The following is a 54936-nucleotide window of genomic DNA, read 5'->3' on the forward strand; positions in this document are numbered from 1 at the left end:
CGCCCGCAGCGACGCGATGTGGTCGAGCAGCACGCGCACCGTCACCCCGCGCTGGACCGCGCGCTCCAGGGCGTCGAAGAAGGGCGCGCTCGTGACGTCCCACGCGAGGATGTAGAACTCGACGTGCACGTACCGCGTCGCCTTCTCGACCTCCTCGGTCATGGCGGCGATGGACGAGTCGTAGTGGCTGTAGAGCTTCGCCCGGTTGCCGCCCACGAGCGGCATGGACCCGAGCGTGCGGTTGAGCTCCACGACCGAGTCGAGCCACGACGGCCAGGAGTGCTCGCGCGTGACCCGCTCGATGCCCTCGGTCGACTCGATGATGAACCGGTTGATCTCCTGCTGCTTCTCCCGGCGCCGCTTCGGCAACCGGGTGGAGCCGATGAGCAGGAACAGGAAGATGCCGATGTACGGCAGGAAGAAGATCGCCATGAGCCACGCCATGGCGGTGGACGGCCGGCGGTTCCGGGGGATGACCAGCAGGGCCACCACGCGGACGATGAAGTCGACGACGACCGCGAGCCCCGCGAGGATGAGGGTGGTCATCGAGGGGTCCATCAGCCGGAGTCTATCCGCCGGGGCCCCTCCGCCGACGGGCCCGGCGCCCGGCGGACACGGTCGTCCGGGGTGCCGGGCGCCCGCGGATCAGCGGAAGTTGACGAACTGCAGGTCGAGGTCGACGTCCGCGCCCTTGAGCAGCGCGATGGTCTGCTGCAGGTCGTCGCGGCTCTTGCTCGAGACGCGGAGCTCGTCGCCCTCGACGCGGCTCTTGATGCTCTTGGGGCCCTCGTCGCGGATGATCTTGCCGATCTTCTTCGCGTTGGCCTGGTCGATGCCCTGCTTGAGGGTGACCTCGATGCGGTACTCCTTGCCGGAGGCGAAGGGCTCGCCCTCCTCGAGGCTCTTGAGGCCGATGCCGCGCTTGATCATCTTCGTCTGCAGCACGTCGAGGATCGCCTTCACGCGCTCCTCGCTCGAGGCCTTCATGAGGATCGTGTCGCCGCTCCACTCGATGGAGGCGCCCACGTTCTTGAAGTCGTAGCGCTGCTCCACCTCCTTCTGGGTCTGGTGGACGGCGTTGTCCGCCTCCATGCGGTCGACCTTGCTGACGACGTCGAACGAGGAATCTGCCATGCCGACCATGTTAAGGGACGGGCGGCTGCGGGCCCGCGGCGAGGGGATCCGACGATTTCGGTTCGCGGCCCGGCGCCCGCTATCATCGACGAGCGTCTCCGGTCCGTGATCACACAGGTCGGGTGCGCATGGCGAGTTACCCTAGCGGCCAAAGGGATCTGACTGTAAATCAGACGGCTCAGCCTTCGGGGGTTCGAATCCCTCACTCGCCACCGAACGGAGCGGCCCCGCCATGCGGGGCCGTTCGTCTGCCCCGCCGCATCCGTCGGGGCCCGCCCGCGCCGGCAGAGTGGCCCGCGCGCCCGACGACCTGGATCCACCACCGATGTTCCCCGCCGCACCCGGCCCACGCACGCGCGCCCTCGGCACGTCCGGCGTCGTCGTCTCCACCCTCGGCCTCGGCACGAGCGGCTTCGGGTGGACCGCCGGCCGCGAGGAGGCGTTCGCGATCCTCGACGCCTACCGCGAGGAGGGCGGCACCTTCGTCGACACCGCTTCCTCGTACTCGCAGTGGGCGCCCGGACACGCGGGCGGCGAGTCCGAGGAGATCATCGGCGGCTGGCTGGCCGCCCGCGGCTGCCGCGACGACGTGGTGGTCGGCACCAAGGTCGGCAAGAGCCGCGACGCCCCCGGCACGTCGGCGGACTCCATCCGCCGCGGGGTCGACGCCTCGCTCCGCCGGCTCGGAACCGAGCACGTCGACATCGTGCACGCCCACCTCGACGACACCCGCACGCCGCTCGAGGAGACCGTCGCCGCGCTGTCCGACCTCGTCGAGGCGGGGAAGGCGCGGCTCGTGGGCGTCTCCGGGTTCCGGCCGGAGCGCATCGAGCAGGCGCTCGCGCTCGCGCACGGATCCGGCGCGGTCCCCGTGGGCGTGGTGCAGGAGGAGTACAGCCTGCTGGCCCGGGATCACGCGGAGGGGCGGCTGCAGGCGCTCGTCCGGCAGGAGGGCCTCGGCCTCGTCGCGCACAGCGTGCTCGCCAAGGGGTTCCTCACCGGCAAGTACCTGCCCGGCGCGCCCGCCGTGCCGTCCGCCCGCGCGCTCGACGCCGAGCAGTACATGTCGGCCGGCGGGCACGCGACGGTGCGCGCCGCCGAGGAGATCGCGCGGATGCGCGGCGTCACGGTGGCCGAGGTCGCCATCGCGTGGGTGCTCGGTCGACGCGGCGTCGCGAGCGCGCTCGTCGGCGCGCGCACGGCCCGGCAGATCCGACAGCTGATGCCGGCCGCGCAGCTCGTGCTCGACGACGACGAGGTGTCCCGCCTCGCGTCCGCCGCCGCCCGCGCGATGCGCGACGAGAGCGCCTGAGGCGCCCGTATCCTGGGGCGACCGCCGCCTGAGCCGTCCGAGCATCCCGAGGAGATCCGCCCGTGTCCCGTCCCTGGCCCGAGGGCTCCTACATCGCCGCCCTGCTCGTGATGACCACCGCGACCGGCGCCATCGACGGCGTGAGCTACCTCGCGCTCGACCGCGTCTTCACCGGCAACATGACCGGCAACGTGCTCTTCATCGGCTTCGGCCTGGTGGGCGTCGCCGGCATCCCCGTGCTCAACAACCTCGTCGCGCTGGTGGCCTTCATGCTCGGCGCGGTGATCGCGTCGCGCATCACCCGGCGCGCGCCCACCGACGTGCACCTGCCGCGCTCCTCCGTGTGGATCCTCGTCACCGGCACCCTGCTGACCCTCGCGCTCGCGGTGGTCTGGCTCGCGGTCGGCACGCTCGAGACGGGGGTCATGATCGCCGTCACGGGCGTCCTCGCGCTGCTGCTCGGCGCGCAGGCGGCCGCGGTCAAGAGCATCGGCCTGCGCGACCTCTCCACCGTGGTCGTGACCATGACGATGGTGAACCTCTCCTCCGACAGCCGCGTCGCGGGCGGCACGGGCGCCGCATGGGCACGGCGGATCGGCGCGATCGTCTGCATGGGCCTCGGCGCGCTGGTCGCCGCGCTCATCACGACGCACGTCGGCGGCGCGTGGGCGCTGCTGGCCGCGGGCGGGCTGATGGTGCTGGGCGTCGCCCTGCTCTGGAACGCGCGCCGGATCGAGCGGGGGCACCTCCGCGAGGCCGCGGCGCAGACCCCGGTGGTGGACGAGCGCACGGGCGTCGCGCCGGCCTGAGCCGGCCCGCCGGCCCGAGCCGTCGCGCCGCGGCGGGCCCGACGGCTCTGCCAGGCTGGTCGCATGACGACCCCCGGTGACACCGCGCTCCTGACCATCGCCCGCGACGTCGCCGTCCGCGCCGGGGAGCTCGCGCTCCGCCGCCGCCGGGAGGGCGTCGAGGTCGCCGCGTCCAAGTCGAGCCCCGAGGACATCGTCACGCACACGGACCGCGAGACCGAGGACCTCATCCGGCGGGCTCTGCAGGACGTCCGCCCCGACGACGGCTTCCTCGGCGAGGAGTCCGAGGGCACCGCCGGCACGTCCGGCCTCACCTGGGTGGTCGACCCGATCGACGGGACCGTCAACTTCCTCTACGGCATCCCCGCGTGGGCCGTGAGCATCGCGGTGGTCGAGGGCGAGCCGGATCCGCTCACCTGGACCGCCCGCGCCGGCTGCGTCGTGAATCCCACCCTCGGCGAGGTGTTCACGGCGACGGCGGGCGGCGGATCCGCGCTGGACGACCGGCCGCTCGCCGTCAACGCCGGCGTGCCGCTCTCCCTCGCCCTCGTCGGCACGGGCTTCTCCTACGGCGCCGAGACGCGCATGCGGCAGGGGCGGGTGATCACCGACCTGCTCGGCGAGGTGCGCGACATCCGCCGCATCGGCGCCGCGTCGCTCGACCTCTGCAACGTGGCGGCGGGCCGCACCGACGCCTACTTCGAGCGCGGGCTCAAGCCGTGGGACCACGCGGCCGGCGCCCTCATCGCGGCCGAGGCGGGTGCGCGCGTGACCGGGATCGGCGGCGGACCCGCGTCGGCGGAGCTCCTGATCGCGGCGGATCCGGAGCTCGCGCGCGCCCTCGAGGAGCGGCTGGAGCGTCCGCGCGCCTAGCCCCTCGGCGCCCCCGCGCGCATCCCCCGGGTGGCGCGAATCCCTTCCGCCGGTTAGCCTTTACCGATCCGTTACACGACGACCGGGCGATCCCCGGTCGCACGCGCACGGCCCGACCTCCGTCGGCCGGCACCGCGCCGCACCTGTCCCTCGCACTAGGAGTCCTCCGATCCTGTCCGTCCTCCACGCCTCGCGTGCCCCCCAGCCCTCCGATCGGCGGCCCTCGTGCTGACCCCCGACGAGACCGCGGGGACCGCGTACGCGACGCGACGCGAGCGCCGCGAGGCGGAGCGCCGGGCGGCGGAGGCCGTCGAGATGGCGTCGGGCGGATCCACGCTCCTCGAGGACGCGCGGACCGAGCAGGTCGCCGCCGAGCAGGTCGCTCCCGAGCAGGTCGCTCCCGCGGAGGAGCTCGCCTCTGAGCTGCCGAGCGCCTCCGCGCCCCGGGTCCTCCACATCCCCGTCGAGGCCCCCGCGGCCCCCATCACGCACCTGCCCGCGGAGGCCGACCCCGCCGCCGCGACCGCCGCGGAGACCGTCCCGCTCGCGACCCGCGCCCGTCGCCTCCGCGCCGCATCCGCCGCCGCACCCGAGTCGCGCCGCTCCTCGTTCGTGCCCGCGAAGCGCGCGAGCGTGCCGGCCCCCGCGCCGCACGCCCGCGTCCGCGGACGCCGCATCCCCGCCCCTGCGCGTCCGGCCCTCGCCGCCCCGGCGCCCGGGGCCGCCGCGGGTCGCCGCCGCTCGAACGCGTCGCGCGGGCTCACGCTCCTCACCATGGCGTTCGTCGCGACGGTCACCATCGCGACCTCGCTGCCGTCCTCGGCGTTCCTCACCGGCCAGGACATGGCGCAGGCGAACGTCGTCACGGACGACCCGGCGACCTCCGCCCCCAGCCAGAGCATCGCGCTCTCCGCGGCTCCCGAGGCGACGGTCGTCGGCGGCACCGACGACGCGTTCACGGCGACGACGCCGCAGCAGATCATGCTCGCGCAGACGTCGAAGGGCGCCGGCGCGTTCACGAACGACATCAACGGCAGGATCCAGTGGCCCTTCGCCGCGGGCGTGCCCATCAGCGGCGTCTTCGGCCACCGCATCGCGCCCTGCTCGAGCGGCTGCTCCAGCAACCACCAGGGCGTGGACTTCGCGCCGGGCCTCGGGGCGCCCATCCAGGCGATCGCGGACGGCGTCGTGCGCGAGGCCGTGCCCACCGACTCCGGCGGCCTCGGCGTGCACCTCGTGATCGACCACGTCATCGACGGGCAGCTCATCACGAGCGTCTACGGCCACATGCTGCCGGGTTCCCTCCTCGTCAAGGCCGGGGACGCCGTCACGGTCGGCACGCAGATCGGGCAGGTCGGCAACACGGGCGCATCTACCGGCCCGCACCTGCACCTCGAGATCCGCGTCGCCGACGGCACCGCGGTGGATCCCTTCGCCTGGCTCCAGGAGCACGCGAACTAGCCGGCGCCGGCGCCCGCGGCGCCCGCGGCGCCCGCACGACGACGCCCCCTCGCCCGAAGGCGAGGGGGCGTCGTCGTGTCCGGGGACGGCCGCGATCAGTCCCGGATCAGCCACACGGTCGTGTCGGACGGCACGACGTCGCCCTCGAGCGGCCGGCTGGCGAGCAGCACGCGGCCCTCGGGCAGCGGAACGGACGCGGCGCCGAGGTTCGCGATGACCGTGACGCCCGCGCTCGCGAAGGCGATCACGTCCTCGCCCTCCGCGGGGATCCACTCGAGCGAGCCCAGCGCGAGCCCGTGCTCGCGACGCAGCAGCAGCGCCTCCGTGTAGAGGGAGAGGGTGGAGGCGGGATCCGCCTGCTGGGCGTCGCGCGCGAACCGGTCCCAGTCGTCGGGCTGCGGCAGCCAGCTGGCGTCGCCGTCGCTGAAGCCGTACGACGGCGTCCCGGCCTCCCACGGGATCGGCACGCGGCAGCCGTCGCGGCCGTAGCGCTCGCCCGCGGTGCGGTGGAACGTCGGATCCTGGCGCGCCTCGTCGGGCAGCCGCGTGTCCTCCGGCAGCCCGAGCTCCTCGCCCTGGTAGATGTACGCGCTGCCGGGGAGCGCCAGCATGAGCGCGCTGGCGGCGCGGGCCCGGCGGAGGCCGAGATCCTCGTCCACCGTCACGGTCGAGTCCGGCCCGATGCCCACGCCCTGCGGGTTCTCGCCCGAGAGCGCGAGCCGGCTGGCGTGCCGCACCACGTCGTGGTTCGAGAGCACCCACGTGCTCGGCGCGCCGACGGAGGAGAAGGTCGCGAGCGACGCGTCGATCGTGCGACGCAGCGCGGCGGCGTCCCACGGCGTCTCGAGGTAGCTGAAGTTGAAGGCCTGGTGCATCTCGTCGGGGCGCACCCAGTCGGCCAGCTTCGCGAGCGGCTCGACCCACGCCTCGGCCACCATCGCGCGGTCGCCGTCGTAGGAGTCGAAGATCTCGCGCCACTCGCGGTAGATCTCGTGCACGCCCTCCTGCGCGAAGTACGGCGGCGGGGGAGCGGGCTGGTCGTCCACGCCTCCGGCGCCGCCCATGCTGCCCTGGCCCTCGGGCGGCGTGTAGTCGGGGAGGCCGGGCGCCTTGACCATGCCGTGCGCGACGTCCACGCGGAAGCCGTCGACGCCGCGGTCGAGCCAGAAGCGGAGGATCTCGTGGAAGCGCTCGCGCACCCACGGGTTCGTCCAGTCGAGGTCGGGCTGCGACGAGTCGAACAGGTGCAGGTACCACTGGCCGGGCGTGCCGTCGGGCTCGGTGAGCCGGGTCCACGCCGGGCCGCCGAAGATCGACTCCCAGTTGTTCGGGGGCAGCTCGCCGTCGGCTCCCTTCCCGTCGCGGAACATGTAGCGGGCGCGCTCCTCGCTCCCGGCGGGGGCGGCGAGCGCGGCCTGGAACCAGCGGTGCGCGGAGGACGTGTGGTTCGGGACGATGTCGACGATCACGCGGAGGCCGAGCTCGTGCGCGCGGTGCTGCATCCGGTCGAAGTCGTCGAGGGTGCCGAACAGCGGGTCGACCGCGCAGTAGTCGGCGACGTCGTAGCCCGCGTCGTTCTGCGGCGACAGGAAGAAGGGGGAGAGCCAGACGGCGTCGACCCCGAGCTCGCGGAGCGCGGGGAGCCGCTCGGTGATGCCGGGCAGGTCGCCGATGCCGTCGCCGTCGGAGTCGGCGAACGAGCGCGGGTAGATCTGGTAGATGACGGCGGTGCGCCACCACTCGGATCCGGTGCCGTGCTGCGGGGTGCTGTCGGGGTGGGTCGAGGTGTCGTCCCGGGCAGCCGTGGACAGGGCTGTGGGGGCAGGCGGAGTCATGCATCGAGCCTAGGCGACGGGCAGGGAGCGCTCCCGACGCGGGGGAGAGGTGGAATACCCGGGGGCGCGGGACGGCTTCACCCTGGGGGCGGTCGCCGCCCTCCTCACCGGACGAAGGAGATCAGCCATGTCGAACCCCGCACGCGTGCCCCTCGGATCCAGCGGCATGGAGGTGAGCCCCCTGTCCTTCGGCGGCAACGTCTTCGGCTGGACCGCCGACGAGGCGACCTCCTTCCAGCTGCTCGACGCCTACGTCGAGGCCGGCGGCAACTTCGTGGACACCGCCGACGTCTACTCCGCCTGGAAGCCCGGCAACTCCGGCGGGGAGTCCGAGGAGATCATCGGACGCTGGCTCGCCGCCCGAGGGCGTCCCGACGACCTCGTGATCGCCACCAAGGTCGGCTCGCTCGAGTCCGCCAAGGGCACGTCGCGCGACAGCGTGCGCCGCGGCGTGGAGGCCAGCCTCCGCCGCCTGGGCGTCGACGCGATCGACCTCTACTACGCGCACATCGACGACCAGGGCACCCCGATCGAGGAGACCGTCACGGCGCTCGCCGAGCTCGTCGCCGAGGGCAAGGTCCGCGCGATCGGCGCCTCCAACTTCACGGCCGAGCGCCTGCAGGCCGCGCTCGACGTCTCCGCCCGCGAGGGCGTCGCCCGCTTCGAGGTGCTGCAGAACCGCTACAACCTCGTCGAGCGCGGCGCCTACGAGGGCGAGCTCGCCGAGCTCCTGATCCGCGAGGGCATCGCCTCCGCGCCCTACTCGGCCCTCGCGAGCGGCTTCCTGACCGGCAAGTACCGCGGCGGCGAGGTCGACAGCCCCCGTGCCGGCGGCGCATCGAAGTACTACGACGACCACGGGCGCGCTCTGCTCGAGGTGCTCGACCGGGTCGCGGACGCCCACGGCGTCTCGGTCACCACGGTGTCGCTCGCGTGGCTCCGCGCGCAGCCGTCGGTCACCGCGCCGATCGCCAGCGCGCGCGACCTCACGCAGCTGCCCGACCTGCTCGCGTCGATGGACCTCGAGCTGACGGCCGACGAGATCCGGGACCTCTCCGCGGTCTGATCCCCGGAAGCCCGGCCCGACGTGCCCTGGTCCGGGGCCGCCACGCGTCTCGGGGGCGGTCCCGGACCTGCTATCGTCGTATGGTTCCAGCGCGTCTCCGACGCGCCCGGGCACGCCCCCATAGCTCATTGGTAGAGCACTTCCTTGGTAAGGAAGAGGTAGTGAGTTCAATCCTCACTGGGGGCTCGATCCCCGGCCTCCCATCGCGGACGGCCACGGGGATCGTGGCGGGGTAGCTCAGGTGGTTAGAGCACACGGCTCATAATCGTGGTGTCGCGGGTTCAAGTCCCGCTCCCGCTACGGAAGCGCGGATCCCTCGGGTCCGTCCTCCTCGATAGGCCCCGGACACCTCTCGCCAGGTTCCGGGGCCTTTCCCCTGCCCGCGGGCGACGGCGACGTGATGCGGTGCGCGGCATGCCTCCCGCGAGGCCCGGCCTCCGTGTCCGGCCGGAGCCGTCGGCCTTCCGGCGCCCGCCTCCGCGGCGTAGCCTCCGGGCATGACCCACCACGACTCCACGGACCCCACCGACCACGACGACGCCACGGGCGCCGAGCACGACGATGTGCTCTACAAGACCCAGGGCAACCCCGTCCCCGACGCGCACGACGAGGAGCGCCGCGAGGCCGCCTCGGGCGGCGACTACACCGCCAGCGAGTCCGAGGAGGAGAAGGAGGCGCGCGAGGGCGGCGCCTGATCCGCATCCCGCGCCCCGAGCGCACGAGGGCCGCTGCGACGCGTTCGCGGCGGCCCTCGCGCGTCCCGTCGGCTGGTCGCCGCAGGCCCTCCCCGGCGGTCCGCCGGTCGACACGCCGTGTCCGCAGGAGAGCCGCATCCGCTCCGCGCGCCCGGATCCGCATGACGACGCGGAAGGCGCCGCGACACGCCGAAACACTAGATGTAGTGGAATGACAGGTCTGTAGTTCGGGTTATATAGTGGAGAACCTCACCGCCCCACCGGGTGGCCGAGCAACCCGGAACCCGCATCGCTGCGGATCCGGAGGCCATCGGGGCGAGAGCCACGAGACCTGAGGAACCGCACCGGCGGTTCCCGACCAGACACAACGGGAGGCACCCATGGACTACGACAACAACGACACCGTCGGCGGCTACGCGATCCCCGTCGACCCCATGGAGCTCCTGCAGTGCGACTCCTGCCAGTAGGCATCTGACGCCGCACGAGCGGCATCGCGACCCGGGCCCCGGTCCCCACGAGAAGTGGGGGCCGGGGCTCTCGCGTACCCGGGGAGGGGCGGCCCGCCCGGGGCGCGCGGACGGCCGCCGCGTAGGATCGTCCGGTGCCAGTGAATCCAGACCTCCAGGGTCGCGTGCTCCCCGCCGCCGCCCCGTACCTGGTGGGACGCGAGAAGGTGCGCGAGTTCGCCCGTGCCGTCGGCGCCACCCACCCCGTCCACCTCGACCCCGAGGCGGCGCGTGCCGCCGGCCACGCCGACGTGGTCGCGCCGAGCACGTTCCCCGTCGTGGTGCAGGAGGCGACGCTCGCCCAGCTGCTCGCCGAGCCCGACGCCGGCATCGACTTCGGCCGCGTGGTCCACGGCGAGCAGGCCTTCACGTACTCCCGGCCGGTGGTCGCGGGCGACGAGCTGACCGCGACGCTCACCGTCACGAAGGTGGCGACCCTCGGCGGCAACGCGATGGTGACCGCCGAGTCCGCGATGACGGATGCCACGGGCGCCCACGTCGTCACGGCCGTCTCCACCCTCGTGGTCCGCGGGGACGACGCGTGAGCGCCGCGGCGGCCTCCGTCCCCGTGCTCGCCGACCTCGCCGTCGGCGACGTCGTGGCCGAGCGCTCCGTGCACCTCACGCGGGACTCCCTCGTCCGCTACGCGGGCGCGTCCGGCGACTTCAACCCCATCCACTACCGCGACGACGTGGCCGCGTCGGTCGGGCTCCCGGGCGTCCTCGCCCACGGAATGCTCACGATGGGCCAGGCCGTCCAGCCCGTGGCCGACTGGGCGGGCGACCCGTCCCGCATCGTCGCGTACGGCGTGCGGTTCACGCGGCCCGTGGTCGTGGATCCCGCCGACGGCCAGGACCTGACGATCGTCGCCAAGGTGGGCGCGATCGACCCCGAGGCCGGCACCGCGCGCATCGACGTCGCCGTCTCCGTCGACGGGAAGACCGTCCTCGGCCGCGCCCAGGCGCAGGTCCGGCTGGCGTAGGGCCCCCGTGACGATCGAGACCCACCGCGACGCCCCGCTCGCCGACCTCACCACCCTGCGGGTGGGCGGTCCCGCCGAGGAGCTCGTGACCGTGAGCGAGCGCGACGAGCTGGTGGACACCCTCCTCGGGCTGTGGGCCGTGGGCGAGGACTGGATGGTCCTCGGCGGCGGATCCAACTCCCTCATCTCGGACGAGGGCGTCGAGGGCACCGTCATCCGCATCGCGACCCGCGGCGTCGACGTCGGCGAGGAGCGTGCGGACGGCACCGTCCTCGTGCGCGTGCAGGCCGGCGAGCCGTGGGACGCGCTCGTCGCCCGAACGGTGGCGGACGGCCTCACGGGCCTCGAGGCGCTGTCGGGGATCCCCGGATCCACCGGCGCCTCGCCGGTGCAGAACATCGGCGCGTACGGCCAGGAGGTCGCCGACGTCCTCGAGGGCATCGACTTCCTCGACTACGAGACGGGCGAGGTGGAGCGGCTGGACGCCGCCGACCTCGGCCTCGGCTACCGCACGTCGTCGCTCAAGCGCGGCCGCGTGGGTGTCGTGCTCTCGGTCGACTTCGCGCTCACCCGCGGCGAGGGCCCCGACGCGCTCGGCCTGCCCGTCGCCTACCCGCAGCTCGCGGGCGCGCTCGGCGTGGAGCTCGGCGACCGCGTCCCCGTCGCCCGCGTGCGCGAGACCGTGCTGGCGCTGCGCGCGTCCAAGGGCATGGTGCTCGACGACGCCGACCACGACACCTGGAGCGCGGGGTCCTTCTTCACGAACCCCATCGTCAGCGCCGCGTTCGCCCGCACGCTGCCGGCCGACGCCCCGCGCTGGCCGCAGGAGGATCCGCCCGAGGACCTCGTCGTGCCGCTCGGCGACCAGTGGGAGGTCGCCGACGCGATCGAGCGCGAGGCCGCCCTGCGTCGCCGCCGCGAGCCCGCGGGCGTGAAGCTCAGCGCCGCGTGGCTCATCGAGCACGCGGGCGTGCAGCGCGGGTTCCGGCTGCCGGGATCCGGCGCCGCCGTCTCCTCGAAGCACACGCTCGCGCTCACCAACCGCGGCACCGCGACCGCCGAGGACGTCGCCGCCCTCGCGCGCTACGTGCAGGGCCGCGTGATGGGCGAGCACGGCGTGATCCTGCAGCCCGAGCCCGTGCTGGTCGGCCTCTCCCTCTAGGACGACCCATCCGGGTCGCGACGGGAGAGGATCACCGCGCTGACCAGGGCGGTCGCGATCAGCGCTCCCGAGACGATCCAGAGGATCGCGGCCGACGCCCGGAACGGCCCCGTCTGGCTCAGGACGAGACCGGGGATCGACAGGACGATCGCGACGGCCGGGATGCGCTCCGGACCGCTCCGTCGTGGTCCCATGCCCCGTCCCGCGCTGTCCGTCGCGCGAAGCGAGCGCGAGCCGATCGCGCGTCGGACGGATGCCGCACAGGCGCCGTCGGTCGGGCGGCGGATCAGGCCAGCAGGTCGCGGATCCGGCGCACGCCCTCGAGCAGCGCGTCGTCGCCGAGCGCGTAGCTGAAGCGCAGGAAGCCGCTCGGTCCGAACGCCTCGCCGGGGACCGCGGCGACCTCGGCCTTCTCGAGCAGCACGTCGGCGACCTCGAGAGAGGTGGTCGGCGTGACGCCGTCGATGTCGCGGCCGAAGAGCCCCGTCACGTCGGGGTAGACGTAGAAGGCGCCCTGCGGCGTGGGCGTGACGAAGCCGGGGATGGCGTCGAGCTCCGCGACGATCGTGCGGCGACGGCGATCGAAGGCCTCGCGCATCCGGTCGACGGTGTCGCGCGGCCCGCGCAGCGCCGCGATGGCCGCGCGCTGCGACACGTTCGAGACGTTGGAGGAGAGGTGCGACTGCAGGTTGCCCGCGGCCGTGATCGCGTCGGCCGGGCCGACCATCCACCCGACGCGCCAGCCGGTCATGGCGTACGTCTTGGCGACGCCGTTGACGAGGATGGTGCGGTCGGCCAGCGCCGGCACCACGTCGACGATGCTCGCGGCCTCGGCCCCGTCGTAGACCAGGTCCTGGTAGATCTCGTCGCTGATGACCCAGAGGCCCTTGGAGTCCGCCCACTCGCCGATCTCGCGCGTCTGCTCCCGCGAGTAGACGGCGCCCGTGGGGTTCGAGGGCGAGACGAACAGCAGCACCTTGGTGCGCGGCGTCCAGGCGGCCTCGAGCTGCTCCACGGTGACGAGGTAGCCCTGGTCGGCGCCCGCGAAGACGTCGACGGGCACGCCGCCCGCGAGGCGGATCGCCTCGGGGTACGTGGTCCAGTAGGGGGTCGGCACGAGGACCTCGTCGCCCGGGTCGAGCAGCGTCTGGAACGCCTGGTAGACGGCCTGCTTGCCGCCGTTGGTGACGATGATCCGGTCGATGCCGACGTCGAGGCCCGAGGACGTGCGCGTCTTCTCGGCGATCGCCTCGCGGAGGTCGGGCAGGCCGGCGGCCGCGGTGTAGCGGTGGTTGCGGGGATCGCGCGCCGCCTCGACCGCGGCCTCGACCACGTAGTCGGGCGTCGGGAAGTCGGGCTCGCCCGCCGCGAAGCTGATGACGGGGCGCCCGGCCGCCTGCAGCGCCTTGGCCTTGCCGTCGACCTTGAGGGTCGCGGACTCGGCGATGGATCCGATGCGGGTGGAGACGCGGCTGAGGGGGACGGTGCTCTGCGGTTCGGCCATACCTGCGAGCATAGGGATCCGCGCCCGTCGCCACGCGGGCGCCGATGCCCGCCCGGCCGCCGCCCGACCGTGCGCCCGCGGATGCTGGTACACTCGTCCGGGTCGGTATCTCCGCCATGCTCTTCCGCGCCTTCTTCCGTCCGTGCTCGCACGGTCGTGGCGCATGGGGCAGGCGGGTGTCGACGCAGAGGGTGGTGGCTCAATTGGTAGAGCAGCGGTCTCCAAAACCGCAGGTTGCAGGTTCGAGTCCTGTCCGCCCTGCTAGATGGAACGGGTCCCCGGGCGCGTGACATCGCGGCTCGCCCGAACTCCGGGCGAAAGCCGAGCAATGCAGGAAGGGACCCACGCGTGGCGCGGAAGATCGTCGACGAGCCGAGCGAGGAGATCGTCGCGCAGGCTCGCGAGCAGCGGGACGCACGACGCAACCCCTTCGCCCGGCTGGTGCTCTTCATCAAGCAGGTCGTGCAGGAGCTCAAGAAGGTGGTCACCCCCACCCGCAAGGAGCTGCTGACGTTCACGGGAGTGGTGCTGGCCTTCGTCATCGTCATGATGGTGATCGTCTCGCTCCTCGACCAGCTGTTCGGGTACCTCGCCATCGTGGTGTTCGGCAGCGGCGCCTAGCACCAGGGCCTCCACGCGGAGGCGGCACGGGCCGGAAGGGCGAGCGGCGCGGACCACGGGTCCACGCGCGCGGAGCACGGCAGCGGCGCGGATCCTCACGGGTCCCGCAGCCGCGCGGCCCGGCGCCCGGGACCAGCACGGCACAGAACGGCAACGCACGACGAAGAACGAGGGAAGTAGATCCATTGGCTGAGAGCAAGCGCGACGACGTCGACCTCGCCCCCGCGGCGGAGCAGTCCTCCGAGGTGGACGAGGTCCAGGAGGGGCACGGCATCGAGTCCTCCGAGGAGAGCTCGGACGCGGCGGAGCACACCGCCCTGCACGTCGAGGGCGACTCGGTCGAGACCGACCTGACGGCCGCGCTCGACGCGATGGAGTCCGTCGAGGACCCCGAGGCCGACGCCGTCGTCGAGGACGCGCTCGACATCGACTCCGCCGACGAGGCCGAGGCCGCCGTCGAGGCGACCGACGACGAGGCGAAGGAGGAGGCGGCCGAGGAGGCCCTCGAGCCCGCCGACGTCACGCCCGCCACCGCGGAGGACGTCGCCGAGGCCGAGGCCGACCTCGTGCCCGACGAGGCCGCGTCCGAGGACGACGCCGAGGTCGACCCCTACGAGGACTTCCGCAAGGAGCTCCGCTCCAAGCCGGGCAAGTGGTACGTCATCCACTCCTACGCGGGCTTCGAGCGCCGCGTGAAGAGCAACATCGAGAACCGCATGGTGTCGCTCAACATGGAGGACGACATCTACCAGATCGAGGTCCCGATGGAGGACGTCGTCGAGATCAAGAACGGCCAGCGCAAGATGGTCAACCGCGTGCGCATCCCCGGATACGTGCTCGTGCGCATGGCCCTCAACGAGGACAGCTGGTCGGTCGTCCGCCACACCCCCGGCGTCACGGGCTTCGTGGGCAACGCCCACAACCCCACGCCCCTCCGCTTCGAGGAGGCCTTCTCCATGCTGAAGAGCCTCGTCGAGATCAAGGAGGTGGCGCAGGTCAAGGGCCAGCCCACCAAGGGCGGTCAGGCGCAGCGCGTCGTCGCCGCCGAGGTCGACTTCGAGATCGGCGAGACCATCACGATCAAGGAGGGCTCGTTCGCGGGCCTCCCCGGCTCCATCAGCGAGATCAAGCCCGAGAGCGGCAAGCTCACCGTGCTCGTCTCCCTGTTCGAGCGCGAGACCCCGGTCGAGCTCAGCTTCGACCAGGTCACCAAGCTCTAGGCGGTCGGGCCGCGCGGCCCGCTCGATCTAGCAATCAAGAAGAAGGAAGAGAAATGGCACCGAAGAAGAAGGTCACGGGTCTGATCAAGCTGCAGATCAAGGCCGGCGCCGCCAACCCCGCACCGCCCATCGGGCCGGCGCTGGGACAGCACGGCGTCAACATCATGGAGTTCTGCAAGGCGTACAACGCCCAGACCGAGGCTCAGCGCGGGAACGTCATCCCCGTCGAGATCACCGTCTACGAGGACCGGACGTTCACGTTCATCCTCAAGACGCCCCCGGCCGCCGAGCTCATCAAGAAGGCCGCCGGAGTCGCCAAGGGCTCGGGCACGCCGCACACGGTCAAGGTCGCGAAGCTCACGATGGACCAGGTCCGCGAGATCGCCGAGCAGAAGCAGGCCGACCTCAACGCCAACGACATCGACGCCGCGGCGAAGATCATCGCCGGCACCGCCCGCTCCATGGGCATCACGGTCGAGGCCTAGCCTCCACCACCCGCGGATCCCGACCGGGATCCGCTCCAGCATCACGCGGGAGAGCCGGCCAGGCTCACATCAACCGCACTCTCGAAACAGGAGACACGAATGGCGAAGTCAAAGGCCTACCGGGCCGCAGCCGAGAAGATCGACCTCACGAAGGCCTACACCGCCTCGGAGGCCGTCGAGCTCGCGCGCGAGACCGGATCCAGCAAGTTCGACAGCACCGTCGAGGTCGCGCTCAAGCTCGGCGTCGACCCCCGCAAGGCAGACCAGATGGTCCGCGGCACCGTCATCCTTCCTCACGGTACCGGCAAGACCGCCCGCGTCATCGTCTTCGCGACGGGCCCCGCGGCCGAGGCGGCCATCGCCGCCGGCGCCGACGAGGTCGGCGGCGACGAGCTCATCGAGAAGGTGGCGGGCGGCTACACGTCGTTCGACTCCGCCGTCTCGACGCCCGAGCTCATGGGCAAGGTCGGTCGTCTCGGCAAGGTGCTCGGCCCGCGTGGCCTCATGCCCAACCCGAAGACCGGCACGGTCACCCCGGACGTCGCGCGCGCGGTGTCCGACATCAAGGGCGGCAAGATCGAGTTCCGCGTCGACAAGCACGCGAACGTCCACTTCGTGGTCGGCAAGGCGAGCTTCTCGCCCGAGCAGCTCTCGGAGAACGTCGGCGCCGCGCTCGAGGAGATCGTCCGCCTCAAGCCGTCCTCCTCGAAGGGCCGCTACGTGCAGAAGGCCACGGTCTCCACGACCTTCGGCCCCGGCATCCCGGTGGACGTCAACTCCATCTAGCACCGCCGCGCGCGAGCGCACGCACGACCAGCAGCACAGGAAGGGCCCGCCTCGGCGGGCCCTTCCGTCGTTCCCGGGAGGGGTGGCCGGTCCCCGCGTCATCGCCGGGGTGCGCGCCTGCCTAGGCTCGTCAGGGTGAGCATCCCGGATCCCGCCCTCCTGCCCGCCGGCCCGTCCTTCCGCGTCGCGACGCCCGCCGACGCGGACGAGGTGGCCGCCCTCGCCGCCCGCACCTTCGCGCTCGCGTGCCCGCCGACGACGACGGCGGAGGCCATCGCCGAGCACATCCGCTCCGTCCTGTCGCCCGCGCGCTTCCGGGAGCACCTCGCGGATCCCGCGCACCGGGTCGTGCTCGTCGAGGTGCAGGGCCGGCCGGTCGGCTACACGATGGTCGTCCAGGCGCCGCCCACGGACGCCGACGTGGCGGGCGCGCTCCGGCTGCGGCCGGAGGTCGAGCTGAGCAAGGTGTACGTCGAGCAGGGGTCGCACGGCGCGGGCGTCGCGCGTCCGCTCATGGAGGAGACGCTGCGGGTCGCGCGCGAGCTGGCGGGGGAGCGGGGGCGCGATGCCGGCGCCGGGATCTGGCTCGGCGTCAACGAGCACAACGCGCGCGCCATCCGGTTCTACGAGCGCAGCGGCTTCCGCATCGTCGGGACGCGGTCGTTCCGGCTCTCGGACGCCGTCGAGACGGACCACGTGATGGAGCAGCCGCTGGCCGCGACCGCGACCGCGTAGGGCGGCACGGTGCCTGATCCCTCGTCAGGCCGTGTCTGCCAGGCGCGCCGCGGCGCGACCGGCCGCGACGCCGTCAGCCGAGGAGACCCGGGCGATCGAGCCGCGCTCCACCACCGGCATCCCCACGAGGCGCTCACCCGGCTCCGCGTCGCGCAGGACGAGCCGCACCGCCTCGCGTCCCATCTCCTCGTGCGGCAGCGCGATGGTCGTGAGGCCGGGCCGGAGGTGGGACGCCAGCTCGTCGTTGTCGAAGCCGACGAGCGAGATGTCGGCGCCGACGCGGATGCCGCGCTCCTGGCAGGCCTGGTACGCGCCGAACGCCAGGCGGTCGTTGAGGCAGAGGATGGCGCGGGTGCCGGGCGCCGCGTCCAGGAGCGCGCCCGCGGCCTCGTAGCCGGCGTCCGGCTCCCAATCCCCGCACGACCGCTCGGCCGCGAAGCCGAGACCGAGCCCGGTCATCTCGGCGCGGATCCCGTGCAGGCGACGGGCCACGGTCTCCGACCGGAACAGGCGGCGCTCGGTGTCGGCGTCGCTGCCGAGCAGGGCGATGCCGTCGACGTGGCCGGCGGCGGCGAGGAGGTCGACCGCGCGGCGGCCGCCCTCCTCCTCGTCGGGCAGGACCGAGCGGCCGTGGTGCGGGCTGGTGGCGTTGAGCATCACGACGGGCGTCGAGGCAGGCACCTCGGGGACGACGAGCTCCCGCGCGCGCATGGTGGCGAAGACGATGCCGTCGACCTGGCGGTCGAGCACCGCGGACACCGCCTCGGCCTCGCGCGCCTCCTCGCCGCCGGTCTCGAGCACGAGCACCACATGACCGGCCCGCTCCGCCTCGATGAGGGCGCCGCGGATGAGGCCGCTCGCGAAGCGCGTGGTGGCGACGACGTCCGAGATGAAGCCGATGGTGAGCGACCGGTCGGTGCGGAGGGCCCGGGCGCCCATGTTGGGGCGGTACCCGAGCTCGGACGCCGCGGCGAGGACGCGGCGATGGGACTCCTCGGAGAAGCGCGTCGCGGGCGTGGCGTTGAGGATCTGCGACGCCGCGGTCGGGGAGAGGCCAGCCAGCCGGGCCACGTCCGCGAGGGTCGGTCGCTTCTGGCGCATGTGACGACCTCCTCCTCGTGAGCGTATCCGGTGACCCGACGCCCGACGCGACCGCGGGTTGACACCAGGAGCGGCGGCGCGCATGATCTTCTGCACCGGGTAAATGGATTTATCACCACCCTCCCACGCCGCGGGCACCGCTGCCCGCGGCCACGCGCCCCACCCGCCCCGCCCTGCATCACCTGACGAAGGAGTCACCTGGCATGTCCACCATGAGAAGGGCGGGACGCGCGGCAGCGCTCGCCGCCGCCGCCGCCATCTCGGCGCTCGCCCTCGCGAGCTGCGCCCCCGGCAGCGCGCCCGTCGCCTCCGCCCCCGCGGGCGACGTCAGCACCGCGATCCCCACGGACGACGTCACCATCCGGATCCAGGACGAGACCGGCTTCCCGGTCACGGACGAGCTCACGGCCGAGTTCACGAAGCAGCACCCGAACGTGACGTTCGACATCACCCGCGACAGCTTCCAGAACCTCCTCGCGAACACGCCGCGCCTCCTCGCGAGCGACGACGCCCCGGACCTCATCCGCCTCTCGACGCTCGGCACCACGGTCAAGGACGGGCTCCTCACGAACCTCGACCCGTACTTCGACGCGTACGGCTGGGACCGCTTCCCGGCGGGCCAGCTCGCCGGAGCGCGGATGGACGACCAGGGCGTGCGCGGCGAGGGCTCGCTGTGGCAGTTCGGCATCGGGTACAGCGTCACCGGCATCTACATGAACCAGAAGCTGGCCGACCAGGTGGGCATCTCCGAGATGCCGACCACCATGGACGAGCTCGAGGCGGACCTCGCGAAGGCGAAGGACGCGGGCGTGCTCCCCATCCAGACCGGCATGCAGGACGGCGTCGGCACCTTCATCCTGCAGTCGCTCATCAACCAGCAGGGCGACAAGCAGGGCCTCGTCGACTGGATGTACAACAAGCCGGGGGCGACGATCCAGACCGACGCGGCGCTCGCGGGCGCCACGAAGTTCCAGGACTGGGCGAAGGCCGGGTACCTCCCGCCGGACGTCAACGCCATCAACTACACGACGATGGTGTCGAACTTCTCGGCCGGCCAGGGGCTGTTCATGTGGGACGGCAACTGGGACGCCGCTAACGTGGAGAAGGCGCTGGGCCAGGGCGGCGCGCAGTTCGCCCTCGTGCCGCCGCTCGAGGCGGGCGCGAAGCACGTCGCGATGGGCACGGGCAACACCTTCGCGATCCCGGCGAAGTCGAAGAACGCCGACGTGGTCGCCGCGTTCCTGAACTGGATCGTGACGGATGAGAAGGCGCGCCAGATCGTGGTCGACGTGACGGGCGCGTCGCCCGGCGGCGACCCGGCCCAGGCGCTGCCGACCGCCCAGGAGGGCAGCCTCATCGCGAAGGCCCTCGAGCTGTCCGCGGTGGTGGGGGACGACGACGGCTTCGTCGACTTCATGGCCAACAGCACGGCCGGCATCTACCAGGGCTCGCTCCAGCCCAACGAGCAGCTGCTGCTCACCGACAAGATGGCGCCCGCGGACTTCCTGAAGGCCACGCAGGAGTTCTACGAGCAGGACCTCGCCGCACAGTGAGCACCACGGAGCGCACGATCCCCGCGGGGGCGACGGCAGCGGCCGCCGCCCCCGCGGGGCCGTCCCGCGTCCCCGCGCGGCGCCGCCGGCTCGGGCCCGAGGCGCGTCGGACCGCGACCGTCGGCTGGATCATGCTGCTGCCGGCCGTGGCCGCCTACGGCGCGTTCGTCGTCTGGCCGCTCATCACGGCGGTGCAGTACTCGTTCTACAAGTGGAACGGGATCGGCGCCTCGACCTTCATCGGCCTCGACAACTACGTGCAGATCTTCACGGACACGCGGCTGCTGACCCCCATCGTCAACGCGCTGGTCCTCGTGGTCTTCTTCATGGTGATCCCCATCACCGCCGGGCTCGCGCTCGCCACGCTCCTGCGCGGCATGAAGCCCGGGCCCTTCGCGTCGATCTCGCGCACCATCCTGTTCCTGCCGCAGATCGTGCCGCTCGTCGCCGCGGGCATCGCGTGGTCGTGGATGTACGCGCAGTCCGGCACCATCAACTCCATCCTCGACTCGGTGGGGCTCGGCTTCCTCTCCCGCTCCTGGCTCGCCGACTTCGCCACGGCCCTGCCCGCGGTCGGGCTCATCGGATCGTGGGTGCTCACCGGCCTCTGCACCGTGCTGCTGCTCACGGGCATGGGCAAGATCGACGGCTCGCTCTACGAGGCCGTGCGGCTCGACGGCGCCGGCTTCTTCCGCGAGTTCGCCACCATCACCCTGCCGGGCCTCCGGCAGGAGATCGCGGTGCTCGTGACCATCACGGTCATCGCCGCGCTGAGCACCTTCGACATCATCTACACGACCACCAAGGGCGGGCCGGGCACCACGACGCTCGTGCCCGGCATCGAGATCTTCCGGCTCGCGTTCGTGCAGAGCCAGGTGGGCCTCGCGTCCGCGTTCGGCGTGGTGCTGCTCGTGTTCGTGCTGCTGCTCGTGCTCCCCGTCCAACGACTCTCGAGGGAGCGCGACTGATGATCGTCAACCGCACCGAGCTCGTCGTGGGCCGCATCCTCCTGATCGCGGTCCTCGTGCTCACCCTGCTGCCCTTCGCCAGCATGCTCACCGCCGCGCTGCAGTCGCCCGACTCGCTGCCCAACGGATTCTCCTGGCCCACGCCGGCCTACTGGGAGAACTTCGTGACGGCGTTCACGGTCGGGAACATCGGCACGCTGATGCTCTCCAGCCTGTTCATCGTGGTGATGGTCGTGCCCGTCAGCCTCGTCTGCGCCACGCTCGCGGGCTACTCGCTCGGGAACCTCCGGGTGCCCGGCGGGAAGTACGTGCTCGTCGCCATGATCATCGGGCTGACCATCCCGTTCGAGGCGATCATCATCCCGCTCTACTACCAGATGACCGGGTTCGGCCTGATCAACACCAGGTGGGCGGTCATCCTCCCGCTCATCGGGCTGTACATGCCGTTCAGCGTGTTCTGGATGCGCGCGCACTTCGTGGGCGTGCCGCGCGAGCTCTCGGAGGCCGCGCGCGTGGACGGGGCGAGCATCTGGCAGGAGTTCCGGAGCATCCAGCTGCCGCTCGCCCGGCCGGCGCTCTCGGCCCTCGGGATCCTCCTGTTCCTCTGGACCTGGAACCAGTTCCTGCTGCCGCTCGTGATGATCGACGATCCGAGCGAGCGCACCATGGCCGGGGCGCTCGGCGCGTTCCAGGGCCAGTACATCGACGCGCTGCCGCTGCTCTTCGCGGCGTCGCTGATCGTGATGCTGCCCACGGTGATCGTGTACGTGATCTTCCAGCGGCAGTTCATCGCGGCGCTCCTCCAGGGCGCGGTGAAGGGCTGATGGCGTTCGCGCTGCCCGGGCACTGGGTCTGGGACTCATGGACGGCCGTCGACGGCGACACCACGCACCTCTTCTACCTGCACGCGCCGACCGCGCTCGGGGATCCGGACCTCCGGCACCGCAACGCCGCCGTGGGCCACGCGACCTCCACCGACCTCGTGACGTGGACCGACCACGGCGTCGTGCTCGAGCACGGCCCGGCCGGGTCGCCGGACGCGTCGGCCACGTGGACGGGCAGCGTGACGCGCGACCCGTCGGGCCTCTGGCGCATGTCGTACACGGGCTCGGTGTTCCCGCGGGACGACGCGGGCGTGAACGTGGAGACCGTGCTGCAGGCGACCTCGCCCGACCTGCACCGGTGGGAGAAGGCGGCCGGGTCCGCGCTGTCGGCCGACCCGCGCTGGTACGAGACGCTCGCCGACGGCACCTGGCGCGAGGAGGCGTGGCGGGATCCCTGGGTCGACCCCGACCCCGCGGGCGACGGCTGGCGCATGCTCGTCACGGCCAGGTCCCGGGCGGACGCATCCGAGGCCGGGGCGGACCCGCTCGACCGCGGCGTCGTGGGGCAGGCCGTCTCGCCCGACCTCGCGACGTGGACGGCCGCTCCGCCGCTCAGCGCGCCCGGCGCCGGGTTCGCGCAGCTCGAGGTGCTGCAGGTCGCCGAGGTCGAGGGCCGGCGGGTGCTCGTGTTCTCGTGCGCGGGATCCGACCTCGCCGGCGCGCGCACCGGGCAGGAGGGCGGCGTCTTCGCGGTGCCGCTCGATGACGACCAGCCGTTCGGCCGTCCCGTCGACATCGGGCGCGCCCGGCTCCTGCACGGCGAGGGTCTCTACGCCGCGCGCATCGTGCGGACGCCGACCGGCCCCGCGCTCCTCGGGTTCGAGGACGTGGGCGCCGACGGCCGGTTCGTCGGGCGCATCCCGGATCCGCTGCCCGTGCGGTGGGATGCGGCCGGGCAGCTGGTCGTGGGATCCGCCGGGCCCGCGTCGTGACCGCCGCGGGCGTCGGGACGCGCGCCGACGGCGTGACCGGCTGGGTCGCCCCCGGCTTCGAGGGCGTGCGGCGCGCGTTCGCGGAGGCCGTCGCCTCCGACACGGGGACGGGCGGGGCGCTCTCGATCCGGCACCGCGGCGATGTCGTGGTGGACCTCGCGGGCGGCGTCGCCGACGACGTGACCGGGCGCCCGTGGGGGCTCGACACCCCGAGCGTGCTGTTCTCCGCCACGAAGGGGATCATGTCGATCCTCGTCGCGCGCCTCGTGCAGGACGGGCGGCTCCGCTACGACCAGCCTGTCGCCGACCTGTGGCCCGCGTTCGCGCGGGCGGGCAAGGCGGGCACGCGGGTCGCCGACGCGCTCGCCCACCGGGCCGGGCTCGCGGCGCCGCGCGGGGACTGGACGCTGGCCGACGTCGTCGACTGGGATCGGGCGACCGCGCTCCTCGCGGCGGAGGAGCCGCGGTGGGAGCCCGGTGCCGCCTGGGCGTACCACGCGATCACGCACGGCTGGCTGACGGGCGAGATCGTGCGGAGGGTCACCGGGCTCATGCCCGGCGCGTGGTTGCAGGCGCTCGCGACCCGGCCGCTGGGGGTGGACGCGTGGATAGGGATCCTGCCCGAGGTCAGCGGGCGCGTCGCGCGGATGCGCGTGGGCACGACGCTGCGGCAGCACGCCTCCGGGCAGCGGGCGGGGGTGGCGGCGGGCGGATCCGACCTGCCGATGCGCGCGCTCACCCTCGGGGGCGCGCTGCCCCTGGAGCTCGTGGGCGACGACGCGGGCTTCTCCCGCGCGGACGTGCAGGCCGCGGAGGTCCCCGGCGCCGGCGGGATCGGCACGGCCCACGCGGTCGCGGCCATCTGGTCGGCCGTGGTCGTGGAGACCGCCGGCGTGCGCCTGCTCGACGACGACACGATCCGCCTCGCGACCCGCGCCGTCTCCGGCGGCGACGAGCCGCCCGCGTTCGACGTGCCGGGGCCGTGGCCGCGGTGGGGCATGGGCTTCCAGCTCGACTCCGCTGCGCGCCGCTACCTCGGATCCGGCAGCCTCGGCCACGACGGCGCCGGCGGCCAGGTGGCCTTCGCCGACGTCGAGCACCGGGTGGGCTTCGCGTTCCTCACCAACCGCATGGAGGCCGACGACGACCGGGGGACCCGGATCGTGGACGCGCTGCGGGAGGCGCTGGCGCGCTGAGCGCCGCACGGCCGGGGCGGCCGGGACGGCAGGGACGGATCAGCCCCGGGCCACGTTGAGGACGACCTTGCCGCGGGCGTGCCCGCTCTCCATGTGGCGGTGCGCCTCGGCAGCGTCCTCCAGGTCGAAGACCTCGTCGACGTAGACCTTGATGTCGCCCGACTCGAGCAGCCGGGAGATCACCGCGAGCTTCTGCCCGTCGGGCGCGACCTCGTAGTGGGTGGCGCGCACGCCGACCGCGGCCGCGTCCTGCACGAGCGTCGGCCAGCCGCGCACGGGCGCGCTGACCAGGAGGCCGCCGCGGCGGAGGACCTGCAGCGAGCGCGTGCCGGTGTCGTCGGAGCAGTTGCCCACCAGGTCGATCACCACGTCCACGTCGGCGAGCACGTCCTCGAAGCGCACCTGCGAGCGGTCGATGACCTCGTCGGCGCCGAGGTCCGCCAGCCAGTCGACGTTGCGGGGCGAGCCCGTCGCGACGACCCGCGCGCCGAAGTGCCGCGCGAACTGGACCGCGAAGTGGCCGACGCCGCCCGCGCCGGCGTGGATCAGCACGACCTGGCCCTCGTGGGCACGGCCGATGTCGACGACCATGCCCCACGCGGTGAGGGCGCTCACGGGAGTCGCCGCGGCCTCGACGTGGGAGAGCCGGGCGGGCTTCCGGGCGAGGCTGACGCTCGGGACGGCGATGTAGGGGGCGTAGCTGCCGGGCATCCGCGGCACCATGGCCAGGCCGAACACCTCGTCGCCCGGATGCAGCGCGTGGTCCTCGTAGGGCGACTCGACGACGACGCCGCTGAAGTCGCGGCCGAGCACCGCGGGCAGGCTCCCGAGCATCGGCCCGCCGGGCTCGCCGGCGCGCAGCCGCAGGTCGATGGGGTTCACGCCCGCCGCGACGACCTTGACGAGCACCTCGGAGTCGAGGCGCTGCGGCACCGGCACGTCCGCGACGTGCAGGACGTCGGGTCCGCCGGTCTCGGTGACGACGACCGCGCGCATGGTCTCCCCGTGCGGCGCCAGGGCGACCGCGGCAGCCGCCCGGTCCCGCTCCGCCGCCGCGGCGACGCCTGCTCTCGACTGGACGACCTGGCTCATCGTGCGACCCCCCTCGGAACGCGGCGGCATGGTGGGTCCCACCTGCCCCCGCTCGTCCAGTGAAGTCGCCGCGTGAGTCGGGCGTGTTTCCGCGGTGTTCCCCGGGCGAGAAGAATGCCGAGGGCACTCGACGACGGGGCGGTGCCGTCACGCCGCACGCGTGACGGACCGGCGCGGATCAGGCCAGGCCCCGGGCTCCCGCCGGCGCGTTCGCCATCCGCACGATGAGCGCGATGAGGTCGTTCGCGCGCGCCACGAGCGCGGCGATCTCGGCCTCGTCGCGGTCGATCCACTTCCACTTCGGGATGTCGTGCACGGGCACGAAGTCCACGTGCTGCTCCCAGACGATGAGCGAGCGCTCGGCGCCCAGCACGTACTGCTGCCACCAGATCTGCCGCAGGTAGTTGCGCGGGATGCTGCGCCACGGCTTCGCGGTCGTCTTGATCTCCGCGAGCTCGAGCCGGCCGTCCGCCCGCAGGCCCACGCCGTCGGGAGTGGCGAGGTGGCGGCGCTGCCCCTCCGCGTGGAACAGGTGCGCGCTCGGCACGATGCCGTGCTCGGCCTCGACCCAGCGGGCGATCTCCGGCTCGCGCTCCCGGCCGTGGTCGGTGTAGCGGTTGCCGCCGAAGCCGGATCCGTAGAGCTTCTCGAGCGCGACGGCCTGCAGGGACGCGTCGGTCGCGAGGCGTGCCACGTCGGTCGCGGTGATGCCGAAGCTGCGGGCGCGGAGCCAGGCGACCCGATCCGACGAGTGGGCGACGATGCGCGTCAGGTGCGGCGGCGGAGGCGGCGGCGCGGGGGTCGCGGGGGCGAGGTCGTCCTCCCAGGGGAAGGCCAGCATCTCGTCCGTCACGGGCTCCAGGGTACGCTCCGGATCGGCCACGGCCCGCCCCGACGCGGGCGGATCCTCCGGCCTCCGGCGTCCGTTGTCAACAGGTGATGCGCATCTGCCCAGGGCGCGGAAGATCGTGCTAGAAAGGCGTCGTCCCACCCACCCATCACCAGCACGGAGAGAGGAAACGGCATGACCCTGCTCATGGAAGGACCGTCCAGCACGGGAGCATCGGCGCTCGCGGAGGCGCCCACGCGCGTCGAGGAGGTCGACGCCGCGCGCGCCGACGCCCTGCTCGCCGAGGCGTTCGGCTTCACCATCACGCACCGCGGGCGGGAGGCGGAGGTCGTGATGGCCGACGTCACCCTCTGCTGCAGCACGTGCTGCTCGTGCAGCAGCAAGCAGCAGCCTCGCTGACGCCTCCGCCATGGACCCGTCGACGACCTACTCGGTGAGTCCCCGCTACGCCGTCGGGGAGGTGGAGGACACCCTCCACCTCCTCGGCGGTCGCGAGCTGGTCTCCCTGCAGCTGCCCTCCGGCGACGCCGTCTCCGCGGTGTCGCGGCTCCTCTCCCGTCCCTTCACGCGCGCGGACGTCGACGGTGCGTTCGGCGTGCACGCGCCGGTCGTGGCCGACCTCGTCGACGAGCTCGTCGTGCGCGACGTCGTCGTGGGCGTGCCCACGCGGCCCGCCGCCGACGCCGCGCCCGATCCCGTGGGCCGCCTCGACGACCCCGCCCAGGCCGAGCTCGCGCACGTGCTCGACGAGGCGCGGCGCAACGGCGGCGACCGCACGGGCCTCGGCCGCCCCCGGGATCCGCGCACCCCCGCGCGCGTCGCCCTGGTCGGCGACGCCATCCCGACCCTGCTCACCTCGCTGGCCGAGGCGCTGCCCTCGGCGGAGCTCACGGACGAGACCGACGCCGACCTGGTCATCGCGGCCGGCAGCCGGCGGGCCCTCCGGGAGGTGGGCGACCGGATGCACGCGGCCGGTCGCGACTGGCTCCCCATCCACCCGTTCGACGGCCGCTTCCAGCTCGTCGGCCCGGTCGTCGTGCCGGACGAGGGGCCGTGCCACGAGTGCGTCGCCCTGCGCTGGGCCTCGACCACGCCATTCGCCGCGGACCACGCGGGGGTCGCCGACGCGGTCGCGCCCGTCCGCCGCGATCCCGGCCTCGACGCCATCGCGGCAGGCTTCGCCGCGCGGTACGCCGCCCGGTGGGTCTTCGCGCGCGACTGGCTCGTGGCGAGCACAGTGCTCGTGGTCGAGCCGAAGGTGCTGTCGGCGGAGGCGCATCCGGTCTTCCGCGTCGCCCGCTGCGGCACGTGCGGGCCGCGGCCGTACGCGGGGGTGGTGTCGCCGTGGCGCGCCTGAGGACGGCGGGGGCCGACGTGGTGAGCCCGTTCACCGGGCTCGTCGCGTACTCGCATCCCATGGCGTTCACGCCGGACGCCATCCCCGACGCGCTGCACTCCGCACGCACGGCCGACACGGGCTTCCTCGCGGGCATCGCCACGGAGGGGTTCAGCATGGGGCCGGGCGGCAGCGCGGCGGACGCGCGGAGGTCGTGCGTGGGCGAGGCGGTGGAGCGCCTCTCCCTGGCCGGCGGCCGGGGAGCGTTCCGCGCGCCGCTGGGCTCCGACGCCCGCCAGGTCGAGCCCGATGCGTTCCAGCGCTTCCACCCGGCGCAGCGCGAGGACGCGGCGTTCTCGTTCGAGCGTGCCGAGCGGGGCGACCTCCTCACCTGGCTCCCGGCGCGGTCGATGCACGGCGGGCGGCAGGTGCACGTCCCCGCGCAGATGGTGGTCTTCGACGACCCGCACGCGGCCGACGGCCACCGTGAGCGGCACCTCGAACCGGCCACCTCGTCCGGCGTCGCGGCCGGGCCCACGTTCGGCTTCGCGGCCGGTCGGGCGATCCTCGAGCTCATCGAGCGCGACGCGTTCCAGCGGGCGTGGCTGCGCGGATCCACGCCGCCCGCGTTCGACTGGCGCGCCAGCCCCCGCCTCACCGAGGCGACCCGGCGCGAGCTCGCGCGGTTGGAGGAGCTCTGCGGGAGGTTCGGCGCCGCGTTCTCGCTGCGCGTGCTGGACGCCGCGGCGGACGTGCCCGTGCTCCTCGCGGTGATGCGGAGCGACCGCATCGGCGTCGCGGTGGGCTGCGCGGCCGACTTCCGGCTCGACCGCGCCGCGCTCAACGCCGTGCGCGAGGCGGTCCACACCCACAACTGGTGCCTGCGCCTGCTGCCCCTGCCGCCCGTCGAGCCGTCCGCGGTCGTCGAGTTCGAGGACCACGTGCGCCTGCACTGCGCGCCGTCGGCCCGCCCGCTGTCCGCCGCCCTGGACGCATCGGTCGAGTCCGTGGCGTCCGTGAGCGGGCCGTCGAGCTGGGGAGAGGTCGTGGAGGGGCTGCATCGGGAGGGGATCGAGGTGCTGCTGTCCGAGATCACCGCGCCGGAGGTGCGCGCCGCCGGCTTCCACGTCGTCCGCGCGCTGAGCCCTCACCTGGTCGCGCTCGACGTGCGGCACGACGCCCGGTTCCTCGGGCATCCGCGGCTCTACCGGCGGTGGCGGGACGGGCCCGCGATCCTGAGCCCGGCCGACCTCGTCGGCGTCCCGCACCCGTTCCCGTGAGGGCGCCCCGCCGCCCCGCGTCCATGCCATCGCGAGCCGATGCGCGCCATCGCGCCCGCACCATCAGGAGGACCCCATGAGCATCACCGACATCGGCACAGCGCCCGCGCGCACGGCGGAGGACGGCCGAGCCGGGACGGGCGCGGAACCCGGTCCGGCACCGGCACCGGCGTCGGCGTCCGCCGGCAGCGTCGGCCCGATCTTCAGCGTCGGCGGCGCGGTCGAGCGGGCGGCGGGCGACCTCGCCGAGGACTTCCACGAGGCGTCCAAGATCACGCGCATCACCCACCCCGGCTGGACCGACGTGCGGTACGCGCAGCAGCTGGCGCAGGAGGCGCAGGGCGTCGCGGACGCGGGACCGGGCGGCGCCACGAGCGCGCCGCGCCTGCTCCCGGCGCTCGCCCTGCCGCCGGCGCTGCCGCTGCCGCACGGCCTCGGGGCGACGATCGCGGCCCGCCGGTCGGCGGATCCGGAGCAGCTCGCCGCGCCGCTCGCGCTCGCGGAGCTCGCGACCGTGCTGCGCGCCGCCTACGGGCCGCGCGGCGACGGCGGCACCGGCCGCTTCGTGCCCTCGGCCGGCGGGCTCTACCCGCTCGACCTGCACGTCGTGGTGCGGGCGGCCGAGGGCGTCGCGGCGGGGATCCACCAGCTTGACCCGCTCGAGGAGGCGCTCGTCGACGTGTCCGGCCTCGACCGGGCCGGTCGGCTCGCGCGCTTCCGGCGTGCCGCGCCGACGGCCATGGCGCCCCTCGCCGAGCAGGCGGCCGTGACGATCGTGATCACCGGCAGCTTCGAGCGCTCCCGCACGAAGTACGGCCTGCGCGGCTACCGGCTCACGCTGCTCGAGGCGGGGCACGTCGCGCAGAACGCGCTGCTCGTCGCGACGGCGCTCGGGCTCCCGTCGATCGGCTGGGTCGGCTTCGTCGACCACGAGCTCGACGCCGTGCTCGGGCTCGACGGGGTGACGCAGTCGTCGCTCTACGCGGTCTCGCTGGGCGGGCGTCCGGATCCGGGCGGCACCGCGCCCCCGGACGGGCTGGCTCCCGCCGCGGTGCATCGCGACCACCCGCACTCGGCGGCCGCCGGCGCGCGGCACTTCGCCGAGGAGGAGGCCTCGCATGACTGACGCGGTGGAGCTCGAGGGGATCACCCGCACCTTCGGCCGGACGCGCGCGCTCGATGCCGCGTGCTTCTCCCTCGCGCCGGGACTCGTGCACGCGCTGCTCGGGCCGAACGGATCCGGCAAGACCACGGCCATCGACGTGCTCACCGCGACGCGCCGCCCCGACGCGGGCCGGGCGCGCGTGCTCGGCCACGACGTGCGGCGCGGCGGGCCCACGGCCTCGCTCGTCGCGGTGATGCCGCAGGCGCTCGCGTTCCCCGAGTACCTCACGGTGCGCGAGGTGCTCGCGCTCGCCCTCGTGCCGCACGCCGCCGCGCTCACGCCGGCCGCGGCCATCGACCGGTTCGACCTCGACCGGCTCGCGTCGCGCCAGACCGGCGGGCTCAGCGGCGGCGAGCGGCGGAGGGTGGCGCTGGCGTGCGTGGTCGGCGCGGGGACGCCCGTCGTGGTGCTCGACGAGCCCTCGGCGGCGCTCGACATCCCCGGCCGGGCCGCCGTGCGCGACGCCATCGCCGCGGTCCGCGACTCCGGGCGCACGGTGCTCCTCGCGTCGCACGACATGGAGGAGGTCGCGGCGCTCGCCGACACCGTGGTCTGCCTCGACCACGGGCGGGTCGTCGGCCACTGGACCGCGGCCGACTTCCGCGGGCTGGCCGGTGTGCGGCGGGTGGGCTTCGACGCGACCGTCGCCGAGGCGCGGCGCCTCCGGTCGTCCGGTGCGGTGCCCGAGGCGGGGGAGGAGCCCCGCGGCCTCGAGCGGATCCGGTGGGTCATCGACACGGATCGCTCGGACGTCGTCGCGGGGCTCGTGCTCGCCGCCGTGTCGCAGCCCCGCCTCACGGTCGTCGAGCCCGGTCTCGGCGAGATCGTGGAGCGCGTGCTGGCGGGTGGCGCGGAGGCCGTCCCGCCCGATCCGTCCCGCGCCGCGGATCCGGCGGGATGCATCCGATGACCGCCGCCTCGACGCCCGCCCGTCCCACCGCCGCGCGCCGGCTGGCGATCTACCGCGCCCACGTCGTGAGCGAGCTCGCGCAGAACGCGCGCATGCCCGCGTTCGTGCTCCCGCTGCTCGCCTACCCCGTGCTCATCTACGCGGTCGTCGGCCTGCCGATGGGCGGGTCGCCGAGCGCGCGTCTCAGCGTGCTGCTCGGCTACGTGCTGTTCTCGGTGCTCGGGACGGTGACGTTCCAGTTCGGCGTGGGCGTCGCGTCGGCCCGGGAGTCGCCGTGGGAGCGGTGGCTGTTCACGGCGCCGGTGCCCGCGTGGATCCGGCTCGCCGCCAAGCTCACGGTCGCGTGCGTCTTCGGGGTGCTGTTCGTGATCCCCGTGGCGGTCGTCGGGTTCACGGCCGGCGGGGTGCGGGTCGACGCGGCGACCTTCGCGGCCGTCGCGCTCGCCGTGCTGGCCGGGGCCGTCCCCATGGCGCTGCTCGGGCTGGCGATGGGGTACTGGTTCCCCGCCCGCGGCGCGCTCGGCCTCGCCAACCTCGTGTACCTGCCCCTGTCGTTCGCGGGCGGACTGTTCACGGGCGGCGACACGAGCGGCACGCCCTGGGAGTCCCTCACGGTCCTGCTCCCCACCGGCGCGTGGAGCACGCTGACGAGCGCCGCCGCCCGACACGACACCGCGATGATGGGGATCCCGCTGATCCTCCTCGCGGCCTGGGCGGTGCTGCTCGGCGGCATCACGCTCGCCGGGTACCAGCGCACGCAGTCGGCGAACTTTCGCTGACGGCGGCCCGTGAGCGGGCGCGGCCCGGTGTGTAGCGTGGATCCCGCGCGCCGTCACCGGGCCGCGTCACCGCACGCACCGCACCGCACCGTCACCGTCGACGAGAGGGAACCATGCCCCAGATCACCACGCCCGTAGCGCTCTTCACCGGCCAGTGGGCCGACCTGCCGCTGGAGGAGGTCGCGCGGCTCGCGAGCGGCTGGGGCTTCGACGCCCTCGAGATCGCGTGCTCCGCCGAGCACCTCGACGTGTGGCGCGCGGCCGAGGATCCGGCCTACCTCGACGGCCGCCGCGAGATCCTCGAGCGCCACGGCCTCGAGGTGCACGCGCTCTCGCAGCACCTCACCGGCCAGGCCGTGTGCGACGACCCGATCGACTTCCGGCACCAGGCGATCCTCCGCTCCAAGGTGTGGGGCGACGGGCGGGCCGAAGGCGTGCGACAGCGCGCGGCGGAGGAGCTGAAGCTCACCGCGAAGGCGGCCGCGGGGCTCGGGGTCACGCGCGTGACGGGCTTCACCGGATCCCGCATCTGGCCGTACGTGGCGATGTTCCCGCCCGTGCCGCAGTCGGTCATCGACGCCGGCTACCAGGACTTCGCCGACCGCTGGAACCCGATCATCGACGTGTTCGACGACGAGGGCGTGCGGTACGCGCTCGAGGTGCACCCGAGCGAGATCGCCTACGACCACTGGACCACCCGCCGCACGCTCGAGGCGATCGGCCACCGTCCCGGCTTCGGCCTCAACTGGGACCCGAGCCACATGATGTGGCAGGGCATCGACCCCGTCGGCTTCCTCCTCGACTTCGCCGACCGGATCTACCACGTGCACGCCAAGGACACGCGGGTCACCTCCGACGGCCGCGGCGGGCGGCTCGGCTCCCACCTCCCCTGGGGGCACCCGCGCCGCGGCTGGGACTTCGTCTCCGTCGGGCACGGCGACGTCCCGTTCGAGCGCGCCTTCCGGGCGCTCCGCAGCATCGGGTACGACGGTCCCGTCTCCGTCGAGTGGGAGGATGCGGGGATGGACCGCCTGCACGGAGCACCCGACGCCCTCGCGCAGGTGCGCTCCCTCCTCTGGCCGACGCCCGACAGCCTCTTCGACTCGGCGTTCGCGGCCAACCGCGACGACGCTCCGGCCGCTTCCGCTTCCGCTTCCGCTTCCGCGACCGACGACCCCGCCGGATCGGCCGCGTGACCCTGCGCGACGGCCAGCTGGCCCGCCTCCTCGTCGTCGACGTGGAGACGGGCGCCGAGCGCATGGTCGCCGAGTCGGCCGTGCTGCACATCGAGGCGCCGAACTGGACGCCCGACGGACGCTGGCTCGTCGTGAACGCGGAGGGCGGCCTCTGGCGGCTGCGCGCGCCCGAGGTCGAGGAGCCGGATCCGGACCTCCCCGAGCCCGCGGTCGACTTCCAGGCCGTCGACCTCGGCGGCGTCCCGCCCATCAACAACGACCACGTCATGTCGCCCGACGGCGCGCACGTCTACGTCTCCGGCCGCGACGGCCACCTCTACGCCATCCCGTGGAACGACGGCGCGGGCGGCGACGGCCGGCGGATCACGGCCGATCGGGATCCGGCGCTCCGCTTCAAGAACTACCTGCACGGCGTCTCGCCCGACGGCTCGATGCTCAGCGTGATCGGCGGCCAGGTCGACGCGCGCGGCGAGTGGACCACGAACATCCACCTCGTGCCCGTCGACGGCGGCCCCACCACGCAGCTCACCGACGACGGCTTCCCCGACGACGGCGCCGAGTTCTCGCCCGACGGCGGCTGGCTCTACTTCAACTCGGAGCGCGGATCCGACCTGCCTGGCCACGCGCAGCTGTTCACCATGCGCGTCGACGGCACCGACACGCACCAGTTCACCTCCGACGAGCGCGTCAACTGGTTCCCGCACCCGTCGCCCGACGGCGAGCACATCGTCTACCTCTCCTTCCCGCCCGGCACGCTCGGCCACCCGGCCGACCGCGACGTGATCCTCCGGCTCATCGACCGGCAGAGCCACCGCACGCGCGACCTCGCCGCCTTCCCCGGCGGCCAGGGCACCATCAACGTCACCAGCTGGGCGCCCGACTCCCGCCGGTTCGCGTACGTCGCCTACCCCTTCGAGGCGCCGAGCCTGACCTGACCGGGCAGACATCGGCCCGGGGCGAGGGCCCCGCGGCACGCACGATCCGCGGAGCGTAGCCGCAGGGATTTCCCCGGGTCGGGGAGATGCCGCATGGGATCATGGGGATCCGCGCCACCCGCCGTCCCGATCTCCCGTCGGCCTCATTCCCGGAGACCCCCGTGAACATCACCACGACCACCTGGCTCATCACGATCGCGGTCACCATCGCGTTCTTCGTCTACGAGTTCTTCACCCACGTGCGGAAGCCGCACGAGCCCACCATCGGCGAGTCCGCCCGCTGGTCGGCCTTCTACATCGGCCTCGCCCTGATCTTCGGCGTCGGCATCGGCGTCACGAGCGGCTGGGACCTCGGCGGTCAGTACTTCGCCGGCTACCTCACCGAGAAGGCCCTGTCGATCGACAACCTGTTCGTGTTCCTGCTGATCATGACCGGGTTCGCGGTGCCGCGGAAGTACCAGCAGAAGGTGCTGATGATCGGCATCGTCATCGCCCTGATCATGCGGGCCGGCTTCATCGCGCTCGGCGCCGCGCTCATCGAGAACTTCTCCTGGGTCTTCTACATCTTCGGCGCGCTGCTGTTCGTGCTCGCGTACCAGCAGATCAAGGGCGACCACGGCGGCAACGCGGCGGACAACCTGTTCGTGCGCATCGCCCGCCGGATCCTCCCCGTGCACGACGACTTCGTGGGCGACCGCTTCACCACGAAGATCGACGGCAAGCGCTTCGTGACCCCGCTCCTGCTCTGCGTCATCGCGATCGGCTTCGTCGACCTGGTGTTCGCGCTCGACTCGATCCCCGCGATCTACGGCCTGACGAACGAGGCGTACATCGTGTTCACTGCGAACGCCTTCGCGCTGATGGGCCTCCGCCAGCTGTACTTCCTCATCGGCGGGCTGCTCGAGCGCCTCGTGTACCTGTCGCAGGGCCTCGCGGTGATCCTCGCGTTCATCGGCCTCAAGCTCGTGCTGCACGCGATGCACGTCAACGAGCTGCCCTTCGTCAACGGCGGCCGGAACATCGAGTGGGCCCCGGAGATCCCGATCTGGTTCTCGCTCCTCTTCATCGGCGCGACCATCACGGTCGCCACCGTCGCGAGCCTCGCGAAGACCCGCGGCGACAGGCAGAAGGAGGACCGCGCGAGCGTGGACGGCGAGACCGTCACGCGCGCGACGGAGGAGGAGCACTAGCCCTCCCGCACGAACGGCACGACGGCGGGCCCGGCGCACCACGCGCCGGGCCCGTCGTCGTCCGCGAGCACGTCCTCGACCCACGACGCCGACGTTGCCGGTGGTCCCGTCCGTGCGCTCCCCGCTCGCCTCGGGCGCTGACCTGGCAGCATCGGCCGGTGCCCGACGACCCCGACGCCTCCGCCACCGACGACGCCCCGAACCGCGCCCGACTCCTCTGGGACGCGGGCGACCGGGCCGAGGCCCTCGCCCTCCTCAAGGGGCACCTCCGTGACGAGCCCCGCGACACCGGTGCCCGACTGGCCCTCGCCGGGTTGTACCGCGAGCTCGTCGCGCCCGACCAGGCCGGCCGCTGGGGCATCGCGTCGCCCGGCTGGAACACGGAGGTGGAGCGTGACCGCCTCGCGCGCATGATCGCGCACACCGGCATCGCGGACCACGAGATCGGCGGGTACCTGGCGCTGCCCGCGGATGCCGATCTGCACGCGGAGGTGGCGGCGCTGATGCCCGCGATCGAGATGCACCGCGCCGACTTCGCCGACCCGGCGCGAACGACCCGGTGGCAGCGGAAGGCGGCGCGCACGCGGGCGGGGCTCCCGCATCCGCGCGCGGACCGCCCACCCCGCGCACACCGTGCTTCCGACGCGGTCGAGCACGTCTCCGATGCGCTCTGGTTCATCAGCGGGGCCCTCCTCGTCCTCGGCGTCATCGTGGTGTGGGTGGGCGCGCTCTTCGGCGCGAGCGTCACCGCCCTGGCCCGCTGGACGGTGGTCCTGACCCTCGCGCTGCTCGCGGTCGCGTGCGTCGCCCGGGCCGTCACGCTGTGGGTGGTGGAGCGCGAACGACTCGGGCGCCGACCGTCGCCGGCCGACGTCGACGTGGCCCCCTGGATCATCGGCGGCGCCGTCCTGGCCATCGCCATCGTGGGTCTCGTCACGGAGGGCCTCCGGAGCGGCGGCCCCCTCCCGTTCTGAGGCCCACCCTCGCGCTGGCCGTCGAAGCCCGCGCATGGCCACCTCATGGCCGCTTCATAGGAACATGCGGATGATGGATCCCGTGACCACCACCCCGCCCTCCGGCTTCCAGCCCGCCGCCGCCCCGCAGCCCCGCCTCACGCGCGCCGACGGGTCGCCCATCCGGGTGCTCGTCGTCGACGACGAGGCGTCCCTCACCGACCTGCTCCAGATGGCGCTGCGCTACGAGGGCTGGCAGATCCGCACGGCTGAGAACGGGCACCAGGCGCTCGCCGCCGCGCGCGAGTTCAAGCCCGACGCCGTGGTGCTCGACATCATGCTCCCCGACCTCGACGGCCTCCAGGTGCTGTCGCGGCTGCGCGCGGACGCCGAGGACATCCCCGTGCTCTTCCTCACGGCGAAGGACTCGCTCGACGACCGGCTCGCGGGCCTCACCGCGGGCGGCGACGACTACGTCACCAAGCCGTTCAGCCTCGAGGAGGTCGTGGCGCGGCTGCGCGGCCTCATCCGGCGCTCGACCCTCGTGGTCAGCGACAGCGTCGACCCCGTGATCCGCATCGGCGACCTCACGCTCGACGAGGACAGCCACGAGGTCGCGCGCGCCGGCGACCCCATCGAGCTCACCGCCACCGAGTTCGAGCTGCTGCGGTACCTGATGCGCAACCCGCGGCGCGTGCTGAGCAAGCTGCAGATCCTCGACCGGGTGTGGAGCTACGACTTCGGCGGCAAGTCGAGCGTGGTCGAGATCTACATCTCCTACCTGCGGCGCAAGATCGACGCCGGCCGGAACCCGATGATCCACACGGTGCGCGGCAGCGGTTACATGCTCAAGGCCGCGGAGTGACGACGCCGCCGGGCAGCGCGCCGCGGGGCAGCGCGCCGCTGCGGGCCCGGCTCACCGCGGCCGCGGGCGGCATGACCCTGCGGCGCCGCCTCGTCCTCAGCGTCGTGGGGCTGCTGGCGCTCGCGAGCATCCTCATCGGCACGGTCAGCATCCTCGCGCTGCGGGCGTCGCTCGTGCAGCAGGTCGACCAGCAGCTGCAGGCCACCGCGGCGCGCTCCTCGAACCTCATCGACCGGGATGCGGATCAGTACGGCAGCTTCCCCGGCGCCCCTCCTGGCGGGCTCGGCGCGTTCGGGCAGCAGGTCGGCACCATCAGCGCGACCATCGCCGACGGCGTGGTCTCGGGCGGGTACATCGCCGACCGCGACGCGGCCGAGGGCGAGCCGGGCGGCGCGGGCGCCGTGGAGCTGACGCAGCTGCAGAGCCAGCAGCTGCAGAGCGTGCCCACCGACGGGGTCCCCCGCACGGTCGACCTCGGCGGCGCGCTCGGCCGCTACCGCCTGGTCGGCGACACCGCCGCGACGGGGGCGACCCTCGTCACCGGCCTGCCGATGAAGCCCGCCGACGACGTGGTCGAGCAGCTCATCGTCGTGATCTCCGTGGTCGCCGCCCTCACGCTGGCGCTCGCCGCCGTGCTGGGCGCCGTCATCGTGCGGCGCGCGCTGCGTCCGCTGGACCGGGTCGTCGACACGGCGACCCACGTGGCCGCGCTCGAGCTCGACCGCGGCGACGTCGCGCTCGAGGCGCGCGTGCCCGCATCCGACACCGACGAGCGCACCGAGGTCGGCCGGGTGGGCGCCGCGCTCAACGGCCTGCTCGGGCACGTCTCCGCCGCGCTCTCGTCGCGGCAGGCGAGCGAGGCGAAGGTGCGGCGGTTCGTGTCCGACGCGAGCCACGAGCTGCGCACGCCGCTCGCCTCCATCCGCGGCTACGCCGAGCTCACCCGCCGGGGTCCCCACCAGCTGCCCGAGGACGTGACGCACTCGCTGTCGCGGATCGAGTCGGAGTCGGTGCGCATGACCACCATCGTCGAGGACCTGCTGCTCCTCGCGCGCCTCGACGAGGGGCGCGAGCTGGAGTCGGATCCGGTCGACCTCACGCGCATCCTCCTCGACACGGTCGGCGATGCCAGCGCGGCGGGCCCGGACCACGACTGGGACCTCGACCTGCCCGAGGACTCCGTGACGGTCCCCGGCGACGACGCGCGGCTCCGCCAGGTGGTCGTCAACCTGCTCGCGAACGCCCGCACGCACACGCCCGCGGGCACGCGGGTCGTCGCGTCGCTCGCGGTGGAGGGCACGGGATCCGACGGGCACGCGGTCATCCGCGTCACCGACGACGGCCCCGGCATCCCGCCCGAGCTGCAGGCCTCGCTGTTCGAGCGCTTCGTGCGCGGCGACGGATCCCGCGCCCGCTCCACCGGCGGCACGGGCCTGGGCCTCGCGATCGCGCAGGCCATCGTGTCGGCGCACCACGGCGCGGTCTGGGTGGAGTCGGAGCCGGGCCGCACGGTGTTCGGCGTGCGGCTGCCGGTGGTGCGTCCGGCCGCGGATGCGCGAGCCGCGTCGGGTGCGCCCGCCGGCACTGCCGCGGACCGCTGGGCGCCGCCGTCGGGCGCGCCCGTCGCCGACCGGCCCGGTCCTCGCGACGGCGCCTGACATGGATCCCGTCCGTCGCCTCATGTTCTGGCTGCGCGTGCCGTTCGTCGCGGACGCGGCGCTCGTCGTCATCGGGATCGCGCTGCTGGTCGGCGGCGACGGGGTCGGCTGGTGGGTGCTCGTGTTCGCGGGGCTGCGCGCGGTGGTGGGCGTGGTGGCGATCGTGTGGATCGCCCCGCGGATGATCGCGCGGCTCGGCAGCGGCGTCGGCGACGGCAGCGACGCGGAGCCGTCCGCCCCGGACGCGGGAACCGGCCGTCGCTAGGCTGGACCCCGGATCCGGGCGCCCGAGCCGCGGATCGAGAGGGTCGTCATCGTGAGCGCAGAGCCAGTCACCGCCGAGTCCGTGGAGCCCGCCGCCGGCATCCGCGTGCGACGTGCGCGCACCGGCGACGTGCCGCGGATCCAGCAGCTCGTCGAGCCGCTCGTGCTGGAGGGGATCCTCCTCGGCAAGGATCTCGTGGTGCTCTACGAGAACGTGCAGGAGTTCCGGGTCGCGGTCGACGCGTCCGGCGAGGTCGTCGGCTGCGGCGCGCTGCACGTGATGTGGGAGGACCTCGGTGAGATCCGCACCCTCGCGGCCGCCCCGCACACGCGCGGCACCGGCGTCGGCCACGCGCTGCTCGAGCGCCTCGAGGACGACGCCCGCGAGCTCGGCCTCAGCCGCCTGTTCTGCTTGACCTTCGAGGTCGGGTTCTTCTCGCGCCACGGCTACCACGAGGTGGCCGAGTCGATCATCGCGCAGGAGATCTACTACGAGATGCTCCGCTCGCACGACGAGGGCATCGCCGAGTTCCTCGACCTCTCGCGCGTGAAGCCGAACACGCTCGGCAACACGCGCATGCTCAAGGCGCTCTGAGCCGAGGCCGCTGCGGCCGCCGCGGCGGCCGGCTCCACGGGATGGGCGGGATCCGCCGCCGTGCTCCCCGGGCTCCCCGGGCTCCCCGGGCGCGCCGACCGGGCCGCGGCCGGGCCCGCGAATAGCCTGTGCTCATGTCCTCGACCTCGCCCGAAGGCCGCCCGTCCCCGGCCGTGTACCGTCGTCGCCGCCTGATGGCGCTGCTCGTCGTGGTGGCCGTGATCGCGGTCGTCGTGATCCTCGTCTCCAACCTCGGGCGCGGCTCGGCCGACACCGCGGCGCCCGGCGCGACGCCCAGCGCGGACGCCGCCCCCGCCGGCGACTCGGGCGCCGCCGCCGAGACCGCCCCGGCCCCGGACCCCAGCCCGAGCGCGAGCGCCGGCACGGAGACGAACGCCGACGGATCCTGCGCCGCGGGCCAGCTGACCGTCACCCCGGTCACCGACGCCGCCTCCTACAAGGCGGGCGTGCTGCCCAAGCTCTCCTTCACCGTGACGAACACGGGCATGGAGCCCTGCACGGCGAACCTCGGGACGACGACGCAGGTGTTCACGATCTCGAGCGGATCCGACGTCTACTGGAAGTCGACCGACTGCCAGACGGGCGCCGCGGACGCCGAGGTCGAGCTCGCCGCCCGCACGCCGCAGACGTCGTCGCCGTTCGAGTGGTCGCGCCAGCGGTCGTCCACCACCACGTGCCAGGAGAAGCAGCGCCCGACCGTGCCCGCGGGCGGCGCGACCTACACGCTGTCGGTCGAGGTGGCCGGCGTGAAGAGCGCCGAACCGAAGTCGTTCCTGCTCTACTGACGCGCGGTCCGCGTGCGCACATGATCACGGTTCCTGATTGGATGCATTTATTGCAATCCATGCATGCGTCTGTCATCCTGGTGCTCCACCGACCGAAGGACGCATCATGACCGACACCACCGAGACCCACGCCGAGCACACCGTCGCCGAGCACCAGCACGGCACCGACTGCGGCCACGAGACCGTCACCCACGAGGACCACGTCGACTACGTCCACGATGGCCACAAGCACGCCGAGCACGGCGACCACTACGACGAGCACTGATCCATCGCGCGACGGCGCGCGACGATCGAGACGGGGACCAGGCCATGAGGCCAGGTCCCCGTCGCCGTATCCGCGCCGGGCCGCGTGTCCGCCTCGCCCTAGGATCGTCCAGGTGACCTACCCACCCGCCGGCTTCGAGCAGGCCGCCGACCTCTTCAAGGCGCTGTCCTCGCCGTCGCGCCTCGGCCTCATCGGGCTGCTCGCATCGCGGCAGATGAGCGTGTCGGAGCTGGTCGCCGAGTCGGGCCTCTCGCAGCCGCTCGTGTCGCAGCACCTGCGCGTGCTGCGGTCGGCGGGGCTCGTGACCGTGGAGCGCGACGGGCGCATCGCCCGCTACGAGGTGGCGGACACGCACGTGACCCACGTGGTGGCCGACGCCGTGGCGCACGTGCGGGAGCACGCGGACGGGATCGTCAGCGCGAGCTGATCCCCACCTCGCCGCCGTCGCCTGGATGCGGTCCGCGGATCAGAACGCCTCGTCGAGCTCCTTCTCGCGCTCGCTCTTCGCGAGCGAGAACGCGCGGCCGAGCGCGGAGAACAGCGGGCCCCACTCGGCGTCGACGATCTGCGTGAAGCCGAGCCGTCGGGCCTCCGCCGCGCGCTGCGGCGCGGACGTGACGCCGCGGATCTCGCCCGCGAGGCTGATCTCGCCGAACGCGGCGAGGTCGTGCGGCATGGCCTTGCCGTTGACGGCGGAGACGAGGGCGACGGCGATGGCGAGATCCGCCGCCGGTTCGGTGAGCCGCACGCCGCCGACCGTGGACACGTAGACGTCGCGGTCCGAGAGGCGCACGTTGGCGCGCTTCTCGAGCACGGCCAGCAGCATCGCGACGCGCGACGCGTCCACCCCGTTGACCACGCGGCGCGGCTGCGGTGCCTTGGTGTCGACGACGAGCGCCTGCACCTCCACGGGCAGGGCGCGGCGGCCCTCCATCGCGACGGTGACGCACGTGCCCGAGACCGAGTGGACGCCGCGCGAGAGGAACATGCCGCTCGGATCCGGCACCTCGACGATGCCGTCGCCCGCCATCTCGAAGCAGCCGACCTCGTCGGTGGGGCCGAAGCGGTTCTTGAGCGCGCGGATGAAGCGCAGCGAGGTCTGCCGGTCGCCCTCGAACTGGCACACCACGTCGACCAGGTGCTCGAGGAGCCGCGGACCCGCGATGGACCCGTCCTTGGTGACGTGGCCGACGAGCAGCAGCGGGAGGTCGCGCTCCTTGCAGACGCGGATGAGCGTGACCGCGACCTCGCGCACCTGGCCGGGGTGGCCGGGCAGGCCGTCGGACGTGCTGCTGGAGACGGTCTGCACCGAGTCGACGATGAGGAGGTCGGGCGAGACCTGCTCGATGTGGCCGAGGATCGTGCCGAGGTCGGTCTCGGCCGCGATCATGAGCGACTCCTGCAGCCCGCCCGTGCGCTCGGCGCGCATGCGCACCTGCGCGACGGACTCCTCGGCCGTGACGTAGAGGACCTTCGCGCCCTTGGCCGCCGCGCGCGCCGCGACCTCGAGCAGTAGCGTCGACTTGCCGACGCCGGGCTCGCCGCTCATGAGGATGGCCGCGCCCGGCACGATGCCGCCGCCGAGCACCCGGTCGAGCTCGCCGACGCCGCTCGGCATGTGGCTGGCGGACGCGGTGCCGACGTGCATGATCGACCGCGCCTGGCTGGATCCCGCGGGCGTGAGCGTGGTGACCCGGCCGGCCGCCGCGGGCGTCTGCGAGACCTCCGCGACGGTGTTCCAGCTCTGGCACTCGGCGCACCGGCCGACCCACTTCGGGGTCGTCCACCCGCACTCCGAGCAGCGGTACGTGGAGTGGATGCGGGCCATGCGGGGGACTCTACCGGCGGGCACCGACATGGGCGGACGGGCGGTCAGGAGGGGGAGCGACGACCCGTCGTCCGCACGAACATGAGCACCGAGACGGCGAAGACGGCCGCGGGGATCCACGCCGGGTGGATCACGCCGGTGACGAGCAGCGCGCCCGAGACGAGCCCGATCACGAGCCAGATCGTGCCGGTGGGGCGGGCGTCCGCGGTGTCGTCGGCCATGGATCCACCCTACGGACGCGGGAGGTCAGGCGCGAGGCGCGGTGCGGGCGACGACCGTCCCCGCGATCCGGTCGTACGGCGTGCGCCCCGAACCGAGGAGGAGCGTCACGAGCCAGACGATCGGGAGCACGTATGCGATAGCCGTGAGGGCTTCCACGCCGGGCGGGACGGAGGCGCTCGTGCCGCCGGTCTCGCCGCTCGCGCCGACGATCGCGTACACGGCGGCGTGCCCCACAGCCCAGGGCAGCGCGACCTTCAGGGCGTTGCGGAGGAGCGCCCGACGGAAGGGGAGGGCCTCGCCGGTGCGGGCGTCCTGCACGACCAGACGCCGCGCGCGCTTGCCGGGCGTCGCCTGGCGCGGCCCGGACTCCAGCACGGCCAGCGCGATCGTGATCGGCACCACCGTCACGAGCGCGGCTACTGCGTTCTCGGCGACGGGCGGGAGCGACGCGGTGGCGCCGACGAGGAAGAGGGGCACGGTGACGGCCGCGACCACCGCGATCCACGCGCTCATGAACAGCCAGTCGATGAGGACGGCCAGGAGGCGGTCGCCGGGGTGGCGTGTCATGGTCGCGACCCTATCGAGCGCGCGGCGTCCGCCCGGGACGCCGGCGGGCGGGATGCGAGCGCCTCAGCGCCCCGACACCTCCAGCGCGTGCACCGTCGCCGGGAGGAACGGCAGGAACGCGCTCGCCCAGACGCGGTAGCCGCGGTCGTTGGGGTGGAAGAGGTCGCCCGCGGCCTGGGTGATCGCGAGCACCGCGGTCTGCCGGCGGGTGATGCGGTGCAGCGGCGCGAGGCGGAGGCCGCGTGCGGTGGCGAGGCGGCGCACGATCTCGTTCGCGACCCGCACCTTGCGCTCGCTCGTCGGGAAGTGGAAGCACGGCAGGTCGGCGACGACGGTGGTCGGGGGGACGGCGTCGAGGATCCGGCCGAGGTCGTGCTCGAACGCGACCGGCTCGAACGCCAGGATGTCGTTGGCGCCGATGGCGAGGGTCACCACGTCCGGCTGCATCTTCGCGAGGCGGGGGAGCTGGTGCTCGACGAGGTCGGAGGCCCGGGCGCCCGAGACGCTGAGGTTGACGGTGCGGACCGAGCGGCCGCTGAGGGCGCGGATCCGGTCGGCGAGGATCCCGACGTAGCCGTTGCCCGGACGGCTCGCCCCGATGCCCTGCGCGGTCGAGTCGCCGAGCGCCACGTAGAGGAGGTCGCCCTCGATCTTCGCGTGCTCGCGCCACCACGCGGAGTTCACGGGCAGCGTCTCGTTGACGCCCACGGCCCGGCGGCGGCGACCGGCCTCGAACCGGCGCGGCAGCACGAGGGCGGCGGCGGTGAGCCCGCCGAGCGCGGCGGCGAGGAGCGCGGCGGGGCGGGTGGATCTCGTGGGCACCTCGGGAGCATACGCGCGCGGATCCGGGTGCCGGCTGACCGCGCGGCCGATGACGGGCATCACACTTGAGTCATGAGCGACACGGTGGGAGGCGAGCCGTCCGAGGCTGAGGGGACGCGGAGAGCACGGGGCATCTCGTCGGCCCTCGCCTGCTTCTGCGGGGGGTCGTTCGTCCTCTTCCATGCCGTGTCGTTCTTCGGCGTGAGCATGCCTCCGGAATCGCACGAACTGGGCGCTCTGGGGCTGGTCATCGCTGCTTCTCTTGGACTCCTCGCGCTCGCCGGTTTCTGGTGCGGCTCACAGTGCCTCAGGTCCTATGGCGTGACGAGGTCGCGGTGGGTCCTCCCTGCCCTGCTCGTCGCGGGCGTCGGGATCAACGTCCTCAACACCGTGATGCTGAGCGGCCCCTACGGACTGTGGCTCTCGAGCCTGCCGTCGCCGGTCGTCATCGTGCTCTTGCCGGGTCTTGTGGTGCCGATCGGGATCGCGGCGATCGTCGTGTACCTCGCGCTGCGAGCGCGCACGTGAGCCTCGTGCGGCTGGCGAACAGCGGCTAGCCCTCGCCCGGCGCCCGACCCGCCCCCGCCGGCACGAACCGGTACCCCATGCCGGGGTCGGTGAGCAGGTGCCGCGGGTGGGCGGGGTCCGGCTCGAGCTTCTTGCGCAGCTGCGCCACGTAGAGGCGGAGGTAGCCGCTGTCGTTCACGTGGGTCGGGCCCCAGATCTCAGTGAGGAGCGTCTGGCGGGAGACGAGCCGGTCGGGGTTCCGGACGAGCAGCTCGAGCACCTGCCACTCGGTGGGGGTGAGGCGCACGCGCTGGTCGCCGCGCGTGACGACGCGGGCGGCGAGGTCGACCGTCACGTCGGCGAAGGAGACCGTGGCGGAGCGGTCCTCGTCGGCGGCGGCGCGGCGGCCGAGGGCGCGGATCCGGGCGAGCAGCTCGTCGATGGAGAACGGCTTGGTCACGTAGTCGTCGGCGCCCGCGTCGAGCGCCTCCACCTTGTCGGCGGCGCCCGAGCGGCCCGAGACGACGAGGATCGGCGCGGTCGACCAGAGCCGGAGCGCCTGGATCACCTCGACGCCGTCGAGCCGCGGCATGCCGAGGTCGATCATGTAGAGGTCGGGCTTCTCGGCGACGGCCGCGCGCACGGCGGCGGCACCGTCCTCCGCCGTCACGATGTCGTAGCCGAGGCTCGTGAGGGTGATCCGCAGGGCCCGGAGGATCTGCTGGTCGTCATCGGCGATGAGGATCTTCACGCGGACACCTCCGAGGTGGTGGTGGCGGTGGTGGACGTGGTGGCGGGCAGCCCAGCGGGAGCAGGCGGACCCGCGACCGGCTCCGCGTCCGCCCGGCAGGCCGGCAGCGCGACCACCATCGTGAGCCCGCCGCCCGGGGTGTCCTCCGCGGTGAGCGTGCCGCCCATCCCCTCGGTGAAGCCCTTCGAGAGCGCGAGGCCGAGGCCGAGGCCGGACGCGTTGTCGGTGTCGCCGAGGCGCTGGAACGGCACGAACATGTCGTCGCGGCGCTCGGGTGCGACGCCGGGGCCGTGATCCACGACGCGGATCTCGACGGAGTCGGCGAACGCGCTCGTGCTGAGGCGCACGGGCACGCCGTCGGGCGCGTGCCGCACGGCGTTGCTCAGCAGGTTGACGACGACGCGCTGGAGGAGGCCCGGATCCGCGACGGCGCCGGGCAGATCGGGCGCGAGGTCGAGCACGGCGTCGGCGGGTCCGAGGTCGAGCTCGTCGAGGGCCGCGAGCACGACGTCGTCGAGGTCGACGTCCATCAGCCGCACGCCGAGCACGCCGGCCTGCACGCGGCTCACGTCGAGGAGGTCGGTGACCAGGTCGGCGAGCGTGCCGAGGCTCTCCTCTGCGGTGGCGAGCAGCTCCTCGCGGTCGCCGTCGGCCCAGGTCATGCCGGGGGAGCGGAGCGCGGTGACGGCGGCGGTCGCGGCGCTCAGCGGTCGGCGGAGGTCGTGGCTGACGGCCGAGAGGAGGGCCGTGCGTACGCGGTCGGTCTGCGCGAGCGGGCCGACCTCGCGGGCGGTGTCGGAGAGGTCGCGGTGCTCGAGCGCGGCGTCGAGCTGCGCGGCGATGACCCGGAGGAGGCGCCGGCCGGAGGCCTCGAGGTCGTCGCCGTAGAGGGTGAGCACGCCGCGGGATCCCACGGGCACGTCGGTCGCGGTGGCGCCGGTGACGACGCCGTCCCACGCGATGGTCTCGTCGCGGTCCACGAGCTTCACGCCCTGCAGGCCGAACGCCTCGCGGGTGCGGCTCACGAGCGCGTGCACGGCGCCCTCGCCGCGGAGCACGGATCCCGACACCGTGGCCAGCAGCTCGGCCTCGGCGACGGCGCGGCGGGCGAGGCGGGTGCGGCGCGCGGCCTGGTCGACGATCCAGCTGACGAGCAGCGCGATGACCACGTAGAGCACCAGCGCGAGCAGGTGCAGCGGCTCGTCGACGGTGATCGTGTAGAGCGGGTCGATGAAGAAGTAGTCGAGCGTGAATCCGGAGAGCACGGCCGCGAACAGCGCCGGCCAGATCCCGCCGACGAGCGCGACGAGCACCACGAGCAGCTGGTACGAGAGCACGTCGCTCGTGATGGAGTCGTCCGAGCGCGTGGCCGAGAGGAACCAGGTGAGCAGCGGGCCGCCGACGAGCGCGAGGAGCGCGCCCAGCACACGGCGCCGCATGCTGAGCGCGCCGCCCCGGATCCTGGGCAGCCGGAAGCGCCCGCCCGCGGCCGCGTGCGTGACGATGTGCACGTCGATGTCGCCGGACTCGCGGATCACGGTGGCGCCGATGCCGGGCCCGGTCGCCGCGGCGGCGAGGCGGCTGCGGCGGCTCACGCCGAGCACGAGCTGCGTGGCATTGGACGCGCGCGCGAACTCGACGAGCGCGCGCGGGATGTCGTCGCCGACGACCTGGTGGTAGCTGCCGCCGAGCGAGTCGACGAGCGCGCGCTGGCTGGCGAGCGCCTCGGGGCTGCCGGAGCGCAGGCCGTCCTGGCTGGAGACGTGCACGGCCATGAGCTCGCCGCCGGCCGAGCGGGCGGCGATGCGGGCGCCGCGGCGGAGGAGCGTCTCGCCCTCGGGGCCGCCGGTGAGCGCCACGACCACGCGCTCGCGGGCCTCCCACCTGGCGTCGATCCCCTTCTCGTCGCGGTAGGCGGCGAGCGCGGTGTCGACCTCGTCGGCGAGCCAGAGCAGCGCGAGCTCGCGGAGGGCGGTGAGGTTGCCGAGGCGGAAGTAGTGCGAGAGGGCCGCGTCGATCCGCTCGGCCGGGTACACGCGGCCGCCGGCGAGCCGGTCGCGCAGGGCCTCGGGCGCCAGGTCGATGACCTCGATCTGGTGCGCCTCGCGGAGCACGCGGTCGGGGATGGTCTCGCGCTGCGGCACCCCGGTGATCTTCTCGACCACGTCGTTCAGGGAGGCGATGTGCTGGATGTTGACGGTGGAGATCACGTCGATGCCGGCGTCGCGGATGAGGTCCACGTCCTGCCAGCGCTTCTCGGATCGGCCGCCGGGGGCGTTGGTGTGGGCGAGCTCGTCGACCAGCGCGATGGTCGGCCGGCGGGCGATGACCGCGTCCACGTCGAGGTCCGTGATCTCCACCCCGCGGTGCGACACCTCGCGCCGCGGCAGGATCTCCAGCCCCTCGAGCATCGCCGCCGTGGCGGCGCGGCCGTGGGTCTCCACGACCGCGACCACCACGTCGGCGCCCTCGTCGCGCAGTCGCTTGCCCTCCTCGAGCATCGCGTAGGTCTTGCCCACGCCGGGCGCCGCTCCCAGCAGCACCCGCAGTCGACCGCGCTTCATGTCTTCTCTTCCTTGCCCGCGTGGTGCGGGCGTCAGCCGCCGAGGCCGGCGAGCGCGATGTTCAGCTCGAGCACGTTCACGGTCGGCTCCCCGAGGTACCCGAGGTCGCGGCCCTGCACGTGCGCGTCGACGAGGCGCTCGACCTGCTGCTCGGGGATGCCCCGGGCCGAGGCGATGCGCGCCACCTGCTCCCGAGCGTATTCCGGGCTGATGTGAGGATCGAGCCCCGACGCGGACGCGGTGAGCGCGTCGGCCGGGATGGTGCTCGGATCCACGCCGTCGGACTCCGCGATGGCGGCCTTGCGGTCCTCGATGGAGGACACGAGGTCGCCGTTCTCGGGGCCGAGGTTGCTGCCGCTCGACGCGGTGCCGTCGTAGCCGTCGCCCGCGGCCGAGGGCCGGGACTGGAACCACTCGGGGAGGGCCGCGCCGTCGGAGTCCTGGAAGGACTGGCCGATCAGCGAGGAGCCGACGACCTGCCCGTCGGCGGAGACGAGCGAGCCGTCCGCCTGCGCGGGGAGCGCGAGCTGGCCGATGCCCGTGACGACGGCCGTGTAGCCGACGCCGAGGACGACGGTGAGGACGGCCATCGCGCGGACGGCGACGCCGGCGGTGCGGAGGGACTGGCGGGGGGAGGACATGCGCTTCCTTCTATTGGCTGTACGTGAGGGGAGGAGGGATCAGAAGCCGGGGATCAGGCTGACGACGAGGTCGACCAGCTTGATGCCGATGAACGGCGCGATCACGCCGCCGACCCCGTAGACGAGCAGGTTCCGGCTGAGCACCCGGGAGGCGCTGAGCGGCCGGTAGGCCACGCCCTTCAGGGCCAGCGGGATCAGCGCCACGATGATCAGCGCGTTGAAGATGATCGCGGAGAGGATCGCGGACGCCGGCGAGTGCAGCTGCATCACGTTGAGCACCGCGAGCTGCGGGAACACGCCCGTGAACATCGCGGGGATGATCGCGAAGTACTTCGCCACGTCGTTCGCGATGGAGAACGTGGTGAGCGCGCCGCGGGTGATGAGCAGCTGCTTGCCGATCCGGACGATGTCGATGAGCTTGGTCGGGTCCGAGTCGAGGTCGACCATGTTGCCGGCCTCCTTCGCGGCCGACGTGCCCGTGTTCATCGCGACGCCGACGTCGGCCTGCGCGAGCGCGGGCGCGTCGTTGGTGCCGTCGCCGGTCATGGCGACCAGGCGGCCGCCCTCCTGCTCCTTGCGGATGAGCGCGAGCTTGTCCTCGGGCGTCGCCTCGGCGAGGTGGTCGTCCACGCCGGCCTCGGCGGCGATGGCCCGCGCGGTGAGCGGGTTGTCGCCCGTGATCATCACGGTGCGGATGCCCATCGCCCGCAGCTCCGCGAAGCGCTCCTTGAGGCCGTCCTTCACGACGTCCTTGAGGTGCACGACGCCGAGCACGCGGCCGGCGCCCGCCGGGTCCTTCATCGCGACGACGAGCGGGGTGCCGCCGCCGTTCGAGATGGCCTCGACGGCCGAGGTCAGCTCGGCGTGCAGCGTCGAGGGCAGCGGGCGGCCGCCCTCCTCGAGCCACGCGATGACGGCGGACGATGCGCCCTTGCGGACGACCGTGCCGTCGGGCAGGTCGACGCCCGACATGCGGGTCTGGGCGGTGAACGGCACGTCCACGCCGCGGGGCAGCGTGCTCGTGTCGAGGCCCTGCGCGACGGCGAGGTCGACGACGCTGGATCCCTCCGGCGTCGGGTCCGCGAGCGACGACATGGCCGCGGCCCGGGCGAGCTCCTCGGCGCCGACGCCGTCGACGGACACGAGCTCGCTCGCGCGGCGGTTGCCGTAGGTGATCGTGCCGGTCTTGTCGAGGAGCAGCGTGGTGACGTCGCCCGCCGCCTCGACCGCGCGGCCCGACATGGCGAGCACGTTGCGCTGCACGAGCCGGTCCATGCCGGCGATGCCGATGGCCGAGAGCAGGGCGCCGATGGTGGTCGGGATCAAGCAGACGAGCAGCGCGATGAGCACCGGCACGCTCACGGTCGCGGCCGAGTAGGACGCGATCGGGTTGAGCGTGAGCGCCACGATCACGAAGACGATCGTGAGGCTCGCCAGCAGGATGTTCAGCGCGATCTCGTTCGGCGTGCGCTGGCGCGACGCGCCCTCGACGAGGCCGATCATGCGGTCGACGAAGGTCTCGCCGGGCTTCGAGGTGATGCGCACCACGATCCGGTCGCTCAGCACCCGCGTGCCGCCCGTGACCGCGCTGCGGTCGCCGCCGGACTCGCGGACCACCGGGGCGGACTCGCCCGTGATGGCCGACTCGTCGATGGAGGCGATGCCCCACACGACGTCGCCGTCGCCCGGGATCGACTCCCCGGCGACCACGACGACCGTGTCGCCGAGGGTGAGGTCGGCGCTCGAGACCTCGCGGAGCTCGGCGCGCTCGGCGCCGGGATCGCGCGCCTGGTCGTACGACGTGACGACGCGCGCCATGGTGCTGGTGCGGGTCTTGCGGAGGCTGTCGGCCTGCGCCTTGCCGCGGCCCTCGGCCACCGACTCCGCGAGGTTCGCGAAGACGACCGTGAGCCAGAGCCACAGGGCGATGCCGGCCGTGAAGGTCGCGGGCACGGCGCTGCCGCCGGAGGATCCGGCGCCGCCCGTGAACGGCTCGGCGATCGCGAGGATCGTGGTGAACGCGGCGCCGACCTCGACGATCAGCATCACCGGGTTCTTCCACATGAGACGCGGGTCGAGCTTCCGGAACGCCCCGGGGAGCGCCTCGGCGAGCTGCCGGGCGTCGATGGCCCGGGCGCGGGAGGCGGGAGCCGGTGCGGCCGGCGCCTCGGGGGTGGTCAGGACGGTCATGATGCGAGCCCTTCCGCCAGGGGACCCAGCGCGAGAACGGGGAAGTAGGTGAGAGCGGTCACGATGACCGTCACCCCGATGAGGAGGCCGACGAACTGCGGCCGGTGGGTGGGCAGGGTCCCCGATGTGGTGGGGATGCGGTCCTGCGCCGCGAGGGATCCGGCGAGCGCCAGCACGAACACGATCGGGAGGAACCGCCCGAGCAGCATCGCTGCGCCGAGCGCCGTGTTGAACCACGGGGTGTTCGCGGTGAGGCCGGCGAACGCGGATCCGTTGTTGTTGGCCGCCGAGGTGAACGCGTAGACGACCTCGGAGAGGCCGTGCAGGCCGCTGTTGAGGATCGAGGTGCCCTCGACGTCCTCGCGGACGGCGGGGATCGCGAAGCTCAGCGCCGTGCCGAGGAGCACGAGGGTCGGCGTGACGAGGATGTAGAGGCTCGCGAGCTTGATCTCGCGCGGCCCGATCTTCTTGCCGAGGTACTCGGGCGTGCGGCCGACGAGCAGGCCCGCGACGAACACGGAGATCACGGCGAGGATGAGCATGCCGTAGAGGCCCGAGCCGGTGCCGCCGGGGGCGACCTCGCCGAGCATCATGTTGAGCATCGGCATCATGCCGCCGAGCGCCGTGTACGAGTCGTGCATCGAGTTGACCGCGCCCGTGGAGGTGAGCGTGGACGCGGTGCCGTAGAGCGTCGACCCGATGATGCCGAACCGCTGCTCCTTGCCCTCCATCGCGCCGCCGGCGGCCATCGGGGCCGTGCCGGCGCCGTTCAGCTCGAAGATCGTGAGCGCGGTGAGGGAGACGACGAAGATCGTCGCCATCACGGCCACGATCGCGACGCCCTGGCGGGTGTCGCCGACCATCTTGCCGAAGGTGCGGGGGAGCGAGAACGGGATCGCGAGCATCAGGATCACCTGGAACGCGCTCGTCCACGCCGTCGGGTTCTCGAACGGGTGCGCGGAGTTCGCGTTGAAGAACCCGCCGCCGTTCGTGCCGAGGATCTTGATCGCCTCCTGCGAGGCCACCGGGCCGCCCGGGATCGTCTGCGTGCCGCCCGTGAGGGTGGCCACGTCCTGGAAGCCGGCGAAGTTCTGGATCACGCCGCCGGCGATGAGGACCACCGCGGTGACGAGCGACAGGGGCAGCAGCAGGCGGAGCGATCCGCGGAGCAGGTCGACCCACATGTTGCCGATCGTGCCGCTGCGCGTGCGGGCGAAGCCGCGGACGAGCGCGATGGCCACCGCCATGCCGACCGCCGCCGAGACGAAGTTCTGCACCGCGAGGCCGGCCAGCTGGACCGTGTAGCCCATCACCGCCTCGGGCGAGTACGACTGCCAGTTCGTGTTGGTGACGAACGAGACGGCCGTGTTGAAGGACAGGCCCTCGGGCACGGCGGGCAGGCCGAGCGAGTAGGGGAGGAACGCCTGGAGGCGCTGCAGCCCGTAGACGACGAGGACGCCGACGAGCGAGAACGCGAGCACCGCGCGGAGGTAGGCGGGCCAGGTCTGCTCGGAGCGGGGGTCCACGCCGATGAGGCGGTAGAGGAACCGCTCCACGCGGGAGTCGTGGCGCGACTCGTACATGCGCGCCATGAGGTCGCCCAGCGGGCGGTGGATGAGGACGAGGACCAGGACGACGGACGCGACCTGGAGGATTCCGGCGAGCGTGTCCATCAGAACTTCTCGGGTCGGACGAGGGCGTACACGAGGTACACGACGGAGGCGATGCCGAGCACGGCGGCGGCGAGGCCGGCGGCGTCGGCGAACGAGGTGATCACAGCTTCTCCGCTCCTCGGCCGACGACGGCGACGAGGGCGAACAGGACGATGGCGCCTGCGATGTACACGAGGTCGAGCACTGGGGGATCCTCCGTTGAGGGATGCCGCGCCCGGTCGGACGCGGGTGCCCGTCGGGGGCACGGAGGACGAGTAGACACCTCGCTGTCGGGCGTCCTCACGCATCCATACGGTTTGCTCACGGCCCCGCGGGGAACCTCACGACACTCCTACGCGGCGGGTCGGGGGGGGCGGTCATGCACATCGGTGTGACGGCGATCAGCGCCGCGTGCTACCTTCGAGACATCAGACATCGCCCCCCTCTGAGCTTCGGCTCAAGGGGGCGATTTTCGTTGTGATGTATACATGTCAGCGTGGAGTACACGAAGGATTTCCGGGAGCGCGATGAGCTCCTGGAGCAGCTCATCGCCAGAGGCCTCGCGGTCCCCGACCGAAACGGTGCGCTCAAGTTCCTCACCCGCGTCGGGTACTTCCGTTCAGGTGCGTACCGATATGTCTTCAGATCCCTGTTGCCGCCCGATGAAGCTGACGCCAGTCTTCGCCAGTACCGGTCGGACGACTATCTCGAGGGAGCGAGCTTCTCGCACGTGATGAAGCTCGAGTCTTTTGATTCGAAGCTGGCTCGCGTGTGCCTGGAGGGGCTGTTCGACTTCGAGATCAGACTCCGTGCCGCAATTGCTCACACCTTGGCAGCCCGCGACGTCGCAGCGCACGTCCGGGAAGAGTGTCTCGATGAGACCGCGTGTCACCAGCGCAGCGGTGTCGAGACGAAGCTCGACGCCTGGTTGAAGACCTGTCAGGAGGCGATCTCCTCAGCAGCGGAGGATGAGGACTTCATCCGCCATCACCTGCTCAAGTACCCGGAGCAACCGGTTCCGATCTGGGCGCTAACCGAGGTCATCAGCTTCGGGAAGCTTCCGTTCCTCTTCGATCTCATGCGCATCGAGGACAGACGCACGGTCGCTCGGGAGTTCGGCTTCGTCCATCCCAAGCCCTTCGGCGCCGTGCTCCGGATGATGGTCGACTTCCGAAACACGTGCGCACATGGATCACGACTCTTCAACCGCGCCTTCAAGAGAGCCGTCTCCATTAAGCAGCATGAGACCCAGGGGGACCTCCTGGACCATCTGCTCGTCGACAACTACACACGCGCACCCAAGCCCAGTCAGCGGCTGTACATCTATGCCGCCGTTCTCGCGTTCATGTTGCGCTCCCACGTGGCGGAGGCGTCGTGGCACTCGTCCTTCGGCACCCAGGTCCGCAAGTTCGACATCGACCTGGCGGATCGTGACGGGAGCCGGCTCCTGGATCCCGACGTGAGCATGGGATTCCCGCAGGGGTGGGAGCAGCTGGCGTTGTGGAGACGGTGATCCACCTCGTCATCGATGAGGCTTGATCGCTTCGACTGACTTCAGTGAGAGGTCGCCGTCGGCACAGGCACTGTGTGGCGTCAGACGAGGTCGTCGAACACGCCCCAGCAGATCGCGCTGCGGGCGCGCTGGTCGTCGAGCACGGCGGCGCGGAGGTGCGCGGGGATCCGCTCGCGCTGCCAGGCGCGCTCGGCGTCGCGGGCGGCGTCCCGGTCTGCGGGCGGCACCGCGGCGCTCGCCGCCCGGATCGCGTACGCCGCAGCTCCGAGGTCGTGCGCCGCGACGTGGGCGACCGCCACGGCCTGCCCGGCCGCGAGCGCGGCGAAGCGGGCCGGATCCGGCAGTCCCTTGCCGGCCGCGTTGGCGCGGAACGCCTGCTGGTGCGCCTCCTTCATCGGCACCTCGCCGCGCACCCAGCCGCGCGCCACCTCGATCGTCGTGCGAAGGATCGGGTCGTCCGGCCGCTCCGCCTCGAACAGCGGCCGCACGTGCTCCGCGCACGCGACGGCCCACAGCGCGAGCAGCCGGTGGTCGTCGTCGGTCAGCGTGCCGCCGCGGCGCACGGTGATGAGGGCGGGGTCGCGCTCCTTCGGGAGGATGGGCATGCGCGCGTCCGCGGCGCGACGGTCAGCCGGCGACGGGCAGGTCGATCGTGCCCGCCCTCTTCACGGTGTCGCACCGGTCGTCCGGGTCGGCGAGGGACCACGAGAGATCGGCCGTGTCCTCGGCCAGGGCGGTGCCGTCCGCCGCCAGCGCAGTGAACGTGGCCTGCGCCGGGGTCGTCATGCCCCGCGCGATCGTCCATCGGCCGGGGCCCGACGGGGTGGCGGCGTACTCGGGGAGAGCGGCGTCCGGATCCGCCGACGGGCCCGACTGCTCGAGCGTCCCCGAGCACCCGTCCTCGTCGCACATGCGCACGAGCGCGACCTGCGCGACGGCCTGCTCGGATCCGGCGAGCTGCACGTCGACGACGTTCTGGTAGCCCACCTCGCCGCATCCGTACGCGGGGCTGCACGCGCTCAGGGAGACCGCGGCGAGCAGAGTGGCGGCGGCCAGGCCGAGGGCGCGGGACGCGCGTGCGGTGCGGGGCATGCCCGACCCTCTCACGGGGTCGGCAAGCGGCACCAGGCCGGCCAAGGGGAGATCACGCCGCCCACTCCGCCACCACGTCCGCGCCCACCTTCACGATGAGCACCGCGACCACCACGATGAACGCGATGCGGATGAAGCGGCTGCCGCGAGCGACCGCCATGCGGGATCCCGCGTAGCCGCCGACCATGTTCGCGACGCCCATGCCGAGCGCGAGCGCCCAGAGCACGTGGCCCTGGGGGATGAAGAAGGCGAGGGCGCCGAGGTTGGTCGCGACGTTGACGATCTTCGCCTTGGCGCTCGCGAGCACGAAGTCGTAGCCGAGCGCGGTGATGAGCGCGATGATCAGGAACGTGCCCGTGCCGGGTCCGATGAGGCCGTCGTAGAAGCCGATCACCACGCCGAGCAGCGCCGCGATGCCGTGGTGCTTCCGTCCCGTGTGGCGGAGCGCCGCCACGTCGCCGAGCCGCGGCCGGGCGATGGTCACGACGGCCACGATGATCAGCGCGACCACCACGAGCGGCTTGAACACCGACGCCGGAAGCAGCGCCGCGAGGCTCGCGCCGCCATAGGAGCCCACGAGCGCGACGGCCGCCATCGGGAGCGCGGTGCGGAGATCCGGGTGCGTGCG

General features: G+C 73.1%; 59 protein-coding genes and 4 tRNA genes (2 of these 63 cut by a window edge). 42 read left to right on the forward strand and 21 right to left on the reverse strand.

Annotated features, from left to right (window positions below; translation table 11 throughout):
* Both cls and ITJ44_RS08545 read right to left on the reverse strand, forming a co-directional pair.
* Positions 1–558 carry the 5' portion of a cardiolipin synthase gene (cls, locus tag ITJ44_RS08540; protein WP_194634584.1) on the reverse strand. Its footprint begins 912 nt before the window's first position, so 558 of the gene's 1470 nt are visible here — the first part of the coding sequence; it begins with the start codon at positions 556–558; its stop codon lies off the left edge, out of view.
* Positions 559–645: 87 nt separating this feature from the next.
* A complete protein-coding gene (locus ITJ44_RS08545) occupies positions 646–1134 on the reverse strand; it encodes a YajQ family cyclic di-GMP-binding protein (RefSeq protein WP_043583901.1) in 489 nt (162 codons plus the stop codon).
* 130 nt (positions 1135–1264) lie between these two features.
* Here ITJ44_RS08545 and ITJ44_RS08550 point away from each other — a divergent pair.
* The 5 genes from ITJ44_RS08550 (at position 1265) to ITJ44_RS08570 (ending at position 5589) form a co-directional block, all read left to right on the forward strand.
* Positions 1265–1346: transfer RNA gene (locus tag ITJ44_RS08550), tRNA-Tyr, on the forward strand.
* Between the two features lie 113 nt (positions 1347–1459).
* A complete protein-coding gene (locus ITJ44_RS08555) occupies positions 1460–2446 on the forward strand; it encodes an aldo/keto reductase (RefSeq protein WP_194634585.1) in 987 nt (328 codons plus the stop codon).
* A gap of 62 nt (positions 2447–2508) precedes the next feature.
* Entirely contained in the window at positions 2509–3255 is a 747-nt protein-coding gene (locus ITJ44_RS08560) for a YoaK family protein (protein WP_194634588.1), read from the forward strand.
* A 63-nt stretch (positions 3256–3318) separates the two neighbouring features.
* Positions 3319–4128, forward strand: a complete 810-nt coding sequence (locus tag ITJ44_RS08565; protein ID WP_194634590.1) for an inositol monophosphatase family protein — start codon at positions 3319–3321, stop codon at positions 4126–4128.
* Positions 4129–4353: 225 nt separating this feature from the next.
* The gene (locus ITJ44_RS08570; RefSeq protein ID WP_194634592.1) at positions 4354–5589 is read left to right on the forward strand and encodes a M23 family metallopeptidase; all 1236 of its coding nucleotides are present in this window, start codon (positions 4354–4356) and stop codon (positions 5587–5589) included.
* 95 nt (positions 5590–5684) lie between these two features.
* Here ITJ44_RS08570 and ITJ44_RS08575 read toward each other — a convergent pair whose 3' ends face one another.
* Entirely contained in the window at positions 5685–7424 is a 1740-nt protein-coding gene (locus ITJ44_RS08575; protein ID WP_194634594.1) for a glycoside hydrolase family 13 protein, read from the reverse strand.
* A gap of 127 nt (positions 7425–7551) precedes the next feature.
* Between ITJ44_RS08575 and ITJ44_RS08580 the strand changes: the two genes are divergently transcribed.
* The 7 genes from ITJ44_RS08580 to ITJ44_RS08610 all read left to right on the forward strand — a co-directional run bounded on the left by ITJ44_RS08580 (position 7552) and on the right by ITJ44_RS08610 (position 11835).
* Positions 7552–8490, forward strand: coding sequence for an aldo/keto reductase (locus tag ITJ44_RS08580; RefSeq protein WP_194634595.1), 939 nt, complete (start codon positions 7552–7554; stop codon positions 8488–8490).
* A 114-nt stretch (positions 8491–8604) separates the two neighbouring features.
* A tRNA-Thr gene (locus ITJ44_RS08585) sits at positions 8605–8676 on the forward strand.
* Positions 8677–8716: 40 nt separating this feature from the next.
* Positions 8717–8790, forward strand: a tRNA-Met gene (locus tag ITJ44_RS08590).
* 197 nt (positions 8791–8987) lie between these two features.
* A complete protein-coding gene (locus ITJ44_RS08595) occupies positions 8988–9185 on the forward strand; it encodes a hypothetical protein (RefSeq protein WP_194634597.1) in 198 nt (65 codons plus the stop codon).
* Between the two features lie 601 nt (positions 9186–9786).
* Entirely contained in the window at positions 9787–10236 is a 450-nt protein-coding gene (locus tag ITJ44_RS08600) for a MaoC family dehydratase N-terminal domain-containing protein (RefSeq protein ID WP_194634599.1), read from the forward strand.
* Positions 10233–10673: a MaoC/PaaZ C-terminal domain-containing protein gene (locus ITJ44_RS08605; RefSeq protein WP_194634601.1), complete on the forward strand. Its 441-nt coding sequence runs from the start codon at positions 10233–10235 to the stop codon at positions 10671–10673. Before ITJ44_RS08600 ends, ITJ44_RS08605 begins: the two co-directional genes overlap by 4 nt.
* A gap of 7 nt (positions 10674–10680) precedes the next feature.
* Positions 10681–11835 (forward strand): UDP-N-acetylmuramate dehydrogenase, encoded by a 1155-nt coding sequence (locus ITJ44_RS08610; protein WP_194634603.1) that lies wholly within the window; start codon positions 10681–10683, stop codon positions 11833–11835.
* Here the strand turns inward: ITJ44_RS08610 and ITJ44_RS08615 are convergent.
* Both ITJ44_RS08615 and ITJ44_RS08620 read right to left on the reverse strand, forming a co-directional pair.
* Positions 11832–12029, reverse strand: coding sequence for a hypothetical protein (locus ITJ44_RS08615; RefSeq protein WP_194634605.1), 198 nt, complete (start codon positions 12027–12029; stop codon positions 11832–11834). The genes ITJ44_RS08610 and ITJ44_RS08615 overlap by 4 nt on opposite strands.
* Before the next feature lie 92 nt (positions 12030–12121).
* On the reverse strand, positions 12122–13351 hold the full coding sequence (locus ITJ44_RS08620; RefSeq protein ID WP_194634607.1) for a pyridoxal phosphate-dependent aminotransferase: 1230 nt from the start codon (positions 13349–13351) through the stop codon (positions 12122–12124).
* Positions 13352–13527: 176 nt separating this feature from the next.
* Between ITJ44_RS08620 and ITJ44_RS08625 the strand changes: the two genes are divergently transcribed.
* From ITJ44_RS08625 to ITJ44_RS08650, 6 genes are all read left to right on the forward strand, one after another.
* Positions 13528–13600 (forward strand) — tRNA-Trp (locus ITJ44_RS08625).
* Positions 13601–13687: 87 nt separating this feature from the next.
* Complete coding sequence (gene secE / locus ITJ44_RS08630; RefSeq protein WP_104235279.1) at positions 13688–13960, forward strand: preprotein translocase subunit SecE; 273 nt, start codon at positions 13688–13690, stop codon at positions 13958–13960.
* 185 nt (positions 13961–14145) lie between these two features.
* Positions 14146–15180 carry a transcription termination/antitermination protein NusG gene (gene nusG, locus ITJ44_RS08635; protein ID WP_194634610.1) on the forward strand — a complete coding sequence of 345 codons (1035 nt, stop codon included), beginning with the start codon at positions 14146–14148 and terminating at the stop codon, positions 15178–15180.
* A gap of 53 nt (positions 15181–15233) precedes the next feature.
* Positions 15234–15665 (forward strand): 50S ribosomal protein L11, encoded by a 432-nt coding sequence (rplK, locus tag ITJ44_RS08640; RefSeq protein WP_012039476.1) that lies wholly within the window; start codon positions 15234–15236, stop codon positions 15663–15665.
* Positions 15666–15764: 99 nt separating this feature from the next.
* Entirely contained in the window at positions 15765–16451 is a 687-nt protein-coding gene (rplA, locus tag ITJ44_RS08645; protein WP_012299879.1) for a 50S ribosomal protein L1, read from the forward strand.
* A gap of 135 nt (positions 16452–16586) precedes the next feature.
* Positions 16587–17186: a GNAT family N-acetyltransferase gene (locus ITJ44_RS08650; RefSeq protein ID WP_194634612.1), complete on the forward strand. Its 600-nt coding sequence runs from the start codon at positions 16587–16589 to the stop codon at positions 17184–17186.
* A gap of 24 nt (positions 17187–17210) precedes the next feature.
* Here the strand turns inward: ITJ44_RS08650 and ITJ44_RS08655 are convergent, their stop codons facing one another.
* Entirely contained in the window at positions 17211–18287 is a 1077-nt protein-coding gene (locus tag ITJ44_RS08655) for a LacI family DNA-binding transcriptional regulator (RefSeq protein ID WP_194634614.1), read from the reverse strand.
* 203 nt (positions 18288–18490) lie between these two features.
* Here ITJ44_RS08655 and ITJ44_RS08660 point away from each other — a divergent pair, with 203 nt between their 5' ends.
* Genes ITJ44_RS08660 through ITJ44_RS08680 form a run of 5 tightly spaced genes read left to right on the forward strand, consistent with a single transcriptional unit; the run spans position 18491 to position 23820 of the window.
* The gene (locus ITJ44_RS08660; protein WP_194634616.1) at positions 18491–19840 is read left to right on the forward strand and encodes an ABC transporter substrate-binding protein; all 1350 of its coding nucleotides are present in this window, start codon (positions 18491–18493) and stop codon (positions 19838–19840) included.
* Positions 19837–20808, forward strand: coding sequence for a carbohydrate ABC transporter permease (locus ITJ44_RS08665; RefSeq protein WP_194634618.1), 972 nt, complete (start codon positions 19837–19839; stop codon positions 20806–20808). Before ITJ44_RS08660 ends, ITJ44_RS08665 begins: the two co-directional genes overlap by 4 nt.
* Positions 20808–21632, forward strand: a complete 825-nt coding sequence (locus tag ITJ44_RS08670; protein WP_012039470.1) for a carbohydrate ABC transporter permease — start codon at positions 20808–20810, stop codon at positions 21630–21632. The genes ITJ44_RS08665 and ITJ44_RS08670 overlap by 1 nt, the downstream gene beginning before the upstream one ends.
* Positions 21632–22624 carry a glycosyl hydrolase family 32 gene (locus tag ITJ44_RS08675; RefSeq protein ID WP_194634620.1) on the forward strand — a complete coding sequence of 331 codons (993 nt, stop codon included), beginning with the start codon at positions 21632–21634 and terminating at the stop codon, positions 22622–22624. Before ITJ44_RS08670 ends, ITJ44_RS08675 begins: the two co-directional genes overlap by 1 nt.
* Complete coding sequence (locus tag ITJ44_RS08680) at positions 22621–23820, forward strand: serine hydrolase domain-containing protein (protein WP_194634622.1); 1200 nt, start codon at positions 22621–22623, stop codon at positions 23818–23820. The genes ITJ44_RS08675 and ITJ44_RS08680 overlap by 4 nt, the downstream gene beginning before the upstream one ends.
* A gap of 39 nt (positions 23821–23859) precedes the next feature.
* Here the strand turns inward: ITJ44_RS08680 and ITJ44_RS08685 are convergent, their stop codons facing one another.
* Complete coding sequence (locus tag ITJ44_RS08685; RefSeq protein WP_370551655.1) at positions 23860–24912, reverse strand: NADP-dependent oxidoreductase; 1053 nt, start codon at positions 24910–24912, stop codon at positions 23860–23862.
* Positions 24913–25090: 178 nt separating this feature from the next.
* Positions 25091–25753 (reverse strand): YqaJ viral recombinase family protein, encoded by a 663-nt coding sequence (locus tag ITJ44_RS08690; protein ID WP_094131385.1) that lies wholly within the window; start codon positions 25751–25753, stop codon positions 25091–25093.
* Between the two features lie 183 nt (positions 25754–25936).
* Here ITJ44_RS08690 and ITJ44_RS08695 point away from each other — a divergent pair, with 183 nt between their 5' ends.
* From ITJ44_RS08695 to ITJ44_RS08775, 17 genes are all read left to right on the forward strand, one after another.
* Positions 25937–26161, forward strand: coding sequence for a hypothetical protein (locus tag ITJ44_RS08695; RefSeq protein ID WP_194634624.1), 225 nt, complete (start codon positions 25937–25939; stop codon positions 26159–26161).
* A gap of 10 nt (positions 26162–26171) precedes the next feature.
* A complete protein-coding gene (locus ITJ44_RS08700) occupies positions 26172–27119 on the forward strand; it encodes a TOMM precursor leader peptide-binding protein (protein ID WP_194634625.1) in 948 nt (315 codons plus the stop codon).
* On the forward strand, positions 27107–28378 hold the full coding sequence (locus ITJ44_RS08705; RefSeq protein ID WP_370551656.1) for a YcaO-like family protein: 1272 nt from the start codon (positions 27107–27109) through the stop codon (positions 28376–28378). Before ITJ44_RS08700 ends, ITJ44_RS08705 begins: the two co-directional genes overlap by 13 nt.
* Before the next feature lie 76 nt (positions 28379–28454).
* On the forward strand, positions 28455–29504 hold the full coding sequence (locus ITJ44_RS08710) for a SagB/ThcOx family dehydrogenase (RefSeq protein WP_194634627.1): 1050 nt from the start codon (positions 28455–28457) through the stop codon (positions 29502–29504).
* Entirely contained in the window at positions 29497–30453 is a 957-nt protein-coding gene (locus tag ITJ44_RS08715; protein ID WP_194634629.1) for an ABC transporter ATP-binding protein, read from the forward strand. The genes ITJ44_RS08710 and ITJ44_RS08715 overlap by 8 nt, the downstream gene beginning before the upstream one ends.
* Positions 30450–31232: an ABC transporter permease gene (locus ITJ44_RS08720; RefSeq protein ID WP_194634631.1), complete on the forward strand. Its 783-nt coding sequence runs from the start codon at positions 30450–30452 to the stop codon at positions 31230–31232. The genes ITJ44_RS08715 and ITJ44_RS08720 overlap by 4 nt, the downstream gene beginning before the upstream one ends.
* A 113-nt stretch (positions 31233–31345) precedes the next feature.
* Positions 31346–32428: a sugar phosphate isomerase/epimerase gene (locus ITJ44_RS08725; RefSeq protein WP_194634633.1), complete on the forward strand. Its 1083-nt coding sequence runs from the start codon at positions 31346–31348 to the stop codon at positions 32426–32428.
* Positions 32425–33363: a PD40 domain-containing protein gene (locus ITJ44_RS08730; protein WP_194634635.1), complete on the forward strand. Its 939-nt coding sequence runs from the start codon at positions 32425–32427 to the stop codon at positions 33361–33363. Before ITJ44_RS08725 ends, ITJ44_RS08730 begins: the two co-directional genes overlap by 4 nt.
* Before the next feature lie 161 nt (positions 33364–33524).
* Entirely contained in the window at positions 33525–34553 is a 1029-nt protein-coding gene (locus ITJ44_RS08735; RefSeq protein WP_194634637.1) for a TerC family protein, read from the forward strand.
* A 158-nt stretch (positions 34554–34711) separates the two neighbouring features.
* Positions 34712–35527 (forward strand): tetratricopeptide repeat protein, encoded by an 816-nt coding sequence (locus ITJ44_RS08740; protein WP_370551657.1) that lies wholly within the window; start codon positions 34712–34714, stop codon positions 35525–35527.
* A gap of 70 nt (positions 35528–35597) precedes the next feature.
* A complete protein-coding gene (locus tag ITJ44_RS08745; protein WP_228494851.1) occupies positions 35598–36371 on the forward strand; it encodes a response regulator transcription factor in 774 nt (257 codons plus the stop codon).
* Positions 36372–36442: 71 nt separating this feature from the next.
* Positions 36443–38029, forward strand: coding sequence for a HAMP domain-containing sensor histidine kinase (locus ITJ44_RS08750; RefSeq protein ID WP_194635046.1), 1587 nt, complete (start codon positions 36443–36445; stop codon positions 38027–38029).
* A gap of 1 nt (position 38030) precedes the next feature.
* Entirely contained in the window at positions 38031–38294 is a 264-nt protein-coding gene (locus ITJ44_RS08755) for a hypothetical protein (protein ID WP_194634641.1), read from the forward strand.
* A gap of 51 nt (positions 38295–38345) precedes the next feature.
* Entirely contained in the window at positions 38346–38888 is a 543-nt protein-coding gene (locus ITJ44_RS08760) for an amino-acid N-acetyltransferase (protein ID WP_194634643.1), read from the forward strand.
* A gap of 134 nt (positions 38889–39022) precedes the next feature.
* The gene (locus ITJ44_RS08765; protein ID WP_194634645.1) at positions 39023–39694 is read left to right on the forward strand and encodes a hypothetical protein; all 672 of its coding nucleotides are present in this window, start codon (positions 39023–39025) and stop codon (positions 39692–39694) included.
* A gap of 106 nt (positions 39695–39800) precedes the next feature.
* Entirely contained in the window at positions 39801–39959 is a 159-nt protein-coding gene (locus tag ITJ44_RS08770) for a hypothetical protein (RefSeq protein ID WP_012039450.1), read from the forward strand.
* A gap of 112 nt (positions 39960–40071) precedes the next feature.
* The gene (locus tag ITJ44_RS08775; protein WP_194634647.1) at positions 40072–40386 is read left to right on the forward strand and encodes a metalloregulator ArsR/SmtB family transcription factor; all 315 of its coding nucleotides are present in this window, start codon (positions 40072–40074) and stop codon (positions 40384–40386) included.
* A 39-nt stretch (positions 40387–40425) separates the two neighbouring features.
* Here the strand turns inward: ITJ44_RS08775 and radA are convergent, their stop codons facing one another.
* The 4 genes from radA to ITJ44_RS08795 form a co-directional block, all read right to left on the reverse strand.
* Positions 40426–41787, reverse strand: coding sequence for a DNA repair protein RadA (gene radA / locus ITJ44_RS08780; RefSeq protein WP_045529847.1), 1362 nt, complete (start codon positions 41785–41787; stop codon positions 40426–40428).
* Positions 41788–41831: 44 nt separating this feature from the next.
* Entirely contained in the window at positions 41832–42008 is a 177-nt protein-coding gene (locus ITJ44_RS08785; RefSeq protein ID WP_194634649.1) for a hypothetical protein, read from the reverse strand.
* 25 nt (positions 42009–42033) lie between these two features.
* Positions 42034–42576 (reverse strand): RDD family protein, encoded by a 543-nt coding sequence (locus tag ITJ44_RS08790; RefSeq protein WP_194634651.1) that lies wholly within the window; start codon positions 42574–42576, stop codon positions 42034–42036.
* 63 nt (positions 42577–42639) lie between these two features.
* Complete coding sequence (locus ITJ44_RS08795) at positions 42640–43398, reverse strand: SGNH/GDSL hydrolase family protein (protein WP_370551658.1); 759 nt, start codon at positions 43396–43398, stop codon at positions 42640–42642.
* A 72-nt stretch (positions 43399–43470) separates the two neighbouring features.
* Between ITJ44_RS08795 and ITJ44_RS08800 the strand changes: the two genes are divergently transcribed.
* Positions 43471–43926 carry a hypothetical protein gene (locus tag ITJ44_RS08800; RefSeq protein ID WP_194634655.1) on the forward strand — a complete coding sequence of 152 codons (456 nt, stop codon included), beginning with the start codon at positions 43471–43473 and terminating at the stop codon, positions 43924–43926.
* A 25-nt stretch (positions 43927–43951) separates the two neighbouring features.
* Here ITJ44_RS08800 and ITJ44_RS08805 read toward each other — a convergent pair whose 3' ends face one another.
* From ITJ44_RS08805 to kdpF, 6 genes are read right to left on the reverse strand one after another with little or no spacing between them, the layout of a single operon-like run.
* A complete protein-coding gene (locus ITJ44_RS08805; protein WP_194634657.1) occupies positions 43952–44656 on the reverse strand; it encodes a response regulator in 705 nt (234 codons plus the stop codon).
* Entirely contained in the window at positions 44653–47220 is a 2568-nt protein-coding gene (locus tag ITJ44_RS08810) for a DUF4118 domain-containing protein (protein ID WP_194634659.1), read from the reverse strand. The genes ITJ44_RS08805 and ITJ44_RS08810 overlap by 4 nt, the downstream gene beginning before the upstream one ends.
* Positions 47221–47252: 32 nt before the next feature.
* A complete protein-coding gene (kdpC, locus tag ITJ44_RS08815) occupies positions 47253–47861 on the reverse strand; it encodes a potassium-transporting ATPase subunit KdpC (RefSeq protein ID WP_194634661.1) in 609 nt (202 codons plus the stop codon).
* A gap of 39 nt (positions 47862–47900) precedes the next feature.
* Positions 47901–50051 (reverse strand): potassium-transporting ATPase subunit KdpB, encoded by a 2151-nt coding sequence (gene kdpB, locus ITJ44_RS08820; RefSeq protein ID WP_194634662.1) that lies wholly within the window; start codon positions 50049–50051, stop codon positions 47901–47903.
* The gene (gene kdpA / locus ITJ44_RS08825; protein ID WP_194634663.1) at positions 50048–51724 is read right to left on the reverse strand and encodes a potassium-transporting ATPase subunit KdpA; all 1677 of its coding nucleotides are present in this window, start codon (positions 51722–51724) and stop codon (positions 50048–50050) included. The genes kdpB and kdpA overlap by 4 nt, the downstream gene beginning before the upstream one ends.
* Positions 51724–51828 (reverse strand): K(+)-transporting ATPase subunit F, encoded by a 105-nt coding sequence (gene kdpF, locus ITJ44_RS16165; protein WP_043583966.1) that lies wholly within the window; start codon positions 51826–51828, stop codon positions 51724–51726. Before kdpF ends, kdpA begins: the two co-directional genes overlap by 1 nt.
* A gap of 371 nt (positions 51829–52199) precedes the next feature.
* Here kdpF and ITJ44_RS08835 point away from each other — a divergent pair, with 371 nt between their 5' ends.
* Positions 52200–53216, forward strand: coding sequence for an Abi family protein (locus tag ITJ44_RS08835; RefSeq protein WP_194634665.1), 1017 nt, complete (start codon positions 52200–52202; stop codon positions 53214–53216).
* Between the two features lie 80 nt (positions 53217–53296).
* Here ITJ44_RS08835 and ITJ44_RS08840 read toward each other — a convergent pair whose 3' ends face one another.
* The 3 genes in view from ITJ44_RS08840 to ITJ44_RS08850 are tightly spaced (at most 52 nt apart) and all read right to left on the reverse strand, a layout consistent with a single transcriptional unit that may run on beyond the window.
* Positions 53297–53821 carry a putative immunity protein gene (locus ITJ44_RS08840; protein WP_194634667.1) on the reverse strand — a complete coding sequence of 175 codons (525 nt, stop codon included), beginning with the start codon at positions 53819–53821 and terminating at the stop codon, positions 53297–53299.
* Positions 53822–53843: 22 nt separating this feature from the next.
* On the reverse strand, positions 53844–54308 hold the full coding sequence (locus tag ITJ44_RS08845; RefSeq protein WP_194634669.1) for a hypothetical protein: 465 nt from the start codon (positions 54306–54308) through the stop codon (positions 53844–53846).
* 52 nt (positions 54309–54360) lie between these two features.
* Positions 54361–54936 carry the 3' portion of a TSUP family transporter gene (locus ITJ44_RS08850; RefSeq protein ID WP_194634671.1) on the reverse strand. It continues 225 nt past the right edge of the window, so only the last 576 of its 801 coding nucleotides appear in the window; its start codon lies beyond the right edge, outside the window; its stop codon occupies positions 54361–54363.

It is taken from the genome of Clavibacter sp. VKM Ac-2873 (assembly GCF_015351075.1).
GTDB lineage: Bacteria > Actinomycetota > Actinomycetes > Actinomycetales > Microbacteriaceae > Clavibacter.

Coding starts and splice junctions, on each gene's coding strand:
- ITJ44_RS08545 (WP_043583901.1), bottom strand. CDS start 1,134: ATGGCAGATTCCTCGTTCGACGTCGTCAGCAAGGTCGACCGCATGGAG.
- ITJ44_RS08555 (WP_194634585.1), top strand. CDS start 1,460: ATGTTCCCCGCCGCACCCGGCCCACGCACGCGCGCCCTCGGCACGTCC.
- ITJ44_RS08565 (WP_194634590.1), top strand. CDS start 3,319: ATGACGACCCCCGGTGACACCGCGCTCCTGACCATCGCCCGCGACGTC.
- ITJ44_RS08575 (WP_194634594.1), bottom strand. CDS start 7,424: ATGACTCCGCCTGCCCCCACAGCCCTGTCCACGGCTGCCCGGGACGAC.
- ITJ44_RS08580 (WP_194634595.1), top strand. CDS start 7,552: ATGTCGAACCCCGCACGCGTGCCCCTCGGATCCAGCGGCATGGAGGTG.
- ITJ44_RS08595 (WP_194634597.1), top strand. CDS start 8,988: ATGACCCACCACGACTCCACGGACCCCACCGACCACGACGACGCCACG.
- ITJ44_RS08615 (WP_194634605.1), bottom strand. CDS start 12,029: ATGGGACCACGACGGAGCGGTCCGGAGCGCATCCCGGCCGTCGCGATC.
- ITJ44_RS08620 (WP_194634607.1), bottom strand. CDS start 13,351: ATGCTCGCAGGTATGGCCGAACCGCAGAGCACCGTCCCCCTCAGCCGC.
- rplK (WP_012039476.1), top strand. CDS start 15,234: ATGGCACCGAAGAAGAAGGTCACGGGTCTGATCAAGCTGCAGATCAAG.
- rplA (WP_012299879.1), top strand. CDS start 15,765: ATGGCGAAGTCAAAGGCCTACCGGGCCGCAGCCGAGAAGATCGACCTC.
- ITJ44_RS08655 (WP_194634614.1), bottom strand. CDS start 18,287: ATGCGCCAGAAGCGACCGACCCTCGCGGACGTGGCCCGGCTGGCTGGC.
- ITJ44_RS08660 (WP_194634616.1), top strand. CDS start 18,491: ATGTCCACCATGAGAAGGGCGGGACGCGCGGCAGCGCTCGCCGCCGCC.
- ITJ44_RS08670 (WP_012039470.1), top strand. CDS start 20,808: ATGATCGTCAACCGCACCGAGCTCGTCGTGGGCCGCATCCTCCTGATC.
- ITJ44_RS08675 (WP_194634620.1), top strand. CDS start 21,632: ATGGCGTTCGCGCTGCCCGGGCACTGGGTCTGGGACTCATGGACGGCC.
- ITJ44_RS08685 (WP_370551655.1), bottom strand. CDS start 24,912: ATGAGCCAGGTCGTCCAGTCGAGAGCAGGCGTCGCCGCGGCGGCGGAG.
- ITJ44_RS08690 (WP_094131385.1), bottom strand. CDS start 25,753: ATGCTGGCCTTCCCCTGGGAGGACGACCTCGCCCCCGCGACCCCCGCG.
- ITJ44_RS08695 (WP_194634624.1), top strand. CDS start 25,937: ATGACCCTGCTCATGGAAGGACCGTCCAGCACGGGAGCATCGGCGCTC.
- ITJ44_RS08700 (WP_194634625.1), top strand. CDS start 26,172: ATGGACCCGTCGACGACCTACTCGGTGAGTCCCCGCTACGCCGTCGGG.
- ITJ44_RS08710 (WP_194634627.1), top strand. CDS start 28,455: ATGAGCATCACCGACATCGGCACAGCGCCCGCGCGCACGGCGGAGGAC.
- ITJ44_RS08715 (WP_194634629.1), top strand. CDS start 29,497: ATGACTGACGCGGTGGAGCTCGAGGGGATCACCCGCACCTTCGGCCGG.
- ITJ44_RS08720 (WP_194634631.1), top strand. CDS start 30,450: ATGACCGCCGCCTCGACGCCCGCCCGTCCCACCGCCGCGCGCCGGCTG.
- ITJ44_RS08725 (WP_194634633.1), top strand. CDS start 31,346: ATGCCCCAGATCACCACGCCCGTAGCGCTCTTCACCGGCCAGTGGGCC.
- ITJ44_RS08745 (WP_228494851.1), top strand. CDS start 35,598: ATGATGGATCCCGTGACCACCACCCCGCCCTCCGGCTTCCAGCCCGCC.
- ITJ44_RS08750 (WP_194635046.1), top strand. CDS start 36,443: ATGACCCTGCGGCGCCGCCTCGTCCTCAGCGTCGTGGGGCTGCTGGCG.
- ITJ44_RS08755 (WP_194634641.1), top strand. CDS start 38,031: ATGGATCCCGTCCGTCGCCTCATGTTCTGGCTGCGCGTGCCGTTCGTC.
- ITJ44_RS08765 (WP_194634645.1), top strand. CDS start 39,023: ATGTCCTCGACCTCGCCCGAAGGCCGCCCGTCCCCGGCCGTGTACCGT.
- ITJ44_RS08770 (WP_012039450.1), top strand. CDS start 39,801: ATGACCGACACCACCGAGACCCACGCCGAGCACACCGTCGCCGAGCAC.
- radA (WP_045529847.1), bottom strand. CDS start 41,787: ATGGCCCGCATCCACTCCACGTACCGCTGCTCGGAGTGCGGGTGGACG.
- ITJ44_RS08785 (WP_194634649.1), bottom strand. CDS start 42,008: ATGGCCGACGACACCGCGGACGCCCGCCCCACCGGCACGATCTGGCTC.
- ITJ44_RS08790 (WP_194634651.1), bottom strand. CDS start 42,576: ATGACACGCCACCCCGGCGACCGCCTCCTGGCCGTCCTCATCGACTGG.
- ITJ44_RS08800 (WP_194634655.1), top strand. CDS start 43,471: ATGAGCGACACGGTGGGAGGCGAGCCGTCCGAGGCTGAGGGGACGCGG.
- ITJ44_RS08810 (WP_194634659.1), bottom strand. CDS start 47,220: ATGAAGCGCGGTCGACTGCGGGTGCTGCTGGGAGCGGCGCCCGGCGTG.
- kdpC (WP_194634661.1), bottom strand. CDS start 47,861: ATGTCCTCCCCCCGCCAGTCCCTCCGCACCGCCGGCGTCGCCGTCCGC.
- kdpB (WP_194634662.1), bottom strand. CDS start 50,051: ATGACCGTCCTGACCACCCCCGAGGCGCCGGCCGCACCGGCTCCCGCC.
- kdpA (WP_194634663.1), bottom strand. CDS start 51,724: ATGGACACGCTCGCCGGAATCCTCCAGGTCGCGTCCGTCGTCCTGGTC.
- ITJ44_RS08840 (WP_194634667.1), bottom strand. CDS start 53,821: ATGCCCATCCTCCCGAAGGAGCGCGACCCCGCCCTCATCACCGTGCGC.
- ITJ44_RS08845 (WP_194634669.1), bottom strand. CDS start 54,308: ATGCCCCGCACCGCACGCGCGTCCCGCGCCCTCGGCCTGGCCGCCGCC.